Genomic DNA, 56,204 nt, shown 5'->3' with positions numbered 1-56,204 from the left:
TCCTTGTCGACAATGATGAGCTTTCCGGCATCGACACGGTATGACGCCGCCTTGGCCAACGCATCGAACAGCGCCTTTTCCTCGGCCATCACCTCGGGCGCACAGGCCTTGTAGGTCGAGCCGATGTCTCTGATCGCGATCGTTTGCCCATCGAGTTTGGCGGTGGCGAAGTAGGTGTTGCAGGGGCCGCTGCCGCCCGCCTTGCCGGCCCCGCTGACCCTGAACGTCGCTTGCGGGGCAGCAATAGCGCCGATGCCGTCGATATAGTCGACCAGCCAGAGCTGGTCGAAGACGGAAGCCGTCGGCTCGGCACTCGGGGTGACCATCTTCAGCATGATGGTCTGCGGCAAGTCGGCCAACGGATCGACCTGGTGGCGCATATCGGAGATGAACAGCAGCTTGTCGTCGACGGTGATGCGGGCTTGCAACGCGTAAGTCATCTGCGACCGGATGACCGAAGGGTCGAATTTGATCTCGAAGCTGATCGGCACCTGGCCTGCCGGCTTTACTTGCTGCTCACCGATGATGGTGGCCGGCGCGTCGGCCAGCGACACGTCCGCCAGCTGGACGGAGAGCACGGCACTGGGCGGCAAGGCAATGCGCTCGCGATAGATCACCTCGCCTCTCACGGCCCTTTCGGCGGCAACAGACTGCTCCGGAACGGCCAATATGCCGACGACCAGAGGCACGAAACCGAAGATCAAGAACTCCGCGATCCTGTCCAGCATGACCATCTCCCTCACCCCGGGCTGCCAATGCCCCGGGCTGCCAATGCCGAGGCTGACCAATCCCGCCAATTGGCCAAAGGATTGCGGTCAATGCATGGCTGCGGCGGATCTTATTCGGACTGATACCAGCGTTGCGCGGCGTTTGCATCGGCTTCCTTGGCCTCGACCCAGCCACCCTCCGAGCCGTCAGCCCGATGCTCCTTCTTCCAGAAAGGCGCGCGCGATTTGAGATAGTCCATCAGAAAATTCGCCGCCTCGAACGCCGCATGGCGATGCGCCGAGGCTGCCACCACCAGCACGATGTTCTCGCCGGGCGCGATCTTCCCGTGGCGGTGGATGGCGGTGAGCCCCTGCAATGGCCAACGCTCGACCGCTTCAACAGCGATGCGGGCGATTTCCGCTTCGGCCATGCCGGGGTAGTGTTCGAGCTCGAGCGCTGAGAGCGCGCCCTGCTCGTCGCGGCAAAGGCCGGAGAAGGTCACCACGGCGCCGATATCGGCGCGGCCTTGCGTCAGTCTGGCGATCTCGGCGGCGACGTCAAAATCCTGGCGCTGAATGCGCACGACAGGCAAGACCGCGCCGCTCATGTCAGCCCCCGGTCATCGGCGGGAACAGCGCGATTTCGCGGGCGCCCGCGATCTTCTCGCGGTGCTCGACATGTTCCTGGTTGATGGCGACGCGGATCACGTCGGGATATTGCAGAGCGTGCTCGTAGCCATCGCCGCGCGATTTCAGCCAGCGCAGGAGATCGGTCACCGTCTCGATGCCCGCAGGCAGGTCGACATCCTCCTCAGCCATGCCGATGCGTTCGCGCACCCAGGCAAAATAGATGAGCCGTGTCGTCATCTCACTCGTCCATGATGTGCTTGAGGCCGGCGCGGAAATAGTCGTAGCCCGTATAGAGTGTCACCAGCGCCGCGATCCACAGCAGCACCAGCCCGGTCTGCGTGGTCAGCGGAAAGATCTTGTCGCCGGCCGGTCCGGCCAAGAGGAACGCTATGGCGACCATCTGGATGGCGGTCTTCCATTTTGCCAACTGCGTCACCGGCACCGAGACTTTCAGCGCCGCCAGATACTCGCGCAGGCCCGAAACCAGGATTTCACGGCACAGGATAATGATCGCCGCCCACAACGACCAGCCGGCAATGCCCGCATGGCGATCGGTATCGGCGGCCAGCAGCAGCAGGCATGTGGCGACCAGCAGCTTGTCGGCGATCGGGTCGAGCATCTTGCCGATGTTGGAGGTCTGCTGCCAGGCGCGTGCCAGATAGCCGTCCAGATAATCGGTGATCGAGGCGAGCAGGAAGATGATCAGCGCCGACCAGCGGGCAAAGTCGCTCGACTTCAGATGTCCTTCGAGAAAAAAGCACAGCACCACCAGCGGCACCGCAACGATGCGGGCGTAGGTGAGCATATTGGGCAGGTTGAACGCGCGCTTGGCCATGTCTGAGAAACTCTTTCTGCCTGCCTACTCAAATCAGATGCGAATGTAGGGGGTCAACAGGCCAGATTCGACAGGCCGGATGAAAGTGCCGGATTTTTCAACTCTCGTGGAAATGATTGTAGACCAGTTTCGCCACCTGTTCGGAAATTCCGTCGACTTTCCGCAGATCCTCGATGGCCGCGCGGCTGACCGCCTTGGCGGTGCCGAATGCCAACAGCAATGCCCGCTTGCGGCCGGGACCGATGCCGCTGATCTCGTCGAGCGGGCTCTTGACCATCTCCTTCTTGCGGCGAGCCCGATGCGAACCGATGGCGAAACGGTGGACCTCGTCGCGCAGGCGCTGGACGAAATAGAGCACGGGATCGCGAACCGGCAGCGAAAACGAGTCCCTGCCTTTGACGAAGAAACGCTCACGGCCGGCGTCGCGGTCCTGGCCCTTGGCGATACCGATGGCCACCACCCGGTCCTCGATGCCGAGATCGGCGAGGATCTTGCGCACCGCGGTCATCTGGCCCTGGCCACCGTCGATCAGGATGACATCGGGCCAGGCCGGGAAGCTGCCGGAGATATCGTCGTCCATATCGTCCGCCGAACCATCAGCTGCATCCCCAGCCGGGACATCGCCATGCTCCTTCAGCAGCCGCGAAAAACGTCGCTCCATCACCTCGCGCATCATGCCGAAATCGTCGCCAGGTGTGATCTCGGTCGAGCGGATGTTGAATTTCCGGTACTGGTTCTTCACGAACCCTTCCGGTCCGGCGACGACCATGGCGCCGACCGCGTTGGTGCCCATGATGTGTGAGTTGTCGTAGACCTCGATGCGCACCGGCGGCTTGGCCAGGCCGAATGTCTCGGCGAAACCCGCAAGCAGGCGTCCCTGGGTGGAGGTTTCAGCCAGCCGGCGTCCGAGCGCTTCGCGGGCATTCTGCAAAGCGTTGTCGGTCAGGTCCTTCTTCTCGCCGCGCTGCGGCACGGAGATCGCGACCTTGCGGCCAGCTCGGGTGGAGAGCGCCTCGGCCAGCAGTTCCTGATCCTCGACGCCATGCGACAGAAGAATGTTCCGCGGCGTCGGCTTGTCGTCATAGAACTGCGCCAGGAACGAACCCAACACCTCGGCTGCTTCCAACGCCGGATCGGCCTTGGGGAAATAGGCGCGGTTGCCCCAGTTCTGGCCGGTGCGGAAGAAGAACACCTGGATGCAGACCTGGCCGCCTTCCTGATGGATGGCGAAGACGTCGGCTTCGTCGACGGTCGCTGGATTGATGCCCTGGTGGCTCTGCACATGCGACAGGGCCGCCAACCGGTCGCGATAGATCGCGGCGCGCTCGAAATCGAGAGCTTCCGACGCCTGCTGCATGGCGGCCGAGATTTCCGTCTTCACCTTCTGGCTGCGGCCGGACAAGAAGTCCTTCGCTTCGCCGACCAGTTCGGCATAGTCCTGATGCGAGACCTCGCCGGTGCAGGGACCAGCGCAGCGCTTGATCTGATAAAGCAGGCATGGCCGCGTGCGGTTCTCGTAGAACGAGTTGGTGCAACTCCTGAGCAGGAAGGCGCGCTGCAGGGAGTTGATGGTACGGCCAACGGCACCGGCCGAGGCAAAGGGCCCAAAATAATCGCCTTTGCGCGACCGCGCGCCGCGATGCTTGTAGATGCCGGGCGAGACATGGTCGCCGGTCAAGAGAATGTAGGGAAACGACTTGTCATCGCGCATCAGGACGTTGAATCGCGGCCGCAAGCGCTTGATAAGGTTGGCTTCGAGCAGCAGCGCTTCGATCTCGGTGCGGGTGACGACGAACTCCATCGTCGACGTCTCACGCACCATGCGGCCGATGCGGGTGGTGTGGAAGCGGCCTTGCGCGTAGTTGGTGACGCGCTTCTTCAGGCTGCGCGCCTTGCCGACATAGAGCACATCGCCGGCAGCGTTCATCATGCGGTAGACGCCGGGCGCATTGGGAAGCCGCTTGACCAGCGTCTGGATCACCTCGGCGCCGATCATGCCTTCCGCGTCGCCGGCATGCGGTGTCCAGTCGATGGCGGTGAAGGCGACATCGGGACCGACGGTTTCAACGATCTCCTCGACCGCCTCGTCCTCGAGGTCGATATCGGGGGGCAGATCGTCGGCGCCGCCGCGCGGCGTGCTTTTGTGGTCTACAGGACTCATTCCGTCATGCCTGTCACATCGGGCGTCTGCCATGCAAGATGCTGGCCGCCATCAAGCGCGATCATCTGGCCGGTGACCGAGCGCGCTTCCCAGAGATAGCGGATTGTGGCGCCGAATTCCGGCAATTCCGGGCCGCGCTTGAGGACCAAGCCATCCACCTGTGCGGCAAAATCGCTGTCGTCCTGACGCGCGTTCTTCAGTGTCGGCCCCGGGCCGATGGCATTGACGCGGATGCTGGGGCCGAGCGCTTGCGCCATCATCTGGGTGGCCGTCCACAGCGTCGACTTGGACAGCGCATAGGAGAAGTAGCGCGGCGTCGGACGCCAGACGCGCTGGTCGATCATGTTGACGATCAGGCCCTCCTGCCCTGCCGGCAACGCCCGGGCGAAATTCTGCGCCAGCAGCGCGGGCGCTTTCACATGGACGGCAAAGTGCCGGTCCCAGGCCCGCCAGTCGAAATCCCGAACCGAATCGTCCTCGAACAGCGACGCATTGTTGACCAGCAGCGGGATCGGTCCGAGCGCTGCTTGCGCCTGGCCGACGAGATCGTCGACGGCGTCCATATCGGTCAGGTCGGCGGCGACCACGGCGGCGCGGCCACCTCCGGCGATGATTTTGGCAGCCAACGCATCGGCCTCGATGCGCGAGCGGTTGCAATGGATGGCGACGGCAAAACCGTGCGCGGCGAGATCCTCGACGATCGCCCTGCCGATCCGCCTGGCCCCGCCCGTCACCAGCGCCGTGACAGTGGCTTTGCTCATATGGTGTCAATCCTCAATTTCGGCCCGAAAAAGCGGTGCCGGCGAAATATGGCCCGGCATGCGTTAAATGGTGTTCGCACCTTGGGCAGCATTGTGGCGAAACGGCCGTTTGGACATCCCGGCCCGCCCTGGACTCGGGCGCGCACGACCGCAATATAGGGTGCTGGAGTCCTTGCACCAAGCGGTGTACAGCGCAGCATGGGATGGTTCCTGCCATTTCGCTGTTGCGAAGATGCAACGTCAAGGTTCTGCCTCATTCGTGCCGGGGAATGACCCAAGTTCAGGTTCGCTTCAGCCGCATTTTGACACGACATTTGGAACCGACGAACGCCAGATCCGTTTCACCCCCCGGACGGGTAGATGGCGATCGTGAGAAACAAGCCTGTGTCCTGTGGCTTAAGGAGTAAAGAACAATGCAAGCCAATCTCAAATTCGCACGGCCGCTGGCTGTTGCGCTCGGGCTCTTCGCCCTCAGCGGAACCGCCTATGCCGCGGACGTGGTTTCGGAAGAGCCGCCGGCACCTGCGCCGATCGCTGAACTTCCGGTCGCTTCGTGGGCCGGCCCCTACGCCGGTCTCAACGTCGGCTATGGCTTCAGCGGCCATACCAAGGAAAAGGATCTGGGTGTTGACAATGTTGACGTCGGCACCAAGGGTTTCGTCGGCAGTGTCTTCGGCGGCTACCAGTGGCAGCAGGAGAACTTCGTCTACGGCGCTGAAGCCGAACTCGGCTACAACGGCGTCAAGGGCGACGACAACGGCATCGACTCCAAGGCCGGGTTCGAAGGTTCGTTGCGTGCCCGTCTTGGCTACGCCGTCACCCCGGAAATCCTGCTCTATGGCACCGGCGGTCTCGCCGGAAGGAGCCTGAAGGTCGAAGACGACCTGTATGGTTCGGACCGCGCCACGATGCTCGGCTGGACCGCCGGTCTCGGCACCGACATCAAGCTGACCGACAATGTCTTCGGCCGCGTCGAGTATCGTTACACCGACTTCGGCAGCAAGAGCTTCGACGGCATCGGCAAGGTCAAGGCCACCGACAACCGGGTCACCTTCGGCGTCGGTATGAAGTTCTAAGTCGTTCAAGCCACGACACGAAAAAGCCGGGCCTCGCGCCCGGCTTTTTTTGTGTCTGAGTGATTTTCCCGGGTGGTGATCGACCGATAACCCGGAAATCAATTCCGGGGTAATCGGCGGTCAACCGGGAATGCAGGGCTTCAGTTCTGGAAACTTTTCGTCGAAGCGTGCTGCCCACCGCGTCAGCCGGGCGCGACCCTTTTCCCATTTTCCGGCAAAACGCAGCGAGAGATAGCCAAGGCAGGCGCGCAGCGCCATCTGGCCGACGGTGATCTTCTTCGGCAGCTTCGGCGGGTTGGCATTGAGCAGGTCGAGTGCCGCCGTGATCTTCGCCCATTGGCGATCGAGCCAAGGCTGATAGACCATCTCCTCAGGCCGCGTGCGCCGTTCATAAACCATCGACAGCGCGCAGTCGCAAATGCCGTCGGCCAATGCCTCCAGCACTTCCGCCTCAAGCCGCTTGTCGGGATTGCGTGGAAAAAGCGCGTTCTTCGACAAGCGATTGAGATGCTGGGTGATGGCGCGACTGTCATGGATGGAGCGACCGTCATCGAGCACCAGAACCGGGATCTTGCCGAGCGGGTTGGCGTCGACCAGTTCGGCCGGTTTGTCCTCGGTTTTGACCGCCACCGTTTCGATGTCGATGCCGGCATAGGCGGCTGCCATGCGCACTTTGGAACTGTAGGGAGAGGAGGACGCATAGAGCAGTCTGGGCATGATCGGTTTCCTGTTTTGCAGGCCGGCAGTGTTGACCGATCAAGCGCGATCGAGCAATGGCCAGAAGCGGAAAACCCGGCCGCCAGCGAGCGGACTCATCGGCCGGGGCCGTTTGGCGAGCGCTCCATGAAGACGGTGCTTGATCACATAGTCGCCGAGTTGCCAGAATCGCAGGGATCACTCAGCCGACAGCCAAGACCGAAGAGCCTCGCGCCGATATTTCATCAAGCGCATGAATGGCACAAAAAGCCCCACCGGACTCCGCCCTATGGCGAAGTCCTGGGAGTTGCGAAAAGATATCCTCCGTCCGCCTCTGTTCTCGCCTTCCGACTGCCAAACAACGAACGGGGCGCCTGTCAGGCACCCGCCCTTGACTGTTTCGGCACCGCCCCCGGCGAGGGAAGACGCGACTACTTCTTGCCGGCCTTCGCTGGCGCGGCCTTCGGCTTGGCCGCAGGTGGCGCTTTCTTCACCGGTGCTGAAGATTTCGCTGCCGCAGCCTTCTTTGCCGGTGCAGCCTTCGCAGCCGGCTTCTTGGCAGGTGCAGCCTTGGCAGGTGCAGCCTTGGCAGCCGGTTTTTTTGCAGGTGCTGCCTTCTTCGCTGCGGGTTTCGCCGCAGCCTTCGCTGCAGGCTTCTTGGCTGGTGCCGCCTTCGCCGCCGGCTTTGCCGCTGCCTTGGCGGGTGCTGCTTTCTTCACTGCCGGTTTCGCAGCAGCTTTCGCTGCCGGCTTCTTGGCCGGTGCTGCTTTTACCTTGGCCGCCGCGGCCTTCGGCTTGGCAGCGGGTGCTGCTTTCTTCACTGCAGCTGCGACCTTCGCCGTCGCTGCTTTTGCGGGTGCTTTCTTTGCCGGTGCCTTCGACGCCGGCGCTTTGGATGACTGCTTAGCCATGCGATGCCCCTTCCGTTGTGCCGACGGCCGTAATGACCCGGCGCGCTCATGCATATCTGACTCGCGGCTTGCTAGCCAGCGAAGCAATAGACTGATTTTCGCAACTTAACTTTCGGTTACGATCGGCACATGATCGTGCTGATCGTCGCAGAAATTCACTGCTGATCTTCGACCATCGGCTAGTATGTGTCGCCGACATTCTCCACACTCCGCGGGAGCGCTCTTCTCGTGAAGCTCCGAAGATCAGCAAACAGCTTTGCGTGTCGATCTTCGTTCGCCAATATCATGACCACAGCCTCAGCGGTGCGATCATCTCATGCAGGCGGACGATCTATACTGCAATGCGACAGCCGGCCAATGCATCACCTTGTCAAGCGCGATCGCAGACCCGATTGCCCGTGAATTGACAGACTACTCTATGTGGCAGAGTATTCTGCAGGGCATGCCGGAGTACTTCGATGTCCATCGCACAGGGGCAAATGGCGCTGTCGCCGTTCGAGATTGCCAAGACGGTCCGCCGCGGCGGCGGCATGGTTGTCGGTGGCCTCCGGCTTGGCTGCACCGGAGCCGATCGATGAGTGCCGACGAAATCATCCACCAGAGCACTCGGCTCAGGATCATGGCCGCGCTGAACATGCTGGAAAGGCGCCAAACGCTGGACTTCACCGGGCTGAAGGCCATCGTGGACGTCACCGACGGGAATCTCGGCGCGCATCTCGATACGCTGGCCAGGGCCGGTTATGTCGACATCGAAAAGCTGTTCGTCGGCCGCCGGCCGCAGACGCGCGTCAGGGCGACGACCAGCGGACGGCGCGCGTTCCGCGGCCACGCCGCATTCCTGCGCAAGATCATCGATCAGGCGATGCCGCGCAGGAAATAGCGTGGCGACTGGGCAATCCGGTCAGCGCGCGGCAACAACGGCAACGCCGGCGCCGATCATCACACCGCCCGCCGCGCGGTCACCCGGCGTACGATCCCTGGCGTGCGCAACAGGCTGCGGGCGCGGCCGGCGAGGATGACATGAACGCCGATCACCACCGCTTCAACGGCCAGGATCACCATCATCAGCACACCAAGATGAGCAGCATTGAGCGATGCGCCGACGCCGCTAGGCAACAGCGCGACGTAGAACAACGGCATTTTCGGATTGCCAAGATTGAGCGCGATGCCGGTGGCAAAAATCGTCAGCAGCCCTCGCCGTCCTGAGACGGGCTGCCGTCCAGAATCTTCGCGATCCGCATTTCCGTCACGGCTGATAGCCGAGGCAGATGGCGCCGAGCGCGACGATAGCGCAGGCGCCGACCCGCCGCGGCGTCAGCATCTCGCCGAGGAACAGGCGTCCGATGAAGGCCGCGAAGACGACGCTGGTTTCGCGGATCGCGGTGATCGGACCTGCTGGTCCGAGCGCGAAGGCCGCGACCACGACACCGTAGGCCAGAAGTGCAAACAGACCTCCGCCGAGCGCCTTCCAGGTTTCAGGCGCGCGCGGGTCGACAATGAGCCGGCCACGGCAGGCGACGAAGGCCGCCGGCAGCAACGCGCCGTAGATCAGCAGGACCCATGCGGTGTAAGCGCCGGCATTTCCCGCCGCCCGAACGCCGAGCGCATCGACAGTCGCATAGGCGGCGATGATCGCTCCCGTTGCCAATGCATAGAATATCGATGTCGTGGCGGCCCTGCCCCTTCCAAGAGAAAGACCCATGATGCCGCCCGCGACCAGCGCGACGCCGACGGTCTGCGGCAGAGTGAGCTGCTGGTTGGCCAGGAAGAACCCGCCGAGCGTGACAAGCAGCGGCACGCTGCCGCGAACGATCGGATAGACCTGCCCCATTTCGCCATATCTGTAGGCGGCCACGAGAAACAAGGTGTAGCCAACCTGCAGGCAGGCCGAGAGCACGATATAGGACCAGGCCGGCGCGGCCGGAAGGTCGTGGAAGAAGGCAAAGGGGATGGCGAGCGCGGTGCTTGAAAAGCTCATGACGGTGACGGTCCACAACCTGTCGGCCCCCGTGCGCAGGAACGCGTTCCAGCTTGCGTGCAGGATCGCCGCAAACAATGCGAGCCCGATGACCAGCGGGCTCATTGCGGCCGGCGCGAGGCGGCGACGATGCCCTTGGCCGCCTTGCGGGCGTCGCGAATGGCGGCTTCGGCCTGCCCCATCTGCGCCAGCAAGGTCGCACCTTCGATCAGCATAAGCAGCGTCGCCGCCACGCTCTCGGCGCGGCCGTGCGGCATCATCTCTTCGAGGATAGACTGCATGCGCCGCTTGAGGCCGTTCTTCTGCCTGACAACGGCCTCGAAAATCGGATGCCCGGGATCGCCGAACTCGGCCAGCGCATGTGCGAACAGACAGCCATGGAAATCCGGGCTGCGGAACCAGCGTGCATGCCAGTCGAAGATTTTTCCGATTTTCTGCTCCGGCGGAACGTCCTCCTGGGCGAGCCGGTCGAGTTGGCGGTCGAAACGCATAGCGCGATAGTCGAGCACCTCGACGATCAGTTCGTCCTTGCTGGGAAAGTGGCGATACATCGTCATCTTGGCCACATCGGCTTCGGCGATGATCCGGTCGATACCGGTGGCATGGAAGCCGGCGCGCTTGAACAGCACGTAGGCCGTGTCAACGACGTGTTGGCGCTTGCCGGAAGCGGACGATGGCGTCATGGAGATTACCTAGTAGTGAGACAGGTCTGTCTCGCCTGTATGCGACGGATCGAACCTGCTGTCAACGGCACGAAAAAACGCCTGCGGCCGATCAGGCCACAGGCGCGAAAGAGATTGGAAGGGGAAACCGGGTCTAGCGCAGAATGCGGCAGCGGCCGTTGTAGACCATCCAGCGGTCGAAGCCCGAGACGCAGAATTCGACATTGTCGCCGATCGAGGCAAAGCCCTGGCCTTCCTCGATCAGGTACCAGATGGTGCGATCGCGGCCGTCGGACAGGCTGACGGTGGCGCCGCAATAACGGCGACCGATCGGCCAGGTATCGTTGGCCGCCAGATAGCGATGCTGGTGGATGCGCCGGAAATCGGTGATCTGCACGTCAGGCAGATGCGGCACGTGATGCACCTGATAGGAAAAGCGGCTGGTGATCTTGTTCAGTACCCAGGGCTGACCGCAGACCCCGCTGTCTTCGTCGGAATAGACCGTAAGATCGGCGGCCTGCACGCTCTGGGTGATACCGAGAGGCGCGGCAAGCGGGGTGCAGAGCGAAATCAGGGCGGCAAGGGCGGATTTGGCGAAGCGAGTCATGGCAGCCTCTCAAGGTCGATTGCGCGCACTGTGCGGATTCGCTCGGCGGCGGTCAAGCGGTTGCGTTGACAATGGTTTCCCAGTTTGAAACCGCTTTTTGACCAAAGCCGAATTTGCACGCACCGGAATGGCTCTGGCACGTTCATATCCAGACCCAAAGGAGCACGGTCCCTGGGTCGTCGATGAGCCCGCCTCAAGCCTGCTCGCCGGCCAGCCATTCCAGCGACCAGTGCGCCGGTCGCCCCACCGCAAGCAGCCTGTGCAGGGCCGGCAGCAGCGTCCGCAGCTCGCCCTCCAGCGTGAACGGCGGGTTGACCACCAGCAGACCGCTGCCGTCGAGGCTGGGTTCCGAAGAGGCCGGCCTGATCTCGAACTCGATGTCGAGCAGCTTCGGAATGCCGGATTGCTTCAGCGCCTTGCGGAAGGCGATGATCGCCTTCCGGTCCTTGATCGGATACCAGAGCGCGTAGATGCCGCCGGGCCACCGCTTGTGCGCCCTTATCAGCCCGTCGACGAGGCGTTCGAACTCACCCGCTTCCTCGAATGGCGGATCGATGAGGACAAGGCCGCGCTTTTCCTTCGGCGGCAGATGCGCGCCGAGCGCCAGCCAGCCATCGAGCTCGATGATCCGGGCCTGGAAATCGCCGGCAAAGAACGTCCTCAGCCTCGCGGCGTCCTTGGGGTGTAGCTCGATCGCCGTCAGCCGATCCTGCTTGCGCATGAGATGGCGTGCAATCAGCGGCGAGCCCGGGTACTTCTGGATGCCACCCTCGGGATTGAGCGACCGTATTGTCTCCAGATAAGGCTCGAGCAGCGCCGCCACCGGAGCGGCGAACGGGGCATCGATCAGCCTGCCGATGCCGCCTTGCCATTCACCCGTCTTCTGCGCCTCGGCGGACGACAGGTCGTAGCGGCCAATGCCGGCATGAGTGTCGACGACCCGAAACGCCTTATCCTTCTGCTTCAGATACTCGAGCAAGCGCGTCAGCACGACATGCTTGACGACGTCAGCGAAATTCCCGGCATGATAGGCGTGGCGGTAGTTCATGGTTTTTGTGCCGTTATGCATGTCGTTGTCCCAAAACCGCTGCACACTTTTGGGCGACATGCATCAGCCCCTGCCCCAACGCGGCGGTGGCGGCTGCGAGTTCGGATTTTCCGGCCGGCCGCCACGAGTGCGCAAAGTCAGCAAGAATCCGATCAGGCCGATCGCCATCAGCGCGAAGCCGACCGGCCGTGCACGGCTGTCGATCTCGCCGGCGCCGGAGCGCAGGATGAGATCGACCGCCCGCATCGGTATGTCGTCGGCATCACCCGGTCCGACGGTGAAGGTATAGGGGCCCGGGCTGACGGTCGCGATCACGCCGGCCTCGTCGCGAAAGATCTTGTCGGTCAGTTGCGGGCTAGCCTGGCGAGGATTGTCGGAATGGTTGAACTGCAGCGTCGAGGCGAGCACCGTGCGGCCATTGCTTGCAGCGGTCAGCGTCAGCACGGTGCGCTGCTGCGAAACGATGCGCTCGGCTCTTGCGGTCAGGTCGACCAGCACCCGCACAGGCGCGTCGCGGCCGGAGAGCGGCACCGTCAGCCGCTTGAAGCGGCCCTGCTCATAGACCCGCCAGGTGCCGATCTCATGGCCGGAGAAGTTGCTCATCGCCCAGGGATAGACGACACCGATGCCGGCGCCGACGAGCAGGATCAGGACAAACAGAAAGCGCATTCAGATCACCATGGCGTATCGTGACCTTGCCATAGCGCCCCGACGGCCAAAAGGCGATGGCCAGTTGCGGGCAGCCACCTGGAGGTGGGCCGTGCGGGTGCGAGCGCAACCAGATTGGCGGCCTGGCCGCGCAACAATTCAAGGTTCTACCTATGCGCTCAAAAATTAAGCCGAGTATTTCGCGCGCTGCGCTGACATCGCTGTCGGCTCATTCTCGGCCGTCCTTGCTGTCAAGTTTCGATCCTACCTCAAGGGACAGCTTCCGCGTCCGGTCATACATTGTCGTCGATCGAGCCAATATGCTGATTAGTAAAGAGGATTTTCCGTATGCGCCGTGTTTCAGCCCGAGAGACCGTCGCCCCCTCATGTTAACCATCCGCGAGCGCACTTGGTTAAGAAATCACTAATTTAGTTGACTATAATTTCCACAGGTATATTTTCGATATGTTGGGATGTGCAATTTGGGCGAGCAATCGGCGATGGTGACACCGAGCGGGTGACCGCGTTTTCGGGGCGCAGAGAATGCTGAGCGGCAGCACGGAGGTCGTGTAGTCGTACCAGCTTCGCGAAAGCCAAAGAACAATTAACGCACATCAGTGATGGCGATTCCGCAGACGCGGAGGTTTGCCACGTTCTCAGGAACGTGGCCGGGCGATGCTTTGTCCCGGCCCCGGCGGTAGCGTGTGCGGTGCGTGCGAGGAAAGCATGGGTAAGCTTGTCAAGGTTCTGAAACTGGAATCCGGCAGCCAAAGGGGCGCCAACCAAAGCCGACGACGCGCCCTTGTCGCCGGAGGAGCGGGGTTTTTAGGATCGCATTTGTGCGAACGTCTTTTGCGGGACGGATACGACGTTGTCGCGCTGGACAATTTCCACACCGGCAAAAGATACAATCTCAATACCCTTCTGCGTAATCCGAGCTTCACCTGCATCGAGCATGACATCGTCGATGCACTGCCTTCGGATCTTCAGTGCGACGAGATCTACAATCTCGCCTGCCCCGCCTCTCCGCCGCACTACCAGGCAGACCCGATCCACACCTTCAAGACAAGCGTGCTTGGATCGCTGAACCTTCTGGAACTCGCGCGACAGAACAAGGCCAAGATATTCCAGGCCTCTACGTCCGAAGTCTATGGCGATCCCTTCGTGCATCCACAGCCCGAGAGCTACTTCGGCAACGTCAACACGCACGGACCGCGTTCCTGCTATGATGAAGGCAAGCGCTCGGCCGAAACCCTGTTCTTCGATTATTCGAGAACCTATGGCCTCGATATCCGTGTCGCCCGCATTTTCAACACCTACGGGCGCCGCATGCAGCCCGACGATGGGCGCGTGGTTTCGAACTTCATCGTCCAGGCGCTGCGCGGCGAGGACCTGACCGTCTATGGCAGCGGCCAGCAGACGCGCTCCTTCTGCTATGCCGACGACCTGATCGAGGGCTTTGTCCGGCTGATGAACGCGCCGAGCGCGCCCACTCACCCGGTCAATCTCGGCAACCCTGCCGAATTCACCATCATGGAACTGGCGACGCTGGTCGTCGATTACACCAACGCCCGATCGAAGATCGTGCATCGGCCGCTGCCCGTCGACGACCCCAGGCAGCGCAAGCCGGACATCTCTTTTGCCAAGGCCAATCTCGGCTGGGAGCCGAAAATCAACTTGAGCCAGGGACTCGCGCGTACCGTCGAGTATTTTGACACCCTGCTCTACGGAAACCGCATTTCCAGAGGAGCTGCCGCCTCATGAGCCGGCCGGCAGTCCTGGTGACGGGTGGAGCCGGCTTCATCGGCAGCCACACCTGCAAGCAGTTGGCCTCCGCCGGCTACATCCCGGTGGTTTTCGACAATCTGAGCCGCGGCAACGAGAGGTCCGTCGCCTGGGGTCCGCTTGTCGTCGGCGATATCCGGGATCGGGATGCATTGAAGCGGGCGATGGAAACGCACCGGCCGACGGCTGTGATCCATTTTGCGGCGCTGGCCTATGTCGGAGAGTCCGTTCGCGAGCCGGCCGAATATTATTCAACCAATGTGACAGGCACCATCGCGGTGCTCGATGCCGCACGCGCTTGTTCGGTCGAAAACATCATCTTCTCCAGCAGCTGTGCGACGTACGGCGTGCCGGAAGCATTGCCCGTTCGCGAGACCTCCTCGCAGAATCCGATCAGCCCTTACGGGCGCTCCAAGCTGATGGGCGAACAGATCATCGGCGACTATGCATCCGCGTATGGGATGAAATTTGCTATCCTGCGCTACTTCAACGCTTGTGGCGCCGATCCCGACGGCGAGCTTGGTGAGTGGCATTCGCCGGAAACCCACCTGGTTCCCAGAGTGCTCATGGCCGCATCGGGCATCATCGACGCGATCGAGGTTTTCGGCACCGACTACGACACGTCGGACGGCACCTGCGTAAGGGATTATATCCACGTCACCGATCTGGCCCGCGCCCACCTGAAAGCGCTCATGCATCTCGAGGGTGGCGGGCGAAGCCTGGCGGTCAATCTCGGCACCGGGCGGGGCGTCTCCATCAAGGAAATCGTCAAGGCGGTCGGCCGAATGACGTCAAGACCGGTCCCGGCAGTGTTCAGAAGCCGGCGCCCCGGAGATCCGGCGGAGCTCTACGCCGATCCGGGAAGCGCACGCGAACATCTTGGCTTTGTGCCGGAACTTTCAGACATCGACACGATTGTCAGGACGGCCGCTCCTTTTTTCGGACTGAAGACCAGGCCAATGAAACTGCCGCCAGCCAGGGCGGCAACGTCGGTCGCCGCTCGACGGGTCAGAGATAGCGGGGGCGACAGCTCGCGCGCTGGCCAAACCCGCTAGGGCTGCAGATATAAGGCGAGCCGCCCGAGAACGTGCCGCCATCGCCAGGATTGAACGAGATTTTCACCGGCGCCGGCGTGCTGGCTCTGATCCGTTGCGGTGGTGCAAAGGCGTAGGCACTTTCGGTTCCTGTTGTGCTTGTCATCTGGATCGGAAGGTCGGCCCGGAGCGAGCGCACGGGAAATCCGGCCTGCACGGGCTGGCTGCGGATGGCGTGGACCACAGGCTTGACGAGGACCGAATTGGTTTCGGTCGCATCCATACTCTGACAGCCTGCAACCACAGAGATCATCGCCGCGGCCGCAACGATAGCCACGATATTTTTAATAGATACGATATTTTTGCTTGGGTTGACTGCACCCATCGCTGAATTGTTCATCATGTGTCCCTTGCTATCAAGTATAAGCCAAGGGCGCATCGCGACATACTATGCTTCGCCGCTCTCACGCCGCATGAGTGACCACTCGCACATCACACGTCAATATTAGACATCACTAATTATTAAATTTCATCAAAACCGTATGGTAGGCCCATTGTCTCGACGTTCTGGCAGATAAAGTTGAATGCCATCAACCAGCGATCGGCGCACCGACGGCTCCAGCCGAACTGCTTGATGTCCTACCATAAGCGATTCGCCAGATCCCTGACAGGTGCCTTGCAATTGCAGTCCGCTCTCGAAAGCGGGATTGAGTGATTTTGTTCAACTCGTCAGGATGGGTCGGCTGCGTACCTAATTTTTGGAATCGACCAGCTTGCGGGTCTCTTCGAACTGCGCGCCCTTCGGGTTGCCCACTTCGAATTTCCGGTATTCGTCGGAAGTATCCTCGGGAGATCGCTTGAAACTGTACCATTCCCCATCCGGATCCTCGCGTTTCTCGATGTTCCCGCCCTGAATCCGGTGGCTGTAGCAGGTGCGTTTTTGCTTGCCGGTGTAGCCCTTCGACCGCCAGGCGAGTTCCATGCACATCTTACCGTTGCTGGTGACCAGCCATCTGCCCGCCGCGAAAGATGCCATGTCCGGCCCGGACGTCCAGGCCTCGAGGCGTCGATTGCCCTGTGCGAAATAGGCTGCTCCGTTTTTCCACACCCATGTGCGATCGGCGTAAAGAAGCGACAGCTCGTAGGCAGTCGGAACGGTGGCGACAACCGCTTGCGCCGGTCCGCTGTCTTTGGCGGCAGCCGCATGCGCTGTTCCCGAAAGCGCCGTCTGGCCGCAGAGGGCCAGGAGAAACATAAGCTGCGTGCAACTTGCGAACCGACGGGGTCTGTGCTGCCGGCGGTCGACGCAAAGCGGCGGCAATCTGGTCAGAGCTGTCGGTACAATTGGCGTGCGCATGCCTGTTTGGCCCAAGGAAGCACTATCAGCGCTCTGACAGCCTAGGAAACTATTTAACAGTCGCGAGAACGGTGATGTCAACCTTCGCCAAGCGGATAAACAACAACTATTCGAAACACACGCAGCCGCAATCGTCAAAATTAAGAATTGCGTCGTATATTCCTCCACCTCCGACAATCGCGCTCAAAAGCAACATCCGCAGACGTCAGGGAGGACGCGGTTTCAAATGACGGACGACCCGGAGTTGAATCAGGCCGAAGGTCAGCAATACCTGCAGTCAAGCGACCGGGAGATGGCTGCTCGCAGCACCCTGAGCCCCAACATGGCGATATTGCTGGGCATCCTGTTCATTGCGGTCGTGTTCAGGTTCCACAACATCACCTTGCCACTCGTCGATGCCTTCAGTTGGCGCGAGGTAAGCACGGCAATGATGGCCGACAATTTCCAGCAGCGCAGCTGGAACATCTTCTTTCCGGAGGTCAGCTGGACCGGACCCGGGCCAAGTTATCAGGGCCGCGAGTTCCAGATCGTCAGCTATCTGACCGCCCTGCTCTATCAACTCTTCGGCTGGCACGACTGGTTCGGCCGCATGGTAGCGGCCTTCTTCGGTCTGGTGACGGTGTTTTCGCTGCACAGGCTAACGGCCATATGCTGGGACGAGACCCACGCTCACGCCGCGGCACTTGCCTACGCGCTGATGCCGGCGGCGATCATGATCGACAGCTCGTTTCTTCCCGATCCCGCGATGCTGGCCCTGGTGACGCTCGGCGTCTGGCTGTTCGCGAAATACTGGGCCGGCGGCAGCGGCTGGCTCCTGCCGCTTGCCACGGCGAGCTTCTCGCTCGGCGTGCTGGCAAAGCCGCCGGGCCTCGCCGCCGGCGCCGTCATCTTCTACCTCATGGTTTCCTGGGTTCTTGAGAAGAAGCGAAAGCAGGCGGCCAAGGTCTTCCTGTCGGGGCTTTTGAGCTTGGCCATCATCGGCGCCTATTTCAGCTGGGCCATTTATCTCGGACGCAGCTATCCGCCGTTTCATGTCGCGGGCAGCGGCTATATCTGGGATTCCGGTTTCTGGACATTCTTCAGGAACAGCTTCTACTTCAAATCCGTATGGAATACCTCGGTCTGGTGGTTCTACGGCTATCCGTTCATGGTGCTGATCGCGATCGGCTTCTGGCTGCCGCCCAGACCCGTCGAAGCCCCCAAGCAACGCACTCTTTCGGCCATCCCTTATGTTTGGCTGGCTGCGGCCATCGTCATCTATCTGGCGGCAGCGCGCGAGATCACCAGCAATCCCTGGAACTACCACATCTTCCATGTGCCATTCGCGATGTTCTGCGGCCGCGGCGCGTTTCTCCTTGCAACGCTTGCATCGGGACCCGTTCTGTCCCCGGCGGTCGTGCTGCGCGCGATCTGCATCGCGGCCGTCACGCTGGTCTGGTCGACTTTTCCCCTTGTCAGGACAATGAAGACGCCGATCGCCATGAATGGCAAGCTGCTTGGCGACGAACTGGCGCGGTTAGCGCAGCCGGGCGACCTCGTCGTCGCCATTGCCCCCGAGGTCGGCGATCCCGTCGCCGTCTACTACAGCAGAGCGCGTGGCTGGGTGTTCCCGCCTGGCGGCGGCGATGTCGAATGGTCGAAATTCGTAGCGGACGATGCCACCGCGATCGCGCAGCTCGAGGAATTGCGCGCGCAAGGCGCGGACCTGTTCGGCACGGCCAAGAACGCCGCCGACAAGCAGGACCGGCTGTTCCTCGAGCATCATGACGGGGTCATCGACTATCTCGACAAGACCGCAACCAAGCTTGTGGATTCGGACGATTTGCTGGTCTATAGGATCAGCCGTCCATAGAACCGCGACAGTCTGGGGCTGTGGGCCTTGGACAGGATATCGTCCCGACGGTTCGGCGGCCGCGTTCTCCTGCCGAAACTCGGCAAGCCGGTGGGCCAGGCGAACCGATCCCGGACGGCGCTAGGGATACTCGGGCGCCACGCGGTGCTGCCATTTGAACTCGGCGGTGGAAACCGGCGGAGAATTGGTTGAAAAGAGCAATCTCAATAATCGTGACCCTGGCCCTACTAGCGTGGGTCGCCAGCGACTCGCGCTGGAAGATGGTGGGCGATGCTTTCGCGAGCATCACGCCCGGCGCTTTCGCGGCCGTGGCGCTTGCGCTGTTCGTCACCTACGTGCTGCGCGCGCTGCGCGTCTGCGACGAGTTCCGCGAGGAGGTGCATGGCCGTTTCGGCGCCTGCCTGCGCGTCATTCTGATCCACAATGCGATGATCAACGTCGTGCCCTTCCGCGGCGGCGAGACGGCATTTCCCCTGCTCCTGCGCCAGGTCTTCGGCATACCGATCATGCGTGCCAGCGCCTCGCTGCTGTGGTTCAGGCTGCAGGACGCCTTCGTCGTCGGCGTGCTGGCCCTGGCTGTGTGGCCGGGCCTGCATCCGGCGATAAGAATCGCGGGCGTGGCCGCGGTAATCGCTGCCGCCTGGTGTCTGCCGCGCTGGGCGCGTGCGCCGCATGACTGGGCAGGCCGCGGCAAGATCGTGGCAAAACTCGGCAGGGTGCGCGATGTCTTCACCGAGGCGACCGGCCGATCGCGCTATGGCTGGTGGTGGACGATCGCCAATTGGTCGCTGAAGCTCACCGTACAGGGATGGTTGCTGGCAATGCTACTGGGGACATCCTTTTCGACCGCCTTTCCAGGCGTCGTCGGGGCCGAAGGCGCCGCCATACTACCGGTGCAAGGCGTCGCCGGCTTCGGCACCTACGAAGCGGGTGCAGCGGCGGCGCTGCTCACCTCCGGCATCGCCATGAAGAGCGGCCTTCAGGCAGCGCTGGCATTGCATCTGTTCATCTTCTGCTCGGCAATCGCCACGGGTGCGATCGCCTGGCTGTTTCCCTCGAAATCGACACTGCCGGGGAACCCGGCCGTCGGCCCTGCAAGGAAGCCATCCCTATGAGCGTATTGCCCATCCCTGCTTCGGGACTGCCTGACGGCGCGGTGTTGCCGGACCATACACTGTCCATCGTCGTGCCCATGTACAACGAGGCCGAAAACGTCGAACCGCTGCTGGTGCGGATTCACCAGGCGATGGAACGCTACGGCCAGCCGTGGGAGGTCGTGCTGGTCGATGACGGCAGCACCGACGCGACGGTGAGCGAGATCAGGCGCCTGGCGGCGCATTACGGCCCGCATGTGCATGCGGTCGAGTTGGTGCGCAACTACAAGCAAACCGCCGCGATGCAGGCCGGCATCGACGCGGCGCGCGGCGACGTCATCGCCACGATCGACGGCGACCTGCAAAATGATCCCTACGACATTCCGCGTATGGTCTACCGCCTGTTGAGCGAGGATCTCGACCTGGTGGTGGGCTGGCGCAAGGATCGCCAGGAAGGTTTTTTCATGCGCAGGCTGCCCTCGCGGATCGCCAACGCGCTGATCGCGCGCGTCACCGGGGTGCGCCTCAAGGACTATGGCTGCAGCCTCAAGGTCTATCGCGGCAACGTCATCCGCAGCGTCAAGCTCTATGGCGAGATGCACCGCTTCATCCCGGCATGGCTGGCCACGGTGACGACCCCCAGACGCATCGCGCAGGAAGTGGTGACGCATCACGCCCGCATCCATGGCCAATCCAAATACGGCATTTCGCGCACCTTCAGGGTCGTGCTCGATCTGGTCTTCATGTACTTCTTCATGCGCTATCGCACACGGCCCGGGCACTTCTTCGGCGGCATCGGCATCGTGCTTGGCGCGCTGGGTTCGCTGATCCTTGCCTACCTGCTTTGCCTGAAGCTGCTTTTTGCCGAAGACATTGGAACGCGACCGATGCTGTTCACCGGCTTCTTCCTGCTCATCGCCGGGGTGCAGATGGTGACGTCGGGCGTGCTGGCTGAAATGCTGGCACGGGTCTATCACGAAGCGAATGGAGCATCGGCCTATGTCGCGCGGCCACAGCCGGCGCGCAGTGACAATGACGGCTGGCTCCGCCCGAGCCGGCCATCATGAGATGATCGGGACGCCATCGAGGCTCTCCGTCCCCAGCGTTGACCGGGGCAGTGGCTTCATCGATAGCTTGCTGGGAGGGATTTTGGTTTAAGGCCGACGGCGGACTGGCAGGGTTCATTGATCCCAGGAATGGCGGCCTGAGGGCAAGAGGCAAGGCGCAACGTCTGCGCCAACCTCTCGCCCTCGACTCGCGCCCCCTGGCGAAGACAAGAGCGGCGGATCCTTCATTCAAATCGCGCCGCCACTTTTAGGTCCGATGGTCTAGTAGCGCGAACGGCAGCTGGCGCGCTGGCCGAAACCGCTCGGGCCACAAATCCAAGGCGAACGACCCAGGAACGGGCCGCCATTGCCCAGACGGTAGGAGACCTTCACCGGCGCCGGCCTTCCGACCCGCTGCGGCCGCACGAAGGCCGCATAGGCCTCCTCCCTCGTACGCGTCACCATGGTCGTCTGTGTGAGCGACTTGCGGTTGAACAGATGCAGCCGCTTCTTCTTGACGTCGTGCACCTTCTTGCCGTGCGTATGCACCACGGACTTTGTGCCGATCGAACTGGTCTTGGTCGCGTCCTTGCTCTGGCAACCTGAGAGTATCGAGATCAATGCAACGGCGGCGAATGCACAAGCATATTTCGTGCCGATCCTTGCCATTCTTTCCATAACTTTGTTCATCATTGTCCCCTACCACGAATATAATTCGTTGCAGCGCGGAGATCTATTTGCTTTTTTGGCTTCCGCGCCACGCGAGCAGCTTATCGCCGCTCACATCATGGATTGTATATTAGGGGAAACTTATTAAAGATCATGCAAACGACACGATGAACGCGGCCTTTCGGCAATCGATCGGATATAATTAAAGTTTGACCTTTTGGGCTCGTGCCTGCAGCCGTCCAGAGTGCCGGCCCGCTACGCGGACGCGTCCAGCATTCAGCGCCGCGTTTCCCAACCTGGATCGAAGTAGAAATTGCGGCCACCGATGTTGCCCTGGCCAGCGCCGGAAACCACATAGGCGATGCGCACGATGCGCAGGCCACCGGCGCCCTGCTGCAGTCCGTAGACGCCTTCCATGCCGCGATCGTAGAAGCCCGCGGCGGGCACGATCAGCGCCAGCACGGCAAGCGACCCCTGAAAGGCGACTTTCGCCGCATTGGCGCGCAACGGAATCCTGTTTTCGATGACGTGCCTTACGACAATCACAACAACCAGCAGCCCGTAGAGGAAGGCGTTGAAGGCGGCGAACCAGTAGAAGCCGGTAGCATCGAAGGGGTGCTCAACGAGCAGGACAGGCAGTGCCGCGCCGATGGCCAGCGCCACATAGGGAGTGAGGGCGCGAGCCGGCAGAAGGTGCTTGGGGCCGCTGCCCTTGGGCGTGACGCGGAAATCGACGAATGATTTGGTCAGATAGTCGCGGATCGACGACAACGTGCCGGCCAGCACCCAAGGCCAACGCGCGAAGAAGAGGAACAGCGTGCCTTCCCAGCTGATCGTCTTGGCCGTCATCGGGCGCGAGAGGCCGAACGCCTTCAGCAGCATCACCAGGCCAACCAGCGCGACCGCGTTCGGCAGATAGTAGAACAAAAAGTCGAGATACATGACATTGGCGAAGTTGCGCCCGGTAGACAGCGCATAGACCGGCATGAGGTACATCAGCAACGCAAAGACGGCGAACAGCGGATACCAGAGCTGGCAAAAGAGGAACTGGAATCTCAGCCGCGGCGACAGCTTTGGGAGATAGCTCGGCGAATATTCGAGCAGGATCGTCATCAGACTGCGCGACCACTGGAATTCCTGGGTGATGAGGTCGGCGAAGGTCTGCGGGCCATCGCCATGGGCGATGGCGTCGAGCGCATGCACGCCGTGCCATCCGGCCGCGTTGATCAACATGGAGGTGGAGTGATCTTCCGCCAGTTCAGGACCGAGACCGCCCGCCTGCTTCAGCGCCTTGGTCCGCACGGCATAATGCGAGCCGATGCAGAGCGGAGCTCCACCGCCCGTATGGCCGGACTGCAGCGGTCCGTGAAACATCCCTTCCGGAAACAGCCTGCCGCGCGCCGCCCAACTCTCGGCGGCGTTGTTGTCGCAGATGCTCGGCGCCGAGACATAGCCAACCGAGGGATCGGCGAAGGGAAACAGGATCTCCCTCAGATAGGTTGGCGTCGGTACATGGTCCGCATCCATCTGGGCGACGAAATCGTAACGCTCGTAGCCATAGTGGTCGTAGAAGAACGCCAAATTGCCTTCCTTGCAGCGCGTCCGGCGTGGCCATGTCGTGCGGTGATAGTCTTGCCTGCCGCGCCGCGTCGAAATCATCACGCCGTGAGCGTCGCACCAGCGAACTGTCTCTTCGGAGGGATCCTCGTCGGCCAGCCAGGTGTCGTGCGGGTAATCCTGTGCCAGCATCGCTTCGAGCGTGCGCGCAACGACGGCAAACGGTTCGGAGGGGGCCTTGGTGACCACCATCGCGACCCGCGAACGCTTCGGGATCGTGTGAAGCTTGGACGGTTTTTTCGACGCATGCACGTTCAAGAGAAAGTACAACGGCATGAGCGTGAGCCATACCAGGATGAGTGTTGCGAACGTGTATGGCCCGAGATGTTCGACATGCTCCGGCTTCAGCCACCAGATCCAGAAAAACCCGAGTGTGCAGAACCAGAAAGCCAGCGCCAGTCTCAGGATCCATTGCTGAATGGCCGACAGCACGGGCACCAGAAAGGGTCCCTTCTGCGCAGTGACTGCCAGAGCCGCCTCAGATTGATGCGCCCGTCTGCTCTTATGGCCGACGACGCCATCATGCACGGAAGCACTCATACACTTACTCGCCCGCCACTTTGGGCTTCCGCCGACAAGGTGGCTGGAAGCTCCCAAAATCCCAGGATTAGAATTAGCTAATGCTTTCTTAGCGTCAACTAAATTAATTGTTTGTTGAAATGATTCTTGAGATTTGGTTAACCTAACGCGTATCGGGGGAGGAATAGCCGCTACCGAGCAGTCAGTCTGGCGGCGAGCCGGCAAACTCTTTGGTGCTGGAAATTCACCGACGGGTCGAGGCAGTCGGAGGGGATCCGGCCAAAGCCGTTAACCATGTTGCGGTCGTCAAGGTTAAGCAACCGTTAATTGTGCTTGACTCTTGGCCCTGACCGGCTCTTAAATTAGCCAGGGATGATATATCGGGATTTTGACGCGAATTTGTGAGTATCGCGGCGAACTTTCTCTCGAACGCCCCCTGTATAGGGGCTTGAGAGGTAATTTTGGGTGGCTCTGTGCCAGGTTCGCACATCCGCCAATGGGGTCGCTCCGAAATCCCGCAGATTCTGCCAAATAGAGCCGATCGGTTTTTGGGTAGTCGTGTCGATCAGGCATCGATGCGCACGGGCGAAGCCTTAACTTCCGAAAGAGGTTGGGGCCATGGGAGATCGACATGAAATACTCCACAGTAAAAGCACTCGCAATCGCGCTGGCATTGGGCGGAAGCGCCGCGTTCCCCACGGCAGGAGGCGCTGGCTCGGTAGCCGCGACGGACCCCTTCCAAACGAGCAGCGCTGCGTCGGCGTTCGGTTCCTATGATCCCTACGGCGACTTCAGCACCGACAAGAGCGCCAGCATCGAAGAGCTGTTCCTGCCCTGGGAAGACGTCGATCTGTCAACGCTGCCGCTTGCCGACGCCTATGCGCTGCAACGCGGACGTTCGCTGCTGATTACGGTTGAGCCGTGGACCTGGTCGAAGGACTGGCGCATCACCCCGCCCGAATTGCGCGACGGCATTTTGAGCGGCAAATATGACGCCAACATGCAGGCAATCTGCGGCCTGGTGGGACAGATGAAGAGCCCGGTGACCATTCGCTGGGCTCAGGAAATGGAAGACAAGAACGGCCGCTTCACTTGGGCCAACTGGGCTCCCAAGGACTGGATCTCCGCTTACAAGCGCGAGGTGGATATCTGCCGCAAGGCTGCCCCCGCCGCCAAGTATATGTGGTCGCCCAAGGGCGAAGAGGGTCTGGAAAAATACTACCCCGGCGACGACTATGTCGACGTCATCGGCCTGTCGGTGTTCGGTCTGCAGAAAAAGGACAATGACGAGGCCGGTCATGACCGTACCTTCGCTGAGCTGCTGAAGCCCGGCTATGACCGCGTTGCAGTGTTCAACAAGCCGATCGTCGTTGCGGAACTCGGCTATGTCGGAAAGCAGGACTATGTCTCGAAATGGCAGGAAGATTCCCGCAAATCCTACGCGGAGTTCCCGGCGCTGACTTCGGTCGTCTACTTCAACCAGAAGGAAGTGTGGCCGTGGCTGGGTGGCTATGGTCTGCCCGACTGGAGGGTGACCCAGCACGTCCTGCCGTAGACGCATCGTGCTGATCGATCCCGACGCGATCGGGATCGATTTCCAATCTCCTTGTTTGATCATGATCCATCTCGAACCAGCGGTTCGGGATGAGGGTTGAGGCGTGGCGTAAATCAGTCTGTGGAGAAGTTTCGTGAAACGGGTAGTGGGAAATTATCTCGGAGCGGCATTCGCCTGCTCCGTTCTTGTTCTTGCCTTTCAGGTTCCTGCGACGGCCAAGACGGCGACAAGGATCGTCGAGCAGGCGCAAAAAGCCACGGTCGTTCCTGACGAAGGCGTCTACCAGATTTATCAGAACCATTCGTGGCTGTGGGGCAAGAAGGGCGCCGGGTTCTTTGCCGTCAAGCAGAGGCAGTTCGATGCCTGGACTCACGACAAGGGCAAGTCGGGCTATGGCGACGGCATGTGGTTCATTCCCGGCGGCGGCAAGCTCTGCTACCGCGCGCAATGGCATGGCTCCTGGGGTGTGAAGGGCTCGATGACCTGCTTCGAGCATCGCCAAGTGGGCAAGGTTATCTACAAGCGTAAATCGCCTGATGGCGAATGGTACGTTTTCAAGAGCCCGCATCGAAACCGGTCGGACGAGTCGATGAAATTGAAATACGGCGACTACGTCACAACGAAAATGAACCGGATCAAGGCAAAGCAGTAGATAACCGGATCGAGGCAAAGCAGTAGATATTGTCGTGACACGCCACAGGTCAAGCATGTCGCCTGACGTTCAGGCGACCTGCCTTAAGCCTTGCGCTCCCAGCGGCGATCTGGCGTCTGTTGCCAGTAGGTGACGGCGTGGCCAGCGCTCTTCATCACCTTCCAGTGCCCTCGCGCCGCCTCGAGTTGGGCGGCATCGTGGCCATCGAACAGGAACACCGCGCGCTCGTAGCCGCCAAGGTCAGGCGGCACCGCACCGTCGACCAGGAACCTAATCTTGGCGTCGTTGGGATTGCCGTCGCCGGTGGTCAACAGAATCGGCTGTTCACCGGGATGAGCCTCACGATCGGTTGCGTGCGCCAGGAACGAATCGTCGCGGAAGGTCCACAGATGCTGGTCGAGCGCATCGCGGCGTTCCTCGGTGCCTGTCTGCACCACGGCGCGCCAGCCACGGTCGACGCTGCGCTCCAGGAGGCCTGGCAGCGCATCCTCCAGCGTCGATTCGGTCAGGTGGTAGAACAGGACGTCGGCCATCGCTTCAGCCTATAGTGATTGAACCCGTTCATTGCTCATAATTATCGCGCACCAGCCGGTCGAGCAGCCTGACGCCGAAACCGGAACCCCAGGACTGGTTGATCTCGTTCGACGGCGCCCCCATCGCCGTGCCGGCAATGTCGAGATGAGCCCATGGCGTATCCTTGACGAAGCGCTGCAGAAACTGCGCCGCAATGGTGGCGCCACCAAAACGGCCGCCGATGTTCTTCATGTCGGCGTTCTTGGAATCGATGAGCTTGTCGTATTCGGCACCGAGCGGCATGCGCCACAGCCGTTCCTGCGTCGCCTGCCCCGCCGCCGACAACTTTTCCGCCAGTTCGTCATTGTTGGAAAACAGGCCGGCATAATGTTGGCCGAGCGCCACCATGATGGCGCCGGTCAGCGTCGCCAGATTGACCATGAATTTCGGCTGGAAGCGGTCGTTGCAGTACCACAACGCATCGGCCAGCACGAGGCGGCCCTCGGCGTCGGTATTGAGCACCTCGATGGTCTGGCCCGACATCGAAGTGACGATATCACCGGGACGCTGGGCATGACCGTCGACAGCATTTTCGACCAGTCCGATGATACCGACGACATTGGCTTTCGCCTTGCGGGCCGCCAGCGCATGCATCAGGCCGGTGACGGCGGCGGCACCGCCCATGTCGCCCTTCATATCCTCCATGCCCGAGGCCGGCTTTATGGAATTGCCGCCGGTGTCGAAAGTGACGCCCTTGCCGACGAAGGCGATCGGGCTGTCCTTCGGCTTGCCGCCGTTCCACTGCATGATCGCCATGCGGGCGCCGCGCGGCGAGCCTTGCGCGACACCGAGCAGCGAGCCCATGCCGAGCTTCTTCATTTCCTTCTCAGCCAATATCTCGACCTTGACGCCTAGCGCCTCGAGTTCCTTGGCGCGGGCAGCGAACTCGACCGGCCCAAGCACGTTTGCCGGTTCGTTGACGAGGTCGCGCGCCAGCAGGACGCCGTCTATCACCGCCTCGGCATCGGCGAAGGCCTTCTTCGCAGCGGCCGGATCGGCGGTGTGGATGGTCACCTTGACCGGCTTCTTCGGCTCTGCCTTGCTGTCGTCCTTGTCCTTCCTGGTCTTGTACTTATCGAAGGAATAGCTGCGCAGGAGAATGCCCGCGGCAAGGTTTGCCGCATCCTTCGCACTCGGCGAGGCGCCGGCCACATCGAGGACCACCGCCACTTCGGTCGCCTTGCGCAGCGACGCGGCAACGGTGCCGCCAAGCTTCAGCCACGCATATTCGTCCAGTCCCGACACCTTGCCGGTGCCTATTGCTACGAGTCTGTCGAGCGACGCTCCCTGCGGCGCCAGAACTTCCACCGTGCTGGCGAACTTGCCCATGAACTCAGCCACGGGAAAGGCCCGCTCCAATGTCTTGCCGGGATCGCCGGCCTTGGCGACGTCGCTCAGGCCGCCCTCGTCCGCCGCGAACACGAAGACAGTGCCCTTCTTGTTTACCGCGCTCTGGGACCCGGAAAATTTGGCGAAGGCGATCGACGGTCTTTGATTCATCATGTCCTGCTTTCAGGGAATGCGCGACTTTTGGGGAAGCGGTTCGAAACGATGCGCGACATTTGGTCGTTTTCCGGCATTTGGCAAGACTTTGCCGAATTGGCATCCCATATGACCTATGGAATCGATGACGATTCGTCGCGGCACGGCCCCGCTTTTTGCCGCAACCTGTTGTTAACCATCGATGTTCGCCCTTTCTTATCCATTCCCGCCGACACTCCGCCCAGCCGGGGGGCGTAATGTGGGACAGAACCCGGATCGACCATCTGATGGAGCCAGTTGTGCAGGCGCTGCCGGACAGCTACCTTGTTCGGTGGCATGATGCCGTTCGAAAAAATCGAGAAAAGCCTTCATGAAGGTCGTTGAACGCTACATCATGCGCCGCGCTTTCGTGGTCTTCATGGCCGCTCTTGTGTGGACGCTGGCGATCGTGTGGACGACACAGGTGCTGGCAAAGATCGATCTGGTGACAGACAGCGGCCAGTCGGCGTTGACCTTCTTCGAAGTCGCCGCCCTCATCCTTCCGTCCATCATCCCGATCGTGGTGCCTTTTGCGCTGGTGGTAGCAGTCGCACAGACACTCAGTGTGATGAATTCGGATTCCGAACTCGCCGTCGTCAACGCCGCGGGGGCCTCGCGCTGGACGATCGTACGGCCGATCATGTTGCTGGCGCTCGCCGCCGCCGTTTTTTCCTTTGCCGTCGACAACGGCATCGACCCTTACGCACGGCAGAAGAACCGGGCACTGGTGGCCTCGTCGCGCGCGGATCTGTTGTCGTTGATCATCCAGGAAGGCACCTTCCGCAAGATTGACGACGGGCTGTTCCTGCAGATCGGTGAGCGCCTTCCCGACAATCGGCTGGGTGGCATTTTCGTCGCCGATTCGCGCGAGGAAGGCGTCAACCTCGTCTACTACGCCAAGACCGGCAGCATCGTCGAACGCGGCGGTGAAAAGGTGCTGATGATGAATGACGGCGTCATCCATCGCAAAACGCTGACCGGCGATCTCTCCGTCATCCGCTTTACCTCCTATGCCTTCGACATGTCGGCCTTCATGGCGGCGGCTTCGGCGGTGACGCTCCTGCCCAAGGACCAGACGACGCAGTACCTGCTCAACCCGGGCGCCAACGACAAGTACTATCAGCAGAACCCCTACGAATACCGGGCCGAGGTCAACCAACGGTTCTCGGAATGGACCTATTCCATGGTTTTCGCGCTGATCGCGCTTGCGGTCGCCGGGGATGCGCGCTCGCACCGCGAGGCGCGCGTCAATCCGCTGATCACGGCGATCACGATATCGCTGTTCGTGCGTTGGCTGGGCTTTTTTGCCGCCAGCAAGGCGGATGAGGTCCCGCAATATGCGTATATGGTCTATGGCGTGCCGATCGTGGCTTCCGCGGTGGCGATCTGGTTCATCGTCTCCAACCGAACACTGGAACTGCCGGTGACCTGGGCGGACTGGATGACAAACTTCGCCACGCGCATCGCTGACAGCTGGAATGCTTTCAAATTGCGTCTGTCCAGGCGCGGCGCATCAGGGCAAGGGGTCGGCTGATGGGCTGGACACTGGGCCGCTACTTCTTCTTCCGCTATGTGACGATCACCATCTGGTTCTTCATCGGCCTCCTGGCACTGGTGTTCCTGATCGACTTCACCGAGCTGTCCGGCCGCACCACCGGCCTGCCCGGCTTCACCTACGGCACGGCGGTAGCCATTTCAGGCCTCCGTATGCCGATGATCATGCTGCAGACGGTGCCGTTCGTCGGTCTCTTCTCGGCGATGGCGACGCTGGTGTCGCTGAACCGGCGCTACGAGCTGGTCATCGCCCGTTCCGCCGGTGTTTCCGCCTGGCAGTTCCTCTTGCCCTGCTGTATCGGAGCCTTGCTGTTCGGCGTCCTGTCGGTTGGCGTCATCAATCCACTCGCCGCGCACGCATTCTCCTGGTCCGAGCAGATCGAAACCCAGCTGCGTTCCGGCAAATCGAATACGGTCTCGGCCGATGCCGCGCCCTGGATCCGGCAGAAAACCAGTTCGGGCGACACCATCATCGGTGCGCGGGCCATCCTGAACCAGGGCCTGGAAATGGCCGATGTCGTATTTTTCATTCTCGACCCGCAAGGCAACATCGTCGAGCGCAAGGACGCCGCCCGTGCCTTCCTGCGCGACGGCTATTGGGAATTGCAGGACGTCAAGACATTCCAGAACGGCACGATCCAGGCATCGGCAACCGATCGCGTACCGACCAATCTAAAGCCCGAATTCGTGCAAGAGCGGCTGGCGCGCCCCGAAACCATCCCCTTCTATGACCTGCCCGGAAAGGTCGAGGTTGCCCGCTCCTTCGGCCTCAAGGCAAATGCTTTTGCCATGCAGTTTGATTCGCTCGTGGCGTTGCCGTTCCTTCTCGTCGCCATGACGCTGATCGCGGCAACGGTTTCAATGCAATTTGCTAGGATGGGACAGTCGGCGACGATGATTCTGGGTGGCATCATCGCTGGCTTTCTGCTTTATGTCGTTTCGGTGCTGGTGAAGGCATTCGGCGTGGCTGGATTCGTGCCGACTGTCGTAGCCGCCTGGGTACCGGTCATGGTGGCTATGTTCTTCGGGGTGACTTTCCTGCTATACAAGGAAGACGGCTAGTGAGGGAGGCGTTTTTGCCCAGCAACAGGCAGGCCGGTTTGGCGCGCCTCTATGCGGCGACCGCCTTGGCGTGCGTGCTTGCCTACGCCGTTCCGGCACCGGCGCTTGCACAGGACGTCGGCGACGTGGCGACATCGGTTCCAGCCGGCTCACAAATGCTGCTGGCTGCCGATACGCTGGTCTACAACAACGACAACCAGACCGTGACCGCCGTCGGCGGTGTGCAGATCGACTATGGTGGCAATCGCCTTGTCGCCCAGCGCGTCGAATACAACCGCAACACCAAGCGGATGGTCGCGAGCGGCAACGTCGAAGTCATCAACAGCGACGGCACCAAGATCAATTCGCAACATATCGACATCACCGATGACTTCGCCGACGGCTTCGTCAATGCGTTGCGGGTCGAAACCATCGACAAGGCCTATTTCGCCGCCGAAAGCGCAGAACGCATGGGCGGCGTGCTGACCACCTTCCACAATGGCGTCTACACCGCCTGCGAGCCGTGCGAGGATAAGCCGGACAAAGCGCCGACCTGGCGCGTCAAGGCCAAGAAGATCATCTGGAACGGCGAGAAGAAGACGGTTCGCTTCGAGAATGCGAATTTCGAGTTCTTCGGTTTTCCGCTTGCCTATCTGCCTGCATTCGAAATTGCCGACCCGACGGTAAAGCGCAAGAGCGGCTTCCTGATCCCGAGCATCATCTACAAGAGCGATCTCGGCGTCGGCGTGAAAGTCCCCTATTATCTCGCATTGGCGCCGACCTACGACCTGACCGTCACCGGCACCGGCTATACCAAGCAGGGTTTCCTCGGTGAGGCCGAGTGGCGTCAGCGCTTCGACAATGGCGAGTACAGCTTGAAGATCGCCGGGATACACCAGCAGAATCCCGACGCCTTCCTCGACACCACTGCCTTCCCATCCAGCTCTGGCCACAACGTCAATTCGGGCAGCGCCGGCGATCCCAACAAATTCCGCGGCATGATGGGTACCCAGGGGCAGTTCGCCATCAACTCACGCTGGAACTTCGGCTGGAACGTGCTGCTGCAGACCGACAAGAACTTCTCGAACACCTACGGCATCGACAAGTACAATAGCAGCGTCCACCAGTCGTCGGTCTACTTGACGGGTCTCAACGGCCGCAACTATTTCGACGTGCGCGCCATGCATTTCGATGTGCAGGAAGATACGCCTGACGACAACGCCTCTGCGCGAAGCGGACAACAGCCTTGGGTGCTTCCGTCGCTCGACTATGCCTATATTCCTGATGCGTCGGTGGCCGGCGGCCAGTTGTCGCTCAATGTCAACGCGCGTGTCATCCGCCGCGACGAGCTCGATGATACTTTCTCCACCCCCATACAGCGTGTCCCTGGTATCGAAGGCGAATCCGGCCGTCTCACCGCCGAGGCCGAGTGGAAGCGGAGCTTCGTCACAGATGGCGGGCTGGTGCTGACACCATTGCTCGCGCTGCAGGGCGATGTGGACTACCTCAACGCGTCGTCGGCTTCGCTAAACGCCGTCAACCAGATGGCAGCAAATTTGAGCGAGCAGGCCGATATGCGCTCGTCATTTGCCCGTTACATGGCAACCGCAGGCCTCGAGATGCGTTGGCCGGTGCTGTTTTCTATGGCCAGCGGGTCCAGCCACGTTATCGAGCCAATGGCGCAGGTCTTCATGCGCCCGAACGAGCAATATGTCGGCGGTCTCGCAGTACCCAATGAAGACGCCCAAAGCATGGTCTTCGACGCGACCACCTTGTTCGAACGCGACAAGTTCTCCGGTTACGACCGCGTCGAAGGCGGTTCGCGCGCCAATGTCGGCTTCCGCTATTCCGGCTCGTACAACAATGGCTGGGGCACCAATGCCATTTTCGGCCAATCCTATCAGATCGGCGGCGAGAACTCGTTCGCCGCGCCGGATCTGGTCAATGTCGGCGCCAACTCCGGCCTCGACACGGCCAAATCCGATTATGTCGGCCTGTTCGGCATCAACAGCCCCAACGGCTTCGCGGCCTCGGTCAGCGGCCGTTTCGACGAACAGAGCTTCGAGGTTCGCCGCGCCGAGGTGAAGGCCGCCTATTCCGGCCTGCCTGTGTCGCTGAGCGCCAAATACGCCTTCATCCAGGCCCAGCCACTGTACGGCTTCACCACCGACCGCCACGAAGTCACACTTGGTGCATCCACGCATCTGGCCGAAAACTGGCGCGTCTTCGGCACAGGAACCTACGACCTGCAGCAAAGCCTGCTGGTCAAGGACGGTGTCGGCTTCGCCTACAACGATTCCTGCTTCACTTATCTGATGACCTACTCGCAGTCGCGCGATCTGAACACCAGGGAGGTGTCGCAGACCATCGGCTTCAATCTGTCGTTCCGCACCCTCGGCGAATTCGGCTCGTCGACCAGTGCCATCGACACGATCCAGTAACAATCGGCGACATCGTTTCGCCGCATAGGGCTGGCACGGATTTCGCGCACCTGGAAAGATGAAATTGGGCGGGACCGGGATAGAATTGGGATACCAACGATGAGGAAATACCTCTTTTCAGCAGGTTTCGCGTTGCTCGTGGCGGCGACGTCCGTGTCGATCACTGCAATGACGCCGCCGGCTTTCGCCAGCGAGATCAAATACGTCGTCAACAACATTCCGGTCACCACCGGCGACATAGCCCATCGCGCCGCCTTCCTGAAGCTGCAGCGCAAGAAGGGCGATGCCGGCCAGGAAATGATCGACCAGACGCTTCGTATGGCCGAGGCCAAGCGGCTTGGCATCCGCATCAGCGACGCACAAGTCGAGGCGGCGTATCAGCGCTTTGCCTCGAGCAACAAGATGCAGCTCAGCCAGCTTGACGGCGTCATGGAGAAGTCAGGCGTCACCAAGAGCCACTTCAAGGAATTCATCCGCGCCCAGATGGCCTGGAACCAGGCTTTGAGTGCGCGCTACCGTTCTGGCGACGGCACCGGTGCCGTCAGCGAGCAGGATCTCGTGAGGAAGATGCTCGAAAAAGGCGGCGCCAAACCGAGCGCCACCGAATACATGCTGCAGCAGGTCATCTTCGTGGTGCCGGCAGCTGAACGCAGCGCGACGCTGGGCAAACGCAAGCGCGAGGCCGACGCCATGCGCGCCCGCTTCAACGGCTGCAAAACGACGCGCGAATTCGCCAAGGGCCTGATCGACGTCACCGTTCGGGATCTGGGCCGGGTGCTGGCGCCGCAGCTGCCGCCGGACTGGGCCGAGCAGATCAAGGCGACCAAAGTCGGCGGTGCCACCGCCACGCGCGAAACCGAACGCGGCGTCGAATTCATCGGCATCTGCTCGTCGCGCGAAGTGTCCGACGACAAGGTCGCCCAGATGGCGTTTCAGGCCGAAGGCTCCGGCGGCGACAAGGATGCCGACGCGCTCAGCAAGAAATATGTCGACGAGCTGAAGGCAAAAGCCCGCATCGTCAAGCGCTGACGTGAGCAACGCAGTGACTGCGCTCGCGTTGAGCGCCGGCGATCCGTCCGGCATTGGGCCGGAGATCGCCATCGCCGCCTTTATGGCGCGCGAAGCTGCCGCCCTGCCCCCCTTCTACCTGCTCGCCGATCCGGCGCTGATCGCCTCCCGGGCGCGCCTGCTCGGCATTTCGCTGCCGGTCGTCGAAACGACATCAGCGCAAGCGGCGCAGGTCTTTGCCCGCGCCTTGCCGATCGTTCCGCTCGCCGCCAGCTGCATCGATAGCCCCGGCCGGCCGGATCCGGCCAATGCGGCTGCCACCATCGAGGCCATCGACCGCGCCGTCGCCGGTTGCCTTGCCGGCGAAGCCTCGGCCGTGGTCACCTGCCCCATCGCCAAGAAGCCGCTCTACGACGCCGGCTTTCGCTTCCCCGGCCACACCGAGTATCTGGCGCATCTGGCGGCCCGGCACAGCGGCGTCGAGGCGATGCCGGTGATGATGCTGGCAGGACCCGACCTGCGCACCGTTCCCGTCACCATCCACATCGCGCTGGCCGAGGTGCCGAAGGCACTGACCACCGAGCTGATCGTCGCCACCGCGCGCATCACCGCTGCCGATCTCACCGGCCGCTTTGGCATCGCCAAGCCACGGCTGGCGATTGCCGGGCTCAACCCGCATGCCGGCGAAGGCGGCGCCATGGGCCTCGAGGACGAGCGGATCGTGCGCCCGGCGGTCGATATCCTGCGTGCCGATGGCATCGACGCTTTCGGCCCTTTGCCGGCCGACACGTTATTCCATGTCCGGGCGCGGGCCGGCTACGACGCGGCCCTTTGCATGTATCACGACCAGGCGCTGATCCCGGCCAAGGCGCTGGCTTTCGACGAGGCGGTCAATGTCACGCTCGGCCTGCCCTTCATCCGCACCTCGCCCGACCACGGCACGGCCTTCGACATCGCCGGCAAGGGTGTGGCGCGGCCCGACAGCCTGATAGCGGCGCTGAAGCTTGCCCGGCGGCTGGCCGACACGAACACGAAGGCGGTTGCGGTATGAGATCTCGGGCATGAGCATCGACGGGCTGCCGCCGCTGCGCGAGGTGATCGAGCGTCATGGGCTGCAGGCAAAGAAGGCGCTCGGCCAGAATTTCCTGCTCGACCTCAATCTCACCGGCAAGATCGCGCGCACCGCCGGCGACTTGTCCGATGCAACCGTGATCGAGGTCGGTCCCGGTCCCGGCGGGCTGACCCGCGCCCTGCTTTCCAACGGCGCGCGTCACGTCATCGCCATCGAGCGTGACGAACGTTGCCTGGCTGCTCTTGCCGAAGTGTCCGACCACTATCCCGGCCGGCTGGAGGTTGTTTCCGGCGATGCGCTGAAGACGGATTTCACAGGCCTTGCCAGTCGAGCGACCGGCAATGGCGGCCCGGTCAAGATCGTGGCCAACCTGCCCTACAATATCGGCACGGAGCTGCTGGTGCGCTGGTTGACGGTCAGCGACTGGCCGCCTTTCTACACCTCGATGACTTTGATGTTCCAGCGCGAGGTGGCCGAGCGCATCGTCGCGCCTGCCGGCAGCGACAGCTATGGCCGGCTGGGGGTTCTTGCCGGCTGGCGGACGGAGGCGAGGATCGCCTTCGACGTACCGCCACAGGCATTCACGCCGCCGCCAAAGGTCACCTCCTCGGTGGTGCATCTGGTGCCGCGCCCGACGCCCCTGCCCGCCGAGGTGAAGAAACTCGGCCGCGTCACAGAAGCCGCTTTCGGCCAACGTCGCAAGATGCTGCGGCAGAGCGTGAAAAGCCTCGGCGGCGAGGCCCTGCTCGAACGCGCCGGCATCGATCCGACACGCCGCGCCGAGACGCTCAGCGTCGAGGAATTCGTGCGGCTGACCAATGCCGTGTAGCTCTCTTCTCCCCGTTTACGGGGAGAAGATGCCGGCAGACAGATGAGGGGGCAGCACGAACCTTGAAATGCCAGCACCGCCCCTCATCCGGCCCTTCGGGCCACCTTCTCCCCGTGAACGGGGCGAAAGAAGAGGTCTCAGCCCGTCTTCTCGTCCAACAGTCCAGAGACGAAATCGAACAGGCCTGGCCGGCGGTCGCGTCTTAGCCGCTCGGCGACGACGATGCCGCGCACTTCGGCGAAGGCGCGGTCAAGGTCATCATTGACGATGACGAAATCATATTCCTTCCAGTGCTCGATCTCGTTGCGGGCGTTTTTCAGCCGCGTCTCGATCACCGCCTCCTGGTCTTCAGCGCGACGTTTCAGCCGCGCCTTCAACTCCTTCATCGATGGCGGCAGGATGAAGATCGAGACAATGTCGGCGCGCATCTTCTCCTTGAGCTGCTGGGCGCCTTGCCAGTCGATGTCGAACAGCATGTCGCGCCCCTCGGACAGCGCCAGTTCGGCCGGTTCGCGCGGCGTCGCATAGCAATTGCCATGCACCTCGGCCCACTCCAGCAGCGCGTCGGAATCACGAAGCCGCTCGAATTCGCGCATCGTCCGAAAATGATAGTGGACGCCTTCGATCTCGCTTCCACGGCGCGGCCTGGTGGTGACCGAGACCGACAGTTCGAGGCTGGAATCGCTTTCCAGAAGATTGCGCGCGATCGTCGACTTGCCGGCGCCGGACGGCGACGACAGGACGAGCATCAGGCCCCGGCGGCGTATGCGGGACCCCAAATCCTTGGCAACCATCGGCTACTCCAGATTCTGGATCTGTTCACGAAACTGGTCGACCACCGCCTTCAGGTCCAGGCCGATCGCGGTGATGGCTGCGGCATTCGATTTGGAACACAGCGTATTCGATTCGCGGTTAAATTCCTGTGCCAGAAAATCGAGCTTGCGACCGACCGCGCCGCCGCCCACCAGCAGTGCCCGGCCGGATGCGACATGCGTTTTCAGCCGGTCGATCTCTTCGCGAATATCGGCCTTGGTGGCCAGGAACGCCGCCTCCATGTGCAGTCGGGTGACGTCCAGATTGGCGGAAGCGTCCATCAGTAGCCTGACCTGCTCGGCGATGCGTTCGCGGATCACCGCGGTCTCGCGTGACGGATCCACTTCTGCCCGCAGCGTCAACGCCTCGATCGTGTCGATATGACCCGCCAGCAGCAAGGCCAGCGCGGCACCCTCGCCCTGCCGTGCCTGTTCGAGCCCGTTCAAGGCCACTTCGAGCGCGGCCATGATCGCGGCATCGAGCGCGGCCCTCGCCTCCTCGGTTTCGACAGTTTCAGGAATGTCGAGCACGCCGCGCAGCGAAAGCAATCCATCCGACGTCGCCGCAGCAACGCCGAATTGCTCCTGCAGCCGTTTGGCGAGCCCAGCAAGGTCCTTCAGGAAGGCTTCGTTGACGACCGGCTGCGCCTGCGCGCCAACGGCACGGCCGATGGTCAGCGTCGCCTGGAAATTGCCGCGTGCAAAACGTTTCTGAAGCATCTGCCGGACAGCAGGTTCCAACCGTTCGAAGCCTTGCGGCAGCCGCAGCCGTACCTCGACGCTCTTGCCGTTGACGGACTTGACCTCCCAGGCGATCGAGGTGCCTTCGTGCTCGGCGACGGCACGTGCAAAACCGGTCATGCTCTGCAAATCCATATCGCCCACACGTCCCTGGCACATCGCCTGAACCGGCTTTCCGGACAGGAGCGAGTGCGGCTTGAAAAAAGACTGCGCCGCAGGCGCGTCGAAACCGGACGCGCGGCGCTCTTCCAAATGTCAGGGCGTTGCCTGCCGGGCAACGCCTTTCTTCATTTACTGGGCAGCGCCCGCGTCACCGCCGCTGTCGTCGGCACCGTCAGCCGGCCCACTGCCAGCGGGCTTGACGGCATTGCTGTCGCCGGTGCCAGTCGTCTTGGCGGCTTTGGCGGCATCATCGGCCTGCTTCTTCAGCAACGCGCGATAGCGGGCGACATTCTCGTTGTGCTCGTCCAGCGTCGCGGCAAAGACGTGCCCGCCGGTGCCGTCGGCAACGAAATAGAGGTCGGCGGTCTTCGACGGATTGGCCACCGCCTCCAGCGCTGCACGACCCGGATTGGCGATCGGCGTCGGCGGCAAGCCATTGATCACATAGGTGTTGTAGGGCGTCTGTTTCTGGATGTCCGACTGGTAGATCGGCCGGTCCGCCGGCTTTCCCTTGCCGCCGAACAGCCCGTAGATGATGGTCGGATCGGATTGCAGGCGCATGCCCTTGGCAAGCCGGTTCAGGAAGACGGCGGCAACTCGCGAACGCTCGTCACCCTTGCCCGTCTCCTTCTCGACGATCGAGGCCAGCGTGACGAACTCCTCGACGTTGGCCAGCGGCAGGTCAGGCGCGCGCCGCTGCCAGACATCGTCGACCAGCTTCTTCTGATCCGCCAGCAACTTATCGACCATCTGCTGGCGTGTCGCTCCGCGCGTGAAGCGCAGCGTGTCGGTGGCGAGGCTGCCCTCCGGCGGCGTGGTCGCCGGCATGTCGCCGCTCAAGGCATTCTCCTCGGCGATGCGCTGCAATGCCTGGTCGACCGTCAGTCCTTCAGGAATGGTCAGCGAATACATCACCGACTTGCCGCTCTTCAGAAGCTCCATGATATCGCGCATGGATGCCCTGGGCTTGATCTCGTACTCGCCGGCTTTCAGCGCGGAATCATTGCCGAAGGCCCGCACGCCAAGGCGGAATACCCGGGCGTCGCTGATCAACCCGCGGCGTTCGAGCTGGTCGGCGATATCCTGGACGCCGGTGCTCGGCTTGACCAGGAAGGTGTCGCCATTGGCCGAAGGTCCGGGTTCGGTGAATTCCTGCTTGCCGAAATAGACCGCGACGCCGGCCGCCAGAACCACCAGCATCACCGAGGAGATGACGAAGTTCATGAACACGACGACCTGGCTGCGTGACGCACGCGAGCGCTTCGGCGGCGGCGTGCCAGCCTCCGGCCGCAACGCTTCGCTGGCCGTTTTCGGCACGATCGGGCCGGATGTCGGCGGCCGTTGCCCGAATTCTCCGTTGCCTGCCGGATTTGTGTTCATTTCGCCCTACCGTTTGATCGCCCAACGAATCCCCAGCGGCAGAGTAGGGGCGAATATGGCAAAATTGACGGCACGCCAAAGCGCCGCCCGGCAGCCGGACGATCAGCCATTGTAGCGCTGGAAGACCAGCGACGCGTTGGTCCCGCCAAAGCCGAAGGAATTGGACAGCGCCACGTCGATCTGGCGGGCACGCGGCTTGTTCGGCACCAGGTCGATCGCGGTTTCGCGTTCCGGGTTGTCGAGGTTGATGGTCGGCGGCGCGACATTGTCCCTGATGGCAAGGATCGAGAAGATCGCTTCGGCGGCACCCGCCGCCCCAAGCAGATGGCCGATCGACGACTTGGTCGACGACATCGAAATCTTCGACGCGGCATTGCCGACAAGCCGCTCGACCGCGCCGAGCTCGATCGTGTCGGCCATGGTCGAGGTGCCGTGCGCGTTGATGTAGTCGACATCGGCCGGCGTCAACTTGGCCCGGTTCAGTGCCGCCGTCATGCAACGGAAGGCGCCATCGCCATCCTCGGCAGGCGCGGTGATGTGATGCGCGTCGCCGGTGAGACCGTAACCCGTCACCTCGGCATAGATCTTGGCGCCGCGCGCCCTGGCATGTTCGAGCTCCTCGAGCACGACAACGCCGGCGCCCTCGCCCATAACGAAGCCGTCGCGGTCGCGATCATAGGGTCGCGACGCCGTTTGCGGCGAATCATTGCGTTCCGTCGACAGTGCCCGGCATGCGGCAAAGCCGGCGATCGACAGCCGCGTCACCGGCGCTTCGGCGCCACCGGCGACCATCACGTCCGCATCGCCCCACATGATCAACCGGGCAGCATCGCCAATGGCGTGCGCGCCGGTCGAACAGGCCGTGACGACGGCATGGTTCGGGCCTTTCAGTCCGTGCCGGATCGAAACCTGCCCGGAGACGAGATTGATGATCTGGCCCGGGATGAAGAAAGGGCTGATGCGGCGCGGGCCGCGCTCCTTGAGGATCATCGCGTTCTCGGCGATGCCCTCGATGCCGCCGATGCCGGAGCCGATCAGGACGCCGGTGGCACACCGCTCTTCATGCGTCTTGGCTTCCCAGCCGGAATCCTTCAGCGCCTCGTCGGCGGCGGCAATCCCGTAAAGGATGAAGTCGCCGATCTTGCGCAGTTCCTTGGGCTCGAGCACGGCCTCGGGATTGAAGGTGGCATTGCTGCCGTCACCACGCGGAATGACGTGGGCGATCTTGCAGGCAAGATCCTCCACCTCGAACTCATTGATGCGCTTGGCAGCGCTGCGGCCGGTCAGAAGTTCCTTCCAGCTGTGCTCGAAGCCCATGCCGAACGGCGACAGCAACCCAAGGCCCGTGACGACGACACGCCTCATCGCAGGTCCTCCCCGGTGATGACTGCGGAAAGCGTCAGGCCGAAGCCTTGTCGATGTACTTCACGGCATCGCCAACGGTCAGGATGGTCTCAGCCGCATCGTCGGGAATCTCGACGCCGAATTCTTCTTCGAACGCCATGACGAGTTCGACCGTGTCGAGGCTGTCGGCGCCCAGATCATCGATGAAGCTCGCCTGCTCCGTCACTTTGTCGGCATCGACGCCAAGGTGCTCGATGACGATCTTCTTGACGCGCTCTGCGGTGTCACTCATTTGGGCATCCTCGTCTTTTGTTTGTCTGTCTTCGTTAGCGGGCAGAATGCCGCTAATCAAGCTGAAAGATGGTCCTGCCGGAAACGCAACGACTACGGACCGGTTTTTGCCCGAACCGCCGGGTTGCGGGCCGCATTACACGAAAAATAGCTGAGGTCCAAGCCGAAATGGTCTCTTTTCACAACCCGCCGGCGTTGCTGCCGAACCTCGTCAAATCATAGCCATGCCGCCATTTACGTGGATGGTCTGGCCAGTGACGTAGGCGGCTTCGTTGGAGGCGAGATAAGCGACGGCGGACGCGACTTCAACGCTGGTGCCCATGCGCCGCGTCGGGATCGCCGCCATGATCGCCTCTTTCTGCTTGTCGTTGAGCTTGTCGGTCATCGCCGATTCGATGAAGCCCGGGGCGACGCAGTTGACGGTGATGTTGCGGGTGGCGATCTCCTGTGCCAGCGATTTGGAGAAGCCGATCATGCCGGCCTTTGAGGCGCAGTAATTGGTCTGGCCGGGATTGCCGGTGATGCCGACCACCGAGGTGATGTTGATGATGCGGCCATGGCGGCGGCGCATCATCGGGTGGGTGAGTTCGCGGGTCAGCCTGAACACGGCGGTCAGGTTGACCTCGAGCACGCTGTCCCAGTCGGCATCCGACATGCGCACGAACAGGCCGTCCTTGGTGATGCCGGCGTTGTTGACCAGGATGTCGACGCCTTCGAGATCGGCTTCGGCTTTCTGGCCGAGCGCCTTGACCTCCTCACGGTTGGACAAATTGGCCGGGAACAGCTTGACCCGGTCGCCAAGCTCGCTAGCCAGCGCTTCCAGTTTCTCGACGCGGGTGCCATGCAGGCCGACGATCGCGCCCTGCGCATGCAGCATCCTGGCGATAGCCTCGCCGATGCCGCCGGATGCGCCGGTGAGGAGCGCCTTGCGGCCAGTCAATTCGAACATTTTTGTCTCCTGATTGAGAAGAGAACACCCTTTACAGGGATGGGATCAAATGACGCTTTATGCAAGCGCCGCCATGGCCGCCTCGACGTCAGCCGCGGTGCCGACCGACGCGGTGGCGACATCGCGGTTGATGCGCCGCGCCAATCCTGAAAGCACCTTGCCGGCGCCGATCTCGTAAAGCGTGGTGACGCCGTTTGCGCCGAACCATTCCACCGTCTCGCGCCAACGCACGCGGCCGGTTATCTGTTCGACCAGGCGGCGGGCGATCTCGTCCGGATCGCTGGTCGGGCTGACCGTGACATTGGAGAGGACGGGAACCACCGGCGCGTTCTTTGCCACGCCGGCCAGGGCTTCGCACATGACGTTCGCGGCCGGCGCCATCAGCGCGGAATGGAAGGGCGCGGACACCTGCAGCATCAGCGCGCGTTTGGCGCCTTTCTCGGTGCACAGTTTCGCGGCCAGTTCGACCGCGGCCTTGGCGCCGGAGATGACCAGTTGGCCACCGCCATTGTCGTTGGCGATCTGGCAGACAGAGCCTTTGGCGGCTTCCGCGCAAGCGGCTTCGACATCGGCCTGTTCCAATCCGATGATCGCCGCCATGGCGCCCTCGCCGGCCGGCACCGCCGCCTGCATGGCATTGCCGCGTATGCGCAGCAACCGGGCGGCATCGGCAACCGAAACGAAGCCGGCAGCGGCCAACGCCGAATATTCGCCCAGCGAATGACCGGCGACATAGGCGATCTTGCCTTTCAGCGAGAAGCCGCGCGATTCCAGCGCCCGGATCGCGGCCAGCGACACCGCCATCAGCGCCGGCTGCGCGTTGGCGGTCAGCGTCAACGTCTCTTCCGGCCCTTCCCAGATCAGCTTCGACAGATTTTCGCCGAGCGCATCGTCGACTTCCTGGAAGACCCTGCGCGCTTCGGGGAAGGCGCCGGCGAGATCCTTGCCCATGCCGACCGCCTGGCTGCCTTGTCCGGGAAAGGTGAATGCAACGGCCATGCGAGGGCTCCCAAGGGCTGGTTTTGCTTGCCTGAAGACGGGTTTTTCTTGCCTGTGACGCATGGCGGGGCGCCAAGTCAAGCCCGGTTCGACCCTGCCCGAGGGCAGCCTCGTCCGCCGAGTGCCTGTTGCGAAAGGGTTTTTGGCGATCACTCCTGATGAAAACCGCTCACGATTCGTTTGCTGGCTCTTCTTATTTCCGCTACAGGCGCTAGCTTTGCGTGACAATTCCATGACAATCGAGTGACGCGCTTGTCGCTGGGTGGGGAAGTTAAAGTGGCAAAGAGTTACAAACGCACCGGCAAGGCCGCGCCACAGTTCCTGGAAGACGACCCCTCCACCGGCTATCTGCCGGGCAGGAGATGGCCGGTCGTGCGCTATGGGCTGATCAGCCTGGCGATTGCCGCTATCCTGGTGTTTGCCATCGAACTGATCGTGCGCGGCGACTTTGCCGGAACCATCTCCTTCTTCCTGCAGCCGTTCAAGCCGGGCTGGACCACCATCGTCGTGTTTGCGCTGCTCCTGATCGGCTTCGATGCGGTGCTCGGCCGCAGCCACCAGAGCCTGATGATCGTCGCGCCGCTGACCTTGTCGCTTGCTTTCGTCGGTCACCAGAAGTCGCACTATCTCGGCGATCCGCTCTATCCGACCGATTTCCTCTATGCCCGCCAGATCTTCGCGCTGCTGCCGCTTTTGGTACGCGAACGGCCGATGACCGCGCTTGCCATGGTCGTCGGCATCGTCGCCGGCCTGTCGCTGCTCGTCTACGGCTGGCGGCTATGGCGCCGCAAGGTTCCCGCACTCAGCCGCAAGGGGCGCCTTGCGCGGCTGACGCTGGCAGTGCCGCTACTCGCCTTCTTCGTTTCGATCATGGACTACGCCACCTTCTCCTGGACCAGGGATCGGCTGCAGATCATCCCGATCATGTGGGACCAGAAGGAAAACTATGCCTCCAACGGCTTTGCGCTGGCCTTTGCCCTCAACGTGCCAATGGCGCATGTCTCGGCGCCGCCGGGCTATTCCGACAAGGCGATCGCAGCGATAGCCAGGCCTGATGTGACCGCCTCGGTGCCGGCCGAGAAGCCGGACATCATCATCGTCATGAGCGAATCCTTCTGGGATCCGACCAAGTTGCCTGGCGTCACCATCACGCCAGATCCAATCCCCAATGTGCGGGCGCTGCGCTCGGGCTCGATGTTCTCGCCGGAGTTCGGCGGCATGACCGCCAATATCGAGTTCGAGGCGCTGACCGGCTTCTCCAACGCGTTCCTGCCGGCAGGCAGCATCCCCTATCAGCAATATGTGCGCACGCCGACGCCTTCGCTCGCGACCTTCCTGAAGAGCCAGGGTTACCGGGCGCGCGCCATCCATCCCGGCACCAACTGGTTCTGGAACCGTGGCGCGGTCTATGCCGATTTCGGCTTCAACGATTTCAAGTCGGAAGAGACGCTGCCGCCAATGCAAAAGCGCGGGCCACTGGCATCGGATGCGGCGATGACCGACGAGATCATCAGCGAGGCCGACGCCAGCGACGAGCCGGTGTTCTTCTTTGCGGTCAGCCTGCAAAACCACGGTCCCTACGAGCCGAACCGCTATTACAATCCCACGCATAGGGTGCAGGCGCCGATCAGCCAGTGGGCGCGCGAATCGCTACTCAGCTACGCCGAGGGCTCAGCCGATGCCGATCGCGGCCTCGAACGCCTCGTCGAATGGGCCAAGAAACGCTCCCGCCCCACCGTAATCGCCTTCTTCGGCGACCATCTGCCGCCGCTGGGGCCGGTCTATGTCGAAACCGGCTTCCTCAAGGACAATGTCGCGCCGCGCAAGGAAGCGTCGCCCGAGGCTGCTCTCGAGCATCACGAGACGCCGCTGGTCATCTGGTCAAACCGCACCGGGCCGGCTGAGCAGATGGGTGCCGTCAGCCCAGCCTTCCTGCCCTATCATATCCTGAAAACGGCCGGAATCAGCCATCCATACTACACCGGCTTCCTGGGCGAGATGAGCGAACGCTACCGTGTCGTCGACCGCAATCTTCTGCTGACGCCGGCTGGCGAAGCCACCCCCGATTGGGCGCGGCAGAAGGAGATCGACCCGGCGATCCGCGATTTCCGCCTGCTGCAGTACGATATGATGTTCGGCAAGCGTCAGGCAGCGCCTGACTTCTTCCCCGAAACCGTCGACAAGGACAAAGTTGTCGCCCATACGAGTTGAGCCCAACGATCCCTCGGGCTCGTCTGTGTCGGATCGCGCGTTCAGTTCGTCAATTGCAGCTTCGAGAACTTGTTGGCGATCTGCTGGAAAATGTCCGGCAATTTGGTCGGATCGTTAACTGTATAATAGCCGCTCGGATCAGAAGCGCAGGCGCTGTAAAGCGCGCGGTTGGCTGCGGTGTCGGATTGCAGCACCATGGTGTAGATTTGCACGCCCTCGTTCTTCAATTGCGTGCAAACGTTTTTGGTCCAGCCGTCGACATTGCGCGCAGCGGTCGTCTGGTTATCTGATCCGAAACGGCCACCGGCCAGATAACCATACGATGTGTAGTCAGATTTCGTCGGCTGTTGGCTGGCGCCATAGACGACGTTCTCGCCGTCGGTGAGCAACAGCACGATCTTGCTGATGCCTGGCGTCTTCCACGGCGCCCCATCGGTGTAGGGCGCGGCGGGCGACAGCACCCGCATACCCCATGACAGGCCCTCGGAGACGTTGGTGCCCGAACCGTTCCACTCGGTCATCTGACTGGCAGCCTTGCGCAGCTTGTCGAAATCGTCGGTCAGGGGGACCACCGGGGTCGGACACGCACGGTTCGGACCGATAGTGATGGGAGAGCCGATCTCGGTGATGAGTTCCTTGGCGGGCGCAACATATTTGGCAATCTTTTCCCTGGCAGCCCTGTCATCGGGCGACAGAAGTTCGATGAGATTGCCGAGCAGGTTGCTGAGATCGATGCCCAGGATGTTGATGCCCGACTGGGCAAGCCTGGTTTTGTCGCTGACATCGTTGAGATAGGAGTTGTTGTAGTATTTATCCGAATTGCCATTGGAGCCAGACGGCTTTTGGGCGTCTTCGGGATCGTCCGGTGCAAAGTACGGCACGAACAGCGTGTCGGGCTTGGCCGTGTCGGGTGGCGTGTCGGAGATATTGTAAGCGCCTGGCCGCGCCTCGACACAACCCTTCCATCCGGTGCCATTCCATCCGGCATCGGTCCATCCGGTCTTCTTGAGCTGTTTGAAAAGCGCCATGTGGTTCGGCCGCTTGCCGTCGATGACGGGAAAATTGACGCCGTTGGTTGAGGACTTGCCGTCCATGTCGATCCAGGACGGGTCGAAGCCGTCGCCATTGACGTTGACGGCGGTTACGAATGGAACCAGCGAGGCGCGGATCTTGCGCGTCGGCGATTTCGCCGCTTCGAGCGTGTCGAGCAACGATTTTGTCGCCGTCCTCAGCGCCGTCATGCGCGCGCCGGCCATCGAGCCGGTGTTGTCCAGTACCAGCACCACTTCGAGCTGGTTGTTCGATTCGACCGCCGAGGCATCGACCACGATGTGCTTGCTGTCGCCGAACAGGAAGGCGAAGTTGAGATTGACGTCCGCCGAGGCAATCGCCTTTGTCTTGACGAAGTTGACGCCCTTATCGACAGTCAACGTCGCCTGCGCATTGCCGAGCTCGCCATGACCGACGATGTTGGCCTGGAAATAGCGGTTGAAAGCGTCATTGCGGGTGATGTCGAGATCGCCAAGGTGCGAAGACGCAAGGTTTGCCGAATCGAGAGCGTTCTGCAGATTGCTCTTGGCCCGCATAAGGGTCGAGACATCGGTTGCGAAAGCGACTGCCGTCAGGATGACCGGCAAACCCAGTCCCAGCACAAGCGTGAAATTGCCGCTCTTCGAGCGCCAGAATTTGTTGAAAAGCATCCTTACCCCCGGAAATGCTTGCCGCTTTTGCGCGGTTGTCCGGGCTTTTGCGCCATGATGAATCGACCGTTGATGGCCAGGCTTCAACTCCACACAACCTGCTGGTGTGGTTAAGACGTGGTTGCCGGAAACCACAACTCCGACCGTTGCTGCTCCCCGATCATCGGCTATGACACACGGGAATGCCGCTTGCGCTTGCTTTGCGGCCGGATTGCTGTATAGACGCCCGCAATCTGCCGGTCCTTGCTGGGGGCTGAACGGAGGGCCGGAGGTTTTTCAGAACCTTCGTGTGAAGCCGGAAGTGCTTCCGCCTCCCGTGTCTCCGCTCTCGACCGTCTCGTCATGCTCCTTTCTTCCCCCTGCCCCTTCGAGGGTTTGCGGGTCAGAGAAGTTGCAGAGGCTTTTGCCGCCGGGAACCGGGAGAGAAACGAAGAAAGGCATAGGACATAATGGCTCTTTACGAACATGTGTTTCTTGCCCGGCAGGACCTCTCGCAGCAGCAGGTCGATGCGCTTGTCGAACAGTACAAGGGTGTCATCTCCGCTAATGGCGGGTCCGTCGGCCGGGGCGAGAACTGGGGACTGAAGTCCCTCACCTACCGGGTCAATAAGAACCGGAAGGCTTACTACACGCTGATGGACCTGAATTGCCCGGCGGCCGCGCTCAACGAGATGGAGCGCCAGATGGGCCTGTCCGAGGACGTGCTGCGTTTCCTGACCATCAAGGTCGAGGCGCATGAGGAAGGCCCGTCGGCCATGATGCAGAAGCGCGAAGAGCGCTCGGAACGCGGCGGCTTCGGCGACCGTGACCGTGGCGATCGTGGTCCGCGTTCGTTCGGCGATCGTGATCGCGGCGACCGTGGCGATCGTCCGCCCCGCTCGTTCGGCGACGCCGGTGCCGATCGTGGTCCGCGCCGTCCGCGCGAAGGCTTTGAAGGGGGTGCAGAATAATGGTCGACATCAATCAGATCCCGACCCGGCGCCCGTTCCATCGCCGCCGCAAGACCTGCCCGTTCTCCGGCGCCAACGCGCCCAAGATCGACTACAAGGACGTGCGTCTGCTGCAGCGCTACATTTCTGAGCGCGGCAAGATCGTGCCGTCGCGCATCACCGCCGTCAGCCAGAAGAAGCAGCGCGAACTCGCCAAGGCGATCAAGCGCGCCCGCTTCCTCGGCCTGCTGCCCTACGTGGTTCGCTAATATCTCAAATGCGGGCGGTTCGCCGCCCGCTCTTCTCCCACGGCGACGGGCGCCGCAGGGCCGAACATCAAATCCCAGGTTGAGGTCAAAACCTCTAACTGCCGCAACAGGCAGGACAGCGACACCAGCGCCAAAGGCGCTCAAGCTTCCTGACCTGTTCCCAAGACATTCAGCGTCGATCTCATCGATCGATTGGCGCCCAACCGAAGGAACAAAACCATGGACGTCATTCTTCTCGAACGCGTTTCCCGTCTCGGCCAGATGGGCGATACCGTCAAGGTCAAGGACGGCTTCGCCCGTAACTTCCTGCTGCCGCAGGGTAAGGCGCTGCGCGCCAACGAAGCCAACAAGAAGAAGTTCGAAGGCCAGCGCGCCCAACTCGAAGCCCGTAACCTCGAGCGCAAGTCGGAAGCAGCCCAGGTCGCCGAAAAGCTCGACGGCAAGAGCTTCATCGCCGTTCGCTCCGCCGGCGAAACCGGACAGCTTTACGGTTCCGTTTCGACCCGCGACATCGCCGATCTGCTGACGGCGGAAGGTTTCTCGATCAATCGCAACCAGATCCTGCTCAACCAGCCGATCAAGACCATCGGTGTCACCAATGTGGCGATCGCGCTGCATCCGGAAGTCGAGGTCACCGTCACGCTCAACATCGCTCGCACGGCCGACGAAGCCGAGCGCCAAGCCAAGGGCGAGACACTGACCACCGCCGAAGCCATCTATGGCGACGACATCAACGACAATGCCCGGCCGGAGAACTTCTTCGATCCGAACACCGAGTTCGAGGGCGACGAAGACAACGCCTGATCACACATCGCAAGACGATTGGACCGTGGGCTGATCACGACTTAACGCCAAGCTCCGATCACTTTGCCGTCATCCAGCCATGCTGGACCAATGCCCGGGCCCCTCGCCCGGGCATTTTTGTGCCAAATGGAACTTTTCGAACCCCTATATATTGTTGCAGACTATGGCGTCGCGCGTCCTTTGGCCGCGCAAAGCACGCTGTGCAACTTTGGTTCGGCGCAAGATCTTCGGGGAAATCGACACTGATTTTCGCGGTCACGCGCCAAGGCAGCCTGTCTGGCCGAGAGGGGACATTTGGTCATGAATATCCTGTTGAAGCGCGTTCTCGACCGCCTGGTGCGTACCGGCAATCTCAAGGTGACCGGTCCCAAGGGCTCGGCTGTGGTTTTCGGCGACGGCAGCGGCGAACCGGTGCACATGCACATCAAGACCGCGCATGCCGAGCGCGCCATCACCTTCGATCCGATGTTGGCGGTGCCTGAAGCCTACATGGACGGCGAACTCGACATTCTCGAAGGCGGCGTGCTGGGCGTGATGCGCATCGCCTTCCAGAACATGGGCAGCGGCGGCATCGACGCCACCTGGTCGAAGGCCATCGAAGGCTTGCGCCACGCCTTCCGCCGGCTGCAGCAGATCAACACCGCCTCGCGCTCGCGGCGCAACGTGCAGCGACACTACGATTTGTCGGGCGACCTCTACCGGCTCTTCCTCGACGAGGACATGCAATATTCCTGCGCCTATTTCGAGCAGCCGGACATGACGCTCGACGAGGCGCAGGCCGCCAAGAAACGCCACATCGCCGCCAAGCTCCGGCTGAAGGCCGGCCAGACGGTGCTCGACATCGGCTCCGGCTGGGGCGGGCTTGGCCTCTACCTCGCCAAGGCGTTCGACGTCGACGTGCAGGGCGTGACTCTGTCGACCGAGCAGCATGGCGTAGCCACCGACCGGGCGCACGCACAAGGGCTGGAAAGCCGCGTGCATTTCGAGCTGAAGGACTACCGCGAACTCAACGAGCGTTTCGACCGCATCGTCTCGGTCGGTATGTTCGAGCATGTCGGCGTCAACCACTACCGTACGTTCTTCGACAAGAGCGCGACGCTGCTCAAGCCCGATGGCGTGATGCTGTTGCACACGATCGGCCGTTCCGGCGTACCGTGGGCGACCAGCGCCTTCATCCGCAAATACATCTTCCCGGGCGGCTATATCCCTTCGCTCTCGGAAGTCATGCCGGCGATCGAAAAGTCGGGCCTGGTCGTCACCGACGTCGAGATCCTGCGGCTCCACTATGCCGATACGCTGAAGCACTGGGGCGTGCGCTTCGCCGCCAATCGCGACAAGGCCAAGGCGATCTATGACGAGCGTTTCTGCCGCATGTGGGAATTCTATCTGGCGGCCTCGGAAGCTGCCTTCCGCTGGCAGGATCTGGTGATCTTCCAGATCCAGATCGCCAAGAAGAACGACACGCTGCCGATGACACGCGACTACATGGCCAAATGCGAAAAAGCGCTTGAGATGCGCGACATGGGGCATCGTGAAACGGCTCCCGTCAAAAAGAGCCCGGCCGCCAAGCCGGCTCGCCGCCGCAAGGTTGCCGACCAGGAATAGCATTGCCGCTTGCCATTGCCGGCGCCTGCACTGAAAAAGGTCCCGTGACTGTCGCGGGACCTTTTTTTCATGACCTACGTCCTCTATGCCGCCGCCGCTCTGGCCGAGATCGCCGGCTGCTTTTCGTTCTGGGCCTGGTGGCGGCTGGATAAGTCGCCGCTTTGGCTTCTTCCCGGCCTCGCCTCGCTTGCCCTGTTCGGCCTCCTGCTGGCGCTGGTGGACATGTCAGCCGCCGGCCGCGCCTACGCCGCCTATGGCGGCATCTACATCGCGGCGTCGCTTGGCTGGCTGTGGCTGGTGGATGGCGTTCGCCCCGACCGCTGGGATCTTGCCGGTGCCGCGCTCTGCATTGCCGGCGCTTGGGTGATCCTTCTCGTCCCACGGGGCGCGTGAGATGGAGTTGCCGGCCTCCCTTCGCCAAGGTGTCGAGCGCCTGCTCGAAAACGTTCCGCTGGCGGTAATCAAGCAAGCGGCAAAAACGCTGTCCGACCGTTACCGTGCCGAGTTGCGCGACGGCCGTTTGCACATGGCCGAGGATCTGGCCGTGAAAGCCTATTTGGCGACGCGGCTGCCGGCGACCTATGCCGCGATCCGCGCCAGCCTCGACGCGCTGAGCGACGCAAAGCCCGGCTTTCAACCCAGGAGCCTGCTCGATGTCGGCGCCGGCCCTGGCACGGTGCTTTGGGCCACGACCGACCTGTGGCCCGATCTCGAACAGGCAGTGTTGTTCGAAGCCAGTGCCGCGGTGCGCAAAGTCGGCGAGACGCTTGCCGGCGACACAATTGTCGCCCAGACCAGATGGCTGGCCGGTGATGCCACCATCGACCTTGCCGACATCGAGCCGGCCGATCTGGTCACGTGCGCCTATGTGCTCGACGAAATCGCTCCCGCATCACTGCCGAAGCTCATCGACCGCCTCTGGCAACTCACCGCCGACACGCTGCTTGTGGTCGAGCCGGGCACCCCCGCCGGCTGGCAGCGCATCCTTGCCGTGCGCCGGCAGTTGATCGAGGCGGGCGCGCATGTGCTTGCGCCTTGCCCGCATCAGGCGCCCTGCCCGCTCACCGCGCCCGACTGGTGCCACTTTTCCCGCCGCGTAGCCCGCTCGCGCCTGCACCGGCTGGCCAAGGACGCCGACGTGCCGTGGGAAGATGAGAAATTCATCTATGTCGCGGCTTCTCGCGACGGACTCACATCACACCAGGCGCGGGTTGTTGCGCCGCCGAAATCCGGTTCCGGCAAGGTTCTGCTCAAACTTTGCGGACGACGGCACCGCCGCCGAGCGCTTGTTCACCAAGCGCGACGGCGCCGACTTCAAGCTGGCCCGGCGGCTGGACTGGGGCGACAGGCTGGCTTCCGAATAGACAGCAGCAGCGTTTGCGACCGCCTCGAAGAAAAATTTCGAAGCGATGTCGAATCCAGGCCGTGCCGTTCGACCATTGGCGTTCTCGGACCTTTCGAGACGCCAAGAGTGTCAAACGGCATCAGCCAATAGGAGAAACGCAATGAGCTATATCGCAGGATTTGTCGCCGCGGTGCCCGCCGCCAACAAGGAAGCTTACCGCAGGCATGTCGCCGAGGTGGCATCGGTGCTGAAGGAGTTCGGCACCACCCGCATGGTCGAAGGATGGGGCGACGACGTGCCCGGCGGCAAGATCACCGACTTCAAGGGAGCCGTGAAGGCAAAGCCGGATGAAGTCATCACCTTTTCATGGCACGAATACGCGGACAAGGCGGCGGCGGACGCGGCCTATCAGACGATGATGAGCGACCCGCGCATGGCGGAGATCGGCGCGTCCATGCCCTTTGACGGCAAGCGCATGATCATCGGTGGCTTCACGCCCTTCATCGACCTGAACACGACCGGCAAGACGGGCTATATCGATGGCTCGCTGGTGCCGGTGCCGGCCGCCAACAAGCAAGCATACCTTGCCGTGGCGGCGAAGCAGGCCGCGGTGATCAAAGAGCACGGCGCAATCCGCGTCGTCGAAGCGTGGGGCGACGATGTTCCCGACGGCGAGGTCACCGACTACCGTGGCGCCGTGAAAGCGACGAGCGACGAGGTCGTCGTCTATGCCTGGGTCGAATGGCCGTCGAAGCAGGTGCGCGATGACGCCTGGAAAAAGGTGATTGCCGATCCGCGCATGTATGCCGACACCATGCCCTACGACAACCAGCGCCGGGTCCATGGCGGCTTTGCGCCGATCCTCGACGCCTGATCCCAAGAACCCTAGTTTTCGACAATCCTGGAAAAGGAAACCCACCATGCGTTACGCCTGTCTCATCTATTACCACCCCAAAACATTGTTCGGCGGCAGCCCGGAGGCCAATGCCGTGCTGGCCGAGTGCTCCGGATATGACGAGGTGCTCAAAGCCAGCGGCCACTTCGTAACCGCCGAGGCCCTGGTGCTGCCCGAGGAGGCAATGACCGTGCAGGTCCGCGACGGCAAGATGTCGACCGTCGACGGCCCGTTCATGGAGACCAAGGAGATCCTGGGCGGCATCATCGTCATCGAGGCCCGCGATCTCAACGAGGCGGTGCGAGTGGCGAGCGGCCATCCACTGGCAACGATCGGCTTTGTCGAAGTTCGCCCGGTCGTCGACTTCAGCCAGCCGCCGCCGGTCCTGTGAGCACCACCAGCCCCCGCGATGCCCTGGAGGCGGCCTACCGCACCGAGGCGCGGCGCGTGCTGGCGACCTTGATCCGCCTGCTCGGCGGTTTCGACGCGGCGGAGGAGGCCTTGCATGAGGCCTTCACTGCTGCCGCCGAGCAATGGCCGCGCCAGGGTGTGCCGGCCAACCCCTATTCCTGGCTGGTCTCGGCCGGCCGCTTCAGGACCATCGACCGCTGGCGCCGGGAAGCACGGCTGGCCGGGGCTCTGCCCGAACTCACGGCTCTGGCGGAGCCGACACCGGAACCAGCCATGCTGGAAGACATCCAGGACGATGAATTGCGGCTCATCTTCGTCTGCTGCCATCCGGCGCTGGCGCCGGATGCACGCATCGCCCTGACCCTGCGCGAAGTGGGTGGTTTGACCACCGAAGAGATCGCCCGCGCCTATCTGACGCCTGCACCGACCATTGCGCAACGCATCGTGCGGGCCAAGGCGAAGATCCGGGACGAGGCGATCCCTTACGAGGTGCCCGACCGCGACGACCTGCCGGCGCGTCTCGAGAGTGCGCTGCAGGTGATCTACCTGATCTTCAACGAGGGTTACGCGGCAACCGAGGGGCCGAACCTGACGCGGGCCGATCTGTGCGCCGAGGCGATCCGGCTCGGCCGGCTGATGGTCGAACTGCTCGACCAGCCGGAGGCGCAAGGGCTGCTTGCCCTGATGCTGCTGCACGAGGCGCGGCGCGCGACGCGGGTCAATGCCAGCGGCGACCTTGTCCTGCTGGAGGATCAGGACCGCACGCTGTGGGACCGTTCGCTGATCGCCGAGGCCGACGGCCTGATCGGTCGGGCGATCGCCTCGCGCCGCATCGGACCGTATATCCTGCAGGCGGCCATTGCTTCCGCGCACGCCGAGGCGGCAGGCACGGCGGAGACCGACTGGGTACAGATCGTCGCGCTTTACGATGTGCTCGGCCGCGTCGACCCCTCACCGGTCGTGGCACTCAACCGCGCCGCGGCTATAGGCATGCGCGACGGCCCGCAGGCCGGACTGGCGGAAATCGAGGCGGTCATGGCACAAGGCGGGCTGGACGGCTACCATCTGGCGCACGCGGCGCGAGCAGACATGCAGCGCAGGCTTGGCTTGACCGAAGCGGCAAGGATTTCCTACCGGCGGGCGATCGAGTTGACCCGGCAACCGGCGGAACGCCGGTTCATCGAGGGGCGACTCGGTCAGCTTTGAGCGGGATGGCTGCACAGGGCACCATTCTTGTTTTCTCGTTTTGTTCTCCCTATAGATGCGCTACAATCGTTCTTTCGATTCGAGTCAATTGTGATTCTTTCCACCGAAAAAACTCGGCTGTGAATCGCGGGTATCAAAGCTGATTGGACAGGCACTGGTGCAGATAAGTCAGCATGGACTTGTCACGTTCTGATATCGAAAGGCCGGGATCGAAATCGGGGATATCATGGCAGAAGCAGCGCGAAAATTCGGCGTGGCGGAAACACCGCTTTATCGTGAAGCGCCCAACAACATCGAGGCCGAGCAAGCGCTGCTCGGCGCCATCCTCGTCAACAACGACGCCTTCTATCGCGTCTCGGACTTCCTCAAGGCCAGCCATTTCTACGAGCCGCTGCACCGCAAGATCTTCGAGGTGGCGTCCGAGTTCATCCGTATGGGCAAGGTCGCGACGCCGATCACGCTGAAAACCTTCCTGCCCGCCGACGAGAAGGTCGGCGACATGACGATGGCGCAATATGTCGTGCGGCTGGCGGTCGAGGCTGTGACCGTCGTCAACGCCACCGACTATGGCCGTGCCATCTACGATCTTGCGACGCGCCGCGCGCTGATCACGGTCGGCGAGGACATGGTCAACATCGCCTATGACGCGCCCGTCGACATGGCGCCCGGCGAACAGATCGAGGATGCCGAGCGGCGGCTGTTCGAGCTGGCCGAAAACGGCCGCTACGACGGCGGTTTCGAAAGCTTTTCCGATGCGTTGAAGAATGCCGTGGACATGGCCAGCGCGGCCTATATGCGCGATGGCCACCTGTCCGGCATTGCCACCGGCCTGCGCGATCTTGATCATCGTATGGGCGGGCTGCAGCCGTCGGATTTGATCATCATCGCCGGCCGCCCAGGCATGGGCAAGACGTCGCTGGCAACCAACATCGCCTACAACATCGCGGCCGCCTATGAGCCTGCCCAACAAGCCGACGGCTCGGTTAAGGCGGCCAATGGCGGCGTCGTCGGCTTCTTCTCGCTCGAAATGTCGTCGGAGCAGCTGGCCACCCGCATCATCTCCGAGCAGACCGAGATCCCATCGTCGAAAATCAGGCGCGGCGATCTGACGGAGGCCGATTTCGGCAAGCTCGTTGCCTACACGCAGGAGAACCATAAACGGCCGCTCTATATCGACCAGACGGGCGGTATTTCCATTGCCCAGCTTGCGGCGCGCGCCCGCCGCCTCAAGCGTCAGCGCGGGCTTGACCTGATGGTCATCGACTATATCCAGCTGATGCAGGGTTCATCCGCCAAGGCGTCGCAGAACCGCGTCCAGGAAATCACCGAGATCACTACCGGATTGAAGGCACTCGGCAAGGAGCTCGGCGTGCCAATCATCGCCCTCTCACAGCTCTCGCGTCAGGTCGAAAGCCGCGACGACAAACATCCCCAGCTGTCCGACCTGCGCGAATCGGGTTCGATCGAGCAGGACGCCGACGTGGTGCTGTTCGTTTACCGCGAGGAATATTACATCAAGAACAAGGAGCCGGAGAAAGGCACGCCCGAGCATCTCGCCTGGGAGACAAAGATGGTCGAAGTCCAGGGCAAGGCCGAAGTGATCATCGCCAAGCAGCGCCACGGACCGACCGGCACCGTCAGCCTTGCCTTCCAGGGCGAGTTCACCCGCTTCTCCGACCTCGCCGAGGAGCATCATCTGCCGGAAAGGTTCGAGTAGGCATGGTCGCGGAGCAACCGATTGGACTTTAGCAATATCTATCAGAGGATGAAATTTGAAGAGTACGAAATCTCCGAGGAAGAACGCGCGCAACTCACTGATTATTTGAAATCAGCCGGGTCAATTTCTCGTCCTCAATCGCATGCCGGTTTGCTGGTGTTCTGCTATTCAAGCGAACCGACGCCCGGGAACATTGAATTGGTGAGGAAATTCCTTGCCAAGCATGTCGAAGACTATACCCGCAGCGCGGCAGTTACCGGCCTCTACCGCATTTGGAAGCTGGGCAAGACCTCCGACATTGATGATCTGCTTGGCCTTTTGGAACGTTGGTCCGTGGAGTCTCAGCATGACACGTCTCTCGCTGCGATCGGGTGTGCATTCCTAGTCATGCATCGGCTTCAGGACCACCGCCTCTCCCTAGGACTTAGGCGACTGCTGGAAACGCTGCACGAAGAAGTCAAGCGAGACAACGATTTGGCGGTCGGCTTGTTCATC

At 62.0% G+C, this 56,204-nt stretch carries 53 protein-coding genes and 2 pseudogenes (1 of these 55 running past the window's edge); 28 read left to right on the top strand and 27 right to left on the bottom strand.

Translation table 11 applies throughout. The annotated features are described in order from the left end of the window. The 6 genes from EOB49_RS09405 to EOB49_RS09380 form a co-directional block, all read right to left on the bottom strand. Window positions 1-728 carry the 5' portion of a YbaY family lipoprotein gene (locus EOB49_RS09405; protein WP_127380806.1) on the bottom strand. It extends 37 nt beyond the left edge of the window, so 728 of the gene's 765 nt are visible here — the first part of the coding sequence; the start codon lies at window positions 726-728; the stop codon falls past the left edge of the window. Between the two features lie 110 nt (window positions 729-838). After that, entirely contained in the window at window positions 839-1,315 is a 477-nt protein-coding gene (locus tag EOB49_RS09400; protein WP_127267617.1) for a molybdenum cofactor biosynthesis protein MoaE, read from the bottom strand. A gap of 1 nt (window position 1,316) precedes the next feature. Next, window positions 1,317-1,574 (bottom strand): molybdopterin converting factor subunit 1, encoded by a 258-nt coding sequence (moaD, locus tag EOB49_RS09395; RefSeq protein WP_127267618.1) that lies wholly within the window; start codon window positions 1,572-1,574, stop codon window positions 1,317-1,319. 1 nt (window position 1,575) lies between these two features. After that, entirely contained in the window at window positions 1,576-2,172 is a 597-nt protein-coding gene (gene pgsA, locus EOB49_RS09390) for a CDP-diacylglycerol--glycerol-3-phosphate 3-phosphatidyltransferase (protein ID WP_023673449.1), read from the bottom strand. A 97-nt stretch (window positions 2,173-2,269) separates the two neighbouring features. Then, window positions 2,270-4,333: an excinuclease ABC subunit UvrC gene (uvrC, locus tag EOB49_RS09385; protein ID WP_127319021.1), complete on the bottom strand. Its 2,064-nt coding sequence runs from the start codon at window positions 4,331-4,333 to the stop codon at window positions 2,270-2,272. Next, window positions 4,330-5,094 (bottom strand): SDR family oxidoreductase, encoded by a 765-nt coding sequence (locus EOB49_RS09380; RefSeq protein ID WP_127319023.1) that lies wholly within the window; start codon window positions 5,092-5,094, stop codon window positions 4,330-4,332. The genes uvrC and EOB49_RS09380 overlap by 4 nt, the downstream gene beginning before the upstream one ends. Before the next feature lie 413 nt (window positions 5,095-5,507). On the opposite strand from EOB49_RS09380, the gene EOB49_RS09375 reads away from it, so the two are divergent. Beyond that, entirely contained in the window at window positions 5,508-6,170 is a 663-nt protein-coding gene (locus tag EOB49_RS09375; protein ID WP_127380805.1) for an outer membrane protein, read from the top strand. 120 nt (window positions 6,171-6,290) lie between these two features. Here the strand turns inward: EOB49_RS09375 and EOB49_RS09370 are convergent, their stop codons facing one another. Further along, window positions 6,291-6,887, bottom strand: a complete 597-nt coding sequence (locus EOB49_RS09370; RefSeq protein WP_127380804.1) for a glutathione S-transferase family protein — start codon at window positions 6,885-6,887, stop codon at window positions 6,291-6,293. A 126-nt stretch (window positions 6,888-7,013) separates the two neighbouring features. Between EOB49_RS09370 and EOB49_RS36890 the strand changes: the two genes are divergently transcribed. Together EOB49_RS36890 and EOB49_RS09355 are read left to right on the top strand one after the other, a co-directional pair. Then, a complete protein-coding gene (locus EOB49_RS36890) occupies window positions 7,014-7,886 on the top strand; it encodes a hypothetical protein (RefSeq protein WP_206526096.1) in 873 nt (290 codons plus the stop codon). Between the two features lie 465 nt (window positions 7,887-8,351). Next, on the top strand, window positions 8,352-8,657 hold the full coding sequence (locus EOB49_RS09355; RefSeq protein ID WP_127319031.1) for a transcriptional regulator: 306 nt from the start codon (window positions 8,352-8,354) through the stop codon (window positions 8,655-8,657). Between the two features lie 21 nt (window positions 8,658-8,678). Here the strand turns inward: EOB49_RS09355 and EOB49_RS09350 are convergent. From EOB49_RS09350 to EOB49_RS09325, 6 genes and pseudogenes are all read right to left on the bottom strand, one after another. Continuing rightward, a pseudogene (locus EOB49_RS09350) lies at window positions 8,679-8,992 on the bottom strand (LysE family transporter); the annotation flags it as partial. Between the two features lie 31 nt (window positions 8,993-9,023). Further along, window positions 9,024-9,860 (bottom strand): DMT family transporter, encoded by an 837-nt coding sequence (locus tag EOB49_RS09345; protein WP_127380801.1) that lies wholly within the window; start codon window positions 9,858-9,860, stop codon window positions 9,024-9,026. Next, window positions 9,857-10,438 carry a TetR/AcrR family transcriptional regulator gene (locus EOB49_RS09340; protein ID WP_127380800.1) on the bottom strand — a complete coding sequence of 194 codons (582 nt, stop codon included), beginning with the start codon at window positions 10,436-10,438 and terminating at the stop codon, window positions 9,857-9,859. Before EOB49_RS09340 ends, EOB49_RS09345 begins: the two co-directional genes overlap by 4 nt. A 133-nt stretch (window positions 10,439-10,571) precedes the next feature. Then, complete coding sequence (locus EOB49_RS09335; protein WP_127380799.1) at window positions 10,572-11,024, bottom strand: hypothetical protein; 453 nt, start codon at window positions 11,022-11,024, stop codon at window positions 10,572-10,574. Window positions 11,025-11,217: 193 nt separating this feature from the next. Further along, on the bottom strand, window positions 11,218-12,072 hold the full coding sequence (locus tag EOB49_RS09330) for a 23S rRNA (adenine(2030)-N(6))-methyltransferase RlmJ (protein WP_127380812.1): 855 nt from the start codon (window positions 12,070-12,072) through the stop codon (window positions 11,218-11,220). A gap of 63 nt (window positions 12,073-12,135) precedes the next feature. Next, a complete protein-coding gene (locus tag EOB49_RS09325; RefSeq protein WP_127319041.1) occupies window positions 12,136-12,741 on the bottom strand; it encodes a hypothetical protein in 606 nt (201 codons plus the stop codon). 705 nt (window positions 12,742-13,446) lie between these two features. On the opposite strand from EOB49_RS09325, the gene EOB49_RS09320 reads away from it, so the two are divergent. Both EOB49_RS09320 and galE read left to right on the top strand, forming a co-directional pair. Continuing rightward, entirely contained in the window at window positions 13,447-14,484 is a 1,038-nt protein-coding gene (locus EOB49_RS09320) for a UDP-glucuronic acid decarboxylase family protein (protein ID WP_127380798.1), read from the top strand. Next, window positions 14,481-15,560: a UDP-glucose 4-epimerase GalE gene (galE, locus tag EOB49_RS09315; protein ID WP_127380797.1), complete on the top strand. Its 1,080-nt coding sequence runs from the start codon at window positions 14,481-14,483 to the stop codon at window positions 15,558-15,560. Before EOB49_RS09320 ends, galE begins: the two co-directional genes overlap by 4 nt. Here the strand turns inward: galE and EOB49_RS09310 are convergent. Beyond that, a complete protein-coding gene (locus EOB49_RS09310) occupies window positions 15,514-15,942 on the bottom strand; it encodes a hypothetical protein (protein WP_245472598.1) in 429 nt (142 codons plus the stop codon). The two genes, galE and EOB49_RS09310, sit on opposite strands and share 47 nt — an antisense overlap. Window positions 15,943-16,290: 348 nt before the next feature. Then, a complete protein-coding gene (locus tag EOB49_RS09305; RefSeq protein WP_127319819.1) occupies window positions 16,291-16,794 on the bottom strand; it encodes a DUF995 domain-containing protein in 504 nt (167 codons plus the stop codon). Window positions 16,795-17,122: 328 nt separating this feature from the next. Between EOB49_RS09305 and EOB49_RS09300 the strand changes: the two genes are divergently transcribed. From EOB49_RS09300 to EOB49_RS09290, 3 genes are all read left to right on the top strand, one after another. Then, a complete protein-coding gene (locus EOB49_RS09300; RefSeq protein WP_127380796.1) occupies window positions 17,123-18,748 on the top strand; it encodes a glycosyltransferase family 39 protein in 1,626 nt (541 codons plus the stop codon). Between the two features lie 188 nt (window positions 18,749-18,936). Continuing rightward, entirely contained in the window at window positions 18,937-19,863 is a 927-nt protein-coding gene (locus EOB49_RS09295) for a lysylphosphatidylglycerol synthase domain-containing protein (protein ID WP_127380795.1), read from the top strand. Continuing rightward, on the top strand, window positions 19,860-20,909 hold the full coding sequence (locus EOB49_RS09290) for a glycosyltransferase family 2 protein (RefSeq protein ID WP_127380794.1): 1,050 nt from the start codon (window positions 19,860-19,862) through the stop codon (window positions 20,907-20,909). Before EOB49_RS09295 ends, EOB49_RS09290 begins: the two co-directional genes overlap by 4 nt. 261 nt (window positions 20,910-21,170) lie before the next feature. Here the strand turns inward: EOB49_RS09290 and EOB49_RS09285 are convergent, their stop codons facing one another. Together EOB49_RS09285 and EOB49_RS09280 are read right to left on the bottom strand one after the other, a co-directional pair. Continuing rightward, complete coding sequence (locus EOB49_RS09285; RefSeq protein ID WP_127380793.1) at window positions 21,171-21,578, bottom strand: hypothetical protein; 408 nt, start codon at window positions 21,576-21,578, stop codon at window positions 21,171-21,173. Window positions 21,579-21,833: 255 nt separating this feature from the next. Beyond that, window positions 21,834-23,714 (bottom strand): cellulose synthase catalytic subunit, encoded by a 1,881-nt coding sequence (locus EOB49_RS09280; RefSeq protein WP_127380792.1) that lies wholly within the window; start codon window positions 23,712-23,714, stop codon window positions 21,834-21,836. A gap of 610 nt (window positions 23,715-24,324) precedes the next feature. Between EOB49_RS09280 and EOB49_RS09275 the strand changes: the two genes are divergently transcribed. Both EOB49_RS09275 and EOB49_RS09270 read left to right on the top strand, forming a co-directional pair. Beyond that, complete coding sequence (locus tag EOB49_RS09275; RefSeq protein WP_127380791.1) at window positions 24,325-25,248, top strand: glycoside hydrolase family 26 protein; 924 nt, start codon at window positions 24,325-24,327, stop codon at window positions 25,246-25,248. Between the two features lie 133 nt (window positions 25,249-25,381). Further along, on the top strand, window positions 25,382-25,900 hold the full coding sequence (locus EOB49_RS09270; RefSeq protein WP_127380790.1) for a DUF995 domain-containing protein: 519 nt from the start codon (window positions 25,382-25,384) through the stop codon (window positions 25,898-25,900). A gap of 83 nt (window positions 25,901-25,983) precedes the next feature. Here the strand turns inward: EOB49_RS09270 and EOB49_RS09265 are convergent, their stop codons facing one another. Together EOB49_RS09265 and EOB49_RS09260 are read right to left on the bottom strand one after the other, a co-directional pair. Further along, window positions 25,984-26,433: a DNA polymerase III subunit chi gene (locus tag EOB49_RS09265; RefSeq protein ID WP_023813773.1), complete on the bottom strand. Its 450-nt coding sequence runs from the start codon at window positions 26,431-26,433 to the stop codon at window positions 25,984-25,986. Between the two features lie 28 nt (window positions 26,434-26,461). Then, complete coding sequence (locus tag EOB49_RS09260; RefSeq protein ID WP_127380810.1) at window positions 26,462-27,973, bottom strand: leucyl aminopeptidase; 1,512 nt, start codon at window positions 27,971-27,973, stop codon at window positions 26,462-26,464. A gap of 352 nt (window positions 27,974-28,325) precedes the next feature. Between EOB49_RS09260 and lptF the strand changes: the two genes are divergently transcribed. The 6 genes from lptF to rsmA all read left to right on the top strand — a co-directional run bounded on the left by lptF (window position 28,326) and on the right by rsmA (window position 35,939). Further along, window positions 28,326-29,528: an LPS export ABC transporter permease LptF gene (lptF, locus tag EOB49_RS09255; protein ID WP_127267686.1), complete on the top strand. Its 1,203-nt coding sequence runs from the start codon at window positions 28,326-28,328 to the stop codon at window positions 29,526-29,528. Then, a complete protein-coding gene (gene lptG, locus EOB49_RS09250) occupies window positions 29,525-30,610 on the top strand; it encodes an LPS export ABC transporter permease LptG (RefSeq protein ID WP_206526097.1) in 1,086 nt (361 codons plus the stop codon). Before lptF ends, lptG begins: the two co-directional genes overlap by 4 nt. Next, a complete protein-coding gene (locus EOB49_RS09245) occupies window positions 30,610-33,030 on the top strand; it encodes an LPS-assembly protein LptD (protein ID WP_164781630.1) in 2,421 nt (806 codons plus the stop codon). The genes lptG and EOB49_RS09245 overlap by 1 nt, the downstream gene beginning before the upstream one ends. A gap of 99 nt (window positions 33,031-33,129) precedes the next feature. Beyond that, entirely contained in the window at window positions 33,130-34,059 is a 930-nt protein-coding gene (locus tag EOB49_RS09240; protein WP_127321184.1) for a peptidylprolyl isomerase, read from the top strand. A 1-nt stretch (window position 34,060) separates the two neighbouring features. Next, window positions 34,061-35,089 (top strand): 4-hydroxythreonine-4-phosphate dehydrogenase PdxA, encoded by a 1,029-nt coding sequence (pdxA, locus tag EOB49_RS09235; protein WP_127380787.1) that lies wholly within the window; start codon window positions 34,061-34,063, stop codon window positions 35,087-35,089. Between the two features lie 10 nt (window positions 35,090-35,099). Further along, a complete protein-coding gene (gene rsmA / locus EOB49_RS09230; RefSeq protein WP_127380786.1) occupies window positions 35,100-35,939 on the top strand; it encodes a 16S rRNA (adenine(1518)-N(6)/adenine(1519)-N(6))-dimethyltransferase RsmA in 840 nt (279 codons plus the stop codon). A 137-nt stretch (window positions 35,940-36,076) separates the two neighbouring features. On the opposite strand, the gene gmk is transcribed toward rsmA, so the two are convergent. The 7 genes from gmk to fabD form a co-directional block, all read right to left on the bottom strand. Then, a complete protein-coding gene (gmk, locus tag EOB49_RS09225) occupies window positions 36,077-36,733 on the bottom strand; it encodes a guanylate kinase (protein ID WP_013532512.1) in 657 nt (218 codons plus the stop codon). A 3-nt stretch (window positions 36,734-36,736) separates the two neighbouring features. After that, window positions 36,737-37,627, bottom strand: a complete 891-nt coding sequence (locus EOB49_RS09220; protein ID WP_127380785.1) for a YicC/YloC family endoribonuclease — start codon at window positions 37,625-37,627, stop codon at window positions 36,737-36,739. Between the two features lie 156 nt (window positions 37,628-37,783). After that, window positions 37,784-39,034, bottom strand: a complete 1,251-nt coding sequence (gene mltG / locus EOB49_RS09215; protein WP_127272658.1) for an endolytic transglycosylase MltG — start codon at window positions 39,032-39,034, stop codon at window positions 37,784-37,786. 102 nt (window positions 39,035-39,136) lie between these two features. Next, a complete protein-coding gene (fabF, locus tag EOB49_RS09210; protein WP_127380784.1) occupies window positions 39,137-40,399 on the bottom strand; it encodes a beta-ketoacyl-ACP synthase II in 1,263 nt (420 codons plus the stop codon). Window positions 40,400-40,433: 34 nt separating this feature from the next. Then, window positions 40,434-40,670 carry an acyl carrier protein gene (locus tag EOB49_RS09205; RefSeq protein WP_006203723.1) on the bottom strand — a complete coding sequence of 79 codons (237 nt, stop codon included), beginning with the start codon at window positions 40,668-40,670 and terminating at the stop codon, window positions 40,434-40,436. A 210-nt stretch (window positions 40,671-40,880) separates the two neighbouring features. Continuing rightward, on the bottom strand, window positions 40,881-41,618 hold the full coding sequence (gene fabG, locus EOB49_RS09200; protein WP_127380783.1) for a 3-oxoacyl-[acyl-carrier-protein] reductase: 738 nt from the start codon (window positions 41,616-41,618) through the stop codon (window positions 40,881-40,883). A gap of 57 nt (window positions 41,619-41,675) precedes the next feature. Continuing rightward, window positions 41,676-42,617, bottom strand: a complete 942-nt coding sequence (fabD, locus tag EOB49_RS09195; protein WP_127380782.1) for an ACP S-malonyltransferase — start codon at window positions 42,615-42,617, stop codon at window positions 41,676-41,678. 276 nt (window positions 42,618-42,893) lie between these two features. Here fabD and EOB49_RS09190 point away from each other — a divergent pair, with 276 nt between their 5' ends. After that, the gene (locus tag EOB49_RS09190; RefSeq protein ID WP_164762794.1) at window positions 42,894-44,828 is read left to right on the top strand and encodes an LTA synthase family protein; all 1,935 of its coding nucleotides are present in this window, start codon (window positions 42,894-42,896) and stop codon (window positions 44,826-44,828) included. Window positions 44,829-44,869: 41 nt separating this feature from the next. On the opposite strand, the gene EOB49_RS09185 is transcribed toward EOB49_RS09190, so the two are convergent. Then, the gene (locus EOB49_RS09185; protein ID WP_127380781.1) at window positions 44,870-46,528 is read right to left on the bottom strand and encodes a pilus assembly protein; all 1,659 of its coding nucleotides are present in this window, start codon (window positions 46,526-46,528) and stop codon (window positions 44,870-44,872) included. Window positions 46,529-46,977: 449 nt separating this feature from the next. Here EOB49_RS09185 and rpsF point away from each other — a divergent pair, with 449 nt between their 5' ends. The 11 genes and pseudogenes from rpsF to EOB49_RS09130 all read left to right on the top strand — a co-directional run. After that, the gene (rpsF, locus tag EOB49_RS09180; RefSeq protein WP_127380780.1) at window positions 46,978-47,478 is read left to right on the top strand and encodes a 30S ribosomal protein S6; all 501 of its coding nucleotides are present in this window, start codon (window positions 46,978-46,980) and stop codon (window positions 47,476-47,478) included. Then, complete coding sequence (gene rpsR, locus EOB49_RS09175; protein ID WP_006203718.1) at window positions 47,478-47,726, top strand: 30S ribosomal protein S18; 249 nt, start codon at window positions 47,478-47,480, stop codon at window positions 47,724-47,726. The genes rpsF and rpsR overlap by 1 nt, the downstream gene beginning before the upstream one ends. Window positions 47,727-47,945: 219 nt before the next feature. Beyond that, complete coding sequence (gene rplI, locus EOB49_RS09170; RefSeq protein ID WP_013532521.1) at window positions 47,946-48,530, top strand: 50S ribosomal protein L9; 585 nt, start codon at window positions 47,946-47,948, stop codon at window positions 48,528-48,530. Between the two features lie 300 nt (window positions 48,531-48,830). After that, window positions 48,831-50,135 (top strand): cyclopropane-fatty-acyl-phospholipid synthase family protein, encoded by a 1,305-nt coding sequence (locus EOB49_RS09165; RefSeq protein WP_127272489.1) that lies wholly within the window; start codon window positions 48,831-48,833, stop codon window positions 50,133-50,135. A 69-nt stretch (window positions 50,136-50,204) separates the two neighbouring features. Then, window positions 50,205-50,528 (top strand): YnfA family protein, encoded by a 324-nt coding sequence (locus tag EOB49_RS09160; protein WP_127380779.1) that lies wholly within the window; start codon window positions 50,205-50,207, stop codon window positions 50,526-50,528. A gap of 1 nt (window position 50,529) precedes the next feature. After that, window positions 50,530-51,499, top strand: a pseudogene (locus tag EOB49_RS09155) (small ribosomal subunit Rsm22 family protein). A gap of 141 nt (window positions 51,500-51,640) precedes the next feature. Then, on the top strand, window positions 51,641-52,354 hold the full coding sequence (locus EOB49_RS09150) for a DUF1428 domain-containing protein (protein ID WP_127380778.1): 714 nt from the start codon (window positions 51,641-51,643) through the stop codon (window positions 52,352-52,354). Window positions 52,355-52,400: 46 nt separating this feature from the next. Next, complete coding sequence (locus tag EOB49_RS09145) at window positions 52,401-52,766, top strand: YciI family protein (protein ID WP_027037981.1); 366 nt, start codon at window positions 52,401-52,403, stop codon at window positions 52,764-52,766. Continuing rightward, entirely contained in the window at window positions 52,763-53,992 is a 1,230-nt protein-coding gene (locus EOB49_RS09140; protein WP_127380777.1) for an RNA polymerase sigma factor, read from the top strand. Before EOB49_RS09145 ends, EOB49_RS09140 begins: the two co-directional genes overlap by 4 nt. Window positions 53,993-54,218: 226 nt before the next feature. Beyond that, window positions 54,219-55,709, top strand: a complete 1,491-nt coding sequence (locus EOB49_RS09135) for a replicative DNA helicase (RefSeq protein ID WP_126068580.1) — start codon at window positions 54,219-54,221, stop codon at window positions 55,707-55,709. A 21-nt stretch (window positions 55,710-55,730) separates the two neighbouring features. Then, the coding region (locus EOB49_RS09130) for a hypothetical protein (RefSeq protein ID WP_206526094.1) at window positions 55,731-56,204 on the top strand (474 nt) is incomplete at its 3' end.

It is taken from the genome of Mesorhizobium sp. M7A.F.Ca.MR.148.00.0.0 (assembly GCF_003997735.1).
Classification (GTDB): Bacteria; Pseudomonadota; Alphaproteobacteria; order Rhizobiales; family Rhizobiaceae; genus Mesorhizobium.
This window is presented reverse-complemented; position numbering and strand designations above follow the sequence as displayed.

What these genes read in the sequence shown, in the direction of transcription:
- EOB49_RS09400 (WP_127267617.1), bottom strand. Translation starts at nt 1,315, where the DNA reads ATGAGCGGCGCGGTCTTGCCTGTCGTGCGCATTCAGCGCCAGGATTTT.
- moaD (WP_127267618.1), bottom strand. Translation starts at nt 1,574, where the DNA reads ATGACGACACGGCTCATCTATTTTGCCTGGGTGCGCGAACGCATCGGC.
- pgsA (WP_023673449.1), bottom strand. Translation starts at nt 2,172, where the DNA reads ATGGCCAAGCGCGCGTTCAACCTGCCCAATATGCTCACCTACGCCCGC.
- uvrC (WP_127319021.1), bottom strand. Translation starts at nt 4,333, where the DNA reads ATGAGTCCTGTAGACCACAAAAGCACGCCGCGCGGCGGCGCCGACGAT.
- EOB49_RS09380 (WP_127319023.1), bottom strand. Translation starts at nt 5,094, where the DNA reads ATGAGCAAAGCCACTGTCACGGCGCTGGTGACGGGCGGGGCCAGGCGG.
- EOB49_RS09375 (WP_127380805.1), top strand. Translation starts at nt 5,508, where the DNA reads ATGCAAGCCAATCTCAAATTCGCACGGCCGCTGGCTGTTGCGCTCGGG.
- EOB49_RS09370 (WP_127380804.1), bottom strand. Translation starts at nt 6,887, where the DNA reads ATGCCCAGACTGCTCTATGCGTCCTCCTCTCCCTACAGTTCCAAAGTG.
- EOB49_RS36890 (WP_206526096.1), top strand. Translation starts at nt 7,014, where the DNA reads ATGAAGACGGTGCTTGATCACATAGTCGCCGAGTTGCCAGAATCGCAG.
- EOB49_RS09355 (WP_127319031.1), top strand. Translation starts at nt 8,352, where the DNA reads ATGAGTGCCGACGAAATCATCCACCAGAGCACTCGGCTCAGGATCATG.
- EOB49_RS09345 (WP_127380801.1), bottom strand. Translation starts at nt 9,860, where the DNA reads ATGAGCCCGCTGGTCATCGGGCTCGCATTGTTTGCGGCGATCCTGCAC.
- EOB49_RS09340 (WP_127380800.1), bottom strand. Translation starts at nt 10,438, where the DNA reads ATGACGCCATCGTCCGCTTCCGGCAAGCGCCAACACGTCGTTGACACG.
- EOB49_RS09335 (WP_127380799.1), bottom strand. Translation starts at nt 11,024, where the DNA reads ATGACTCGCTTCGCCAAATCCGCCCTTGCCGCCCTGATTTCGCTCTGC.
- EOB49_RS09330 (WP_127380812.1), bottom strand. Translation starts at nt 12,072, where the DNA reads ATGAACTACCGCCACGCCTATCATGCCGGGAATTTCGCTGACGTCGTC.
- EOB49_RS09325 (WP_127319041.1), bottom strand. Translation starts at nt 12,741, where the DNA reads ATGCGCTTTCTGTTTGTCCTGATCCTGCTCGTCGGCGCCGGCATCGGT.
- EOB49_RS09320 (WP_127380798.1), top strand. Translation starts at nt 13,447, where the DNA reads ATGGGTAAGCTTGTCAAGGTTCTGAAACTGGAATCCGGCAGCCAAAGG.
- galE (WP_127380797.1), top strand. Translation starts at nt 14,481, where the DNA reads ATGAGCCGGCCGGCAGTCCTGGTGACGGGTGGAGCCGGCTTCATCGGC.
- EOB49_RS09310 (WP_245472598.1), bottom strand. Translation starts at nt 15,942, where the DNA reads ATGATGAACAATTCAGCGATGGGTGCAGTCAACCCAAGCAAAAATATC.
- EOB49_RS09305 (WP_127319819.1), bottom strand. Translation starts at nt 16,794, where the DNA reads ATGTTTCTCCTGGCCCTCTGCGGCCAGACGGCGCTTTCGGGAACAGCG.
- EOB49_RS09300 (WP_127380796.1), top strand. Translation starts at nt 17,123, where the DNA reads ATGACGGACGACCCGGAGTTGAATCAGGCCGAAGGTCAGCAATACCTG.
- EOB49_RS09290 (WP_127380794.1), top strand. Translation starts at nt 19,860, where the DNA reads ATGAGCGTATTGCCCATCCCTGCTTCGGGACTGCCTGACGGCGCGGTG.
- EOB49_RS09285 (WP_127380793.1), bottom strand. Translation starts at nt 21,578, where the DNA reads ATGAACAAAGTTATGGAAAGAATGGCAAGGATCGGCACGAAATATGCT.
- EOB49_RS09280 (WP_127380792.1), bottom strand. Translation starts at nt 23,714, where the DNA reads ATGAGTGCTTCCGTGCATGATGGCGTCGTCGGCCATAAGAGCAGACGG.
- EOB49_RS09275 (WP_127380791.1), top strand. Translation starts at nt 24,325, where the DNA reads ATGAAATACTCCACAGTAAAAGCACTCGCAATCGCGCTGGCATTGGGC.
- EOB49_RS09265 (WP_023813773.1), bottom strand. Translation starts at nt 26,433, where the DNA reads ATGGCCGACGTCCTGTTCTACCACCTGACCGAATCGACGCTGGAGGAT.
- EOB49_RS09260 (WP_127380810.1), bottom strand. Translation starts at nt 27,973, where the DNA reads ATGAATCAAAGACCGTCGATCGCCTTCGCCAAATTTTCCGGGTCCCAG.
- lptF (WP_127267686.1), top strand. Translation starts at nt 28,326, where the DNA reads ATGAAGGTCGTTGAACGCTACATCATGCGCCGCGCTTTCGTGGTCTTC.
- EOB49_RS09240 (WP_127321184.1), top strand. Translation starts at nt 33,130, where the DNA reads ATGAGGAAATACCTCTTTTCAGCAGGTTTCGCGTTGCTCGTGGCGGCG.
- rsmA (WP_127380786.1), top strand. Translation starts at nt 35,100, where the DNA reads ATGAGCATCGACGGGCTGCCGCCGCTGCGCGAGGTGATCGAGCGTCAT.
- gmk (WP_013532512.1), bottom strand. Translation starts at nt 36,733, where the DNA reads ATGGTTGCCAAGGATTTGGGGTCCCGCATACGCCGCCGGGGCCTGATG.
- EOB49_RS09220 (WP_127380785.1), bottom strand. Translation starts at nt 37,627, where the DNA reads ATGGATTTGCAGAGCATGACCGGTTTTGCACGTGCCGTCGCCGAGCAC.
- mltG (WP_127272658.1), bottom strand. Translation starts at nt 39,034, where the DNA reads ATGAACACAAATCCGGCAGGCAACGGAGAATTCGGGCAACGGCCGCCG.
- fabF (WP_127380784.1), bottom strand. Translation starts at nt 40,399, where the DNA reads ATGAGGCGTGTCGTCGTCACGGGCCTTGGGTTGCTGTCGCCGTTCGGC.
- EOB49_RS09205 (WP_006203723.1), bottom strand. Translation starts at nt 40,670, where the DNA reads ATGAGTGACACCGCAGAGCGCGTCAAGAAGATCGTCATCGAGCACCTT.
- fabG (WP_127380783.1), bottom strand. Translation starts at nt 41,618, where the DNA reads ATGTTCGAATTGACTGGCCGCAAGGCGCTCCTCACCGGCGCATCCGGC.
- fabD (WP_127380782.1), bottom strand. Translation starts at nt 42,617, where the DNA reads ATGGCCGTTGCATTCACCTTTCCCGGACAAGGCAGCCAGGCGGTCGGC.
- EOB49_RS09185 (WP_127380781.1), bottom strand. Translation starts at nt 46,528, where the DNA reads ATGCTTTTCAACAAATTCTGGCGCTCGAAGAGCGGCAATTTCACGCTT.
- rpsF (WP_127380780.1), top strand. Translation starts at nt 46,978, where the DNA reads ATGGCTCTTTACGAACATGTGTTTCTTGCCCGGCAGGACCTCTCGCAG.
- rpsR (WP_006203718.1), top strand. Translation starts at nt 47,478, where the DNA reads ATGGTCGACATCAATCAGATCCCGACCCGGCGCCCGTTCCATCGCCGC.
- rplI (WP_013532521.1), top strand. Translation starts at nt 47,946, where the DNA reads ATGGACGTCATTCTTCTCGAACGCGTTTCCCGTCTCGGCCAGATGGGC.
- EOB49_RS09165 (WP_127272489.1), top strand. Translation starts at nt 48,831, where the DNA reads ATGAATATCCTGTTGAAGCGCGTTCTCGACCGCCTGGTGCGTACCGGC.
- EOB49_RS09160 (WP_127380779.1), top strand. Translation starts at nt 50,205, where the DNA reads ATGACCTACGTCCTCTATGCCGCCGCCGCTCTGGCCGAGATCGCCGGC.
- EOB49_RS09150 (WP_127380778.1), top strand. Translation starts at nt 51,641, where the DNA reads ATGAGCTATATCGCAGGATTTGTCGCCGCGGTGCCCGCCGCCAACAAG.
- EOB49_RS09145 (WP_027037981.1), top strand. Translation starts at nt 52,401, where the DNA reads ATGCGTTACGCCTGTCTCATCTATTACCACCCCAAAACATTGTTCGGC.
- EOB49_RS09135 (WP_126068580.1), top strand. Translation starts at nt 54,219, where the DNA reads ATGGCAGAAGCAGCGCGAAAATTCGGCGTGGCGGAAACACCGCTTTAT.